The 57,671-nt window shown below is 40.6% G+C and carries 52 protein-coding genes and 16 pseudogenes (2 of these 68 cut by a window edge); 37 read left to right on the plus strand and 31 right to left on the minus strand.

Features of this window, described 5'->3' with window-relative positions:
- Positions 1 to 1,038: the end of a DEAD/DEAH box helicase gene (locus tag KA717_13310; protein UXE63507.1), read on the plus strand. It extends 2,199 nt beyond the left edge of the window; only the last 1,038 of its 3,237 coding nucleotides appear in the window; its start codon lies off the left edge, out of view; the stop codon is at positions 1,036 to 1,038.
- Positions 1,039 to 1,164: 126 nt separating this feature from the next.
- Here the strand turns inward: KA717_13310 and KA717_13315 are convergent, their stop codons facing one another.
- On the minus strand, positions 1,165 to 1,722 hold the full coding sequence (locus KA717_13315; protein ID UXE63508.1) for a hypothetical protein: 558 nt from the start codon (positions 1,720 to 1,722) through the stop codon (positions 1,165 to 1,167).
- Positions 1,723 to 1,760: 38 nt separating this feature from the next.
- The gene (locus tag KA717_13320; GenBank protein ID UXE63509.1) at positions 1,761 to 2,150 is read right to left on the minus strand and encodes a hypothetical protein; all 390 of its coding nucleotides are present in this window, start codon (positions 2,148 to 2,150) and stop codon (positions 1,761 to 1,763) included.
- 54 nt (positions 2,151 to 2,204) lie between these two features.
- Between KA717_13320 and KA717_13325 the strand changes: the two genes are divergently transcribed.
- Positions 2,205 to 3,041 carry an SWIM zinc finger family protein gene (locus KA717_13325; protein ID UXE63510.1) on the plus strand — a complete coding sequence of 279 codons (837 nt, stop codon included), beginning with the start codon at positions 2,205 to 2,207 and terminating at the stop codon, positions 3,039 to 3,041.
- Positions 3,042 to 3,191: 150 nt separating this feature from the next.
- Here KA717_13325 and KA717_13330 read toward each other — a convergent pair whose 3' ends face one another.
- Positions 3,192 to 4,082 carry an amino acid ABC transporter substrate-binding protein gene (locus KA717_13330; protein UXE63511.1) on the minus strand — a complete coding sequence of 297 codons (891 nt, stop codon included), beginning with the start codon at positions 4,080 to 4,082 and terminating at the stop codon, positions 3,192 to 3,194.
- A gap of 150 nt (positions 4,083 to 4,232) precedes the next feature.
- On the opposite strand from KA717_13330, the gene trpD reads away from it, so the two are divergent.
- From trpD to KA717_13360, 6 genes and pseudogenes are all read left to right on the plus strand, one after another.
- A complete protein-coding gene (gene trpD / locus KA717_13335) occupies positions 4,233 to 5,276 on the plus strand; it encodes an anthranilate phosphoribosyltransferase (GenBank protein UXE63512.1) in 1,044 nt (347 codons plus the stop codon).
- A 97-nt stretch (positions 5,277 to 5,373) separates the two neighbouring features.
- A complete protein-coding gene (locus KA717_13340) occupies positions 5,374 to 5,586 on the plus strand; it encodes a hypothetical protein (protein UXE63513.1) in 213 nt (70 codons plus the stop codon).
- A 102-nt stretch (positions 5,587 to 5,688) separates the two neighbouring features.
- Positions 5,689 to 7,026: pseudogene (locus KA717_13345) on the plus strand (IS5 family transposase).
- Between the two features lie 218 nt (positions 7,027 to 7,244).
- Positions 7,245 to 7,364, plus strand: a pseudogene (locus KA717_13350) (Holliday junction resolvase RuvX).
- 237 nt (positions 7,365 to 7,601) lie between these two features.
- Positions 7,602 to 7,796 carry a transposase gene (locus tag KA717_13355; protein ID UXE63514.1) on the plus strand — a complete coding sequence of 65 codons (195 nt, stop codon included), beginning with the start codon at positions 7,602 to 7,604 and terminating at the stop codon, positions 7,794 to 7,796.
- Positions 7,797 to 7,813: 17 nt separating this feature from the next.
- Positions 7,814 to 8,989, plus strand: coding sequence for an IS4 family transposase (locus KA717_13360; protein UXE63515.1), 1,176 nt, complete (start codon positions 7,814 to 7,816; stop codon positions 8,987 to 8,989).
- Between the two features lie 513 nt (positions 8,990 to 9,502).
- On the opposite strand, the gene KA717_13365 is transcribed toward KA717_13360, so the two are convergent.
- Both KA717_13365 and KA717_13370 read right to left on the minus strand, forming a co-directional pair.
- The gene (locus KA717_13365; GenBank protein UXE63516.1) at positions 9,503 to 9,673 is read right to left on the minus strand and encodes a type II toxin-antitoxin system RelE/ParE family toxin; all 171 of its coding nucleotides are present in this window, start codon (positions 9,671 to 9,673) and stop codon (positions 9,503 to 9,505) included.
- Positions 9,673 to 9,933 (minus strand): type II toxin-antitoxin system Phd/YefM family antitoxin, encoded by a 261-nt coding sequence (locus KA717_13370; protein ID UXE63517.1) that lies wholly within the window; start codon positions 9,931 to 9,933, stop codon positions 9,673 to 9,675. Before KA717_13370 ends, KA717_13365 begins: the two co-directional genes overlap by 1 nt.
- 413 nt (positions 9,934 to 10,346) lie before the next feature.
- Between KA717_13370 and KA717_13375 the strand changes: the two genes are divergently transcribed.
- From KA717_13375 to KA717_13395, 5 genes are all read left to right on the plus strand, one after another.
- Positions 10,347 to 10,571, plus strand: a complete 225-nt coding sequence (locus KA717_13375) for a type II toxin-antitoxin system HicB family antitoxin (protein UXE64652.1) — start codon at positions 10,347 to 10,349, stop codon at positions 10,569 to 10,571.
- 256 nt (positions 10,572 to 10,827) lie between these two features.
- On the plus strand, positions 10,828 to 11,037 hold the full coding sequence (locus KA717_13380) for a hypothetical protein (protein ID UXE63518.1): 210 nt from the start codon (positions 10,828 to 10,830) through the stop codon (positions 11,035 to 11,037).
- 140 nt (positions 11,038 to 11,177) lie between these two features.
- The gene (locus KA717_13385; GenBank protein ID UXE63519.1) at positions 11,178 to 11,396 is read left to right on the plus strand and encodes a Txe/YoeB family addiction module toxin; all 219 of its coding nucleotides are present in this window, start codon (positions 11,178 to 11,180) and stop codon (positions 11,394 to 11,396) included.
- 191 nt (positions 11,397 to 11,587) lie between these two features.
- Positions 11,588 to 11,881 carry a DUF433 domain-containing protein gene (locus tag KA717_13390; GenBank protein UXE63520.1) on the plus strand — a complete coding sequence of 98 codons (294 nt, stop codon included), beginning with the start codon at positions 11,588 to 11,590 and terminating at the stop codon, positions 11,879 to 11,881.
- Complete coding sequence (locus tag KA717_13395; GenBank protein UXE63521.1) at positions 11,878 to 12,237, plus strand: DUF5615 family PIN-like protein; 360 nt, start codon at positions 11,878 to 11,880, stop codon at positions 12,235 to 12,237. Before KA717_13390 ends, KA717_13395 begins: the two co-directional genes overlap by 4 nt.
- A 189-nt stretch (positions 12,238 to 12,426) precedes the next feature.
- Here the strand turns inward: KA717_13395 and KA717_13400 are convergent, their stop codons facing one another.
- From KA717_13400 to KA717_13415, 4 genes are all read right to left on the minus strand, one after another.
- Positions 12,427 to 12,753 carry a type II toxin-antitoxin system YafQ family toxin gene (locus KA717_13400; protein UXE63522.1) on the minus strand — a complete coding sequence of 109 codons (327 nt, stop codon included), beginning with the start codon at positions 12,751 to 12,753 and terminating at the stop codon, positions 12,427 to 12,429.
- Positions 12,705 to 12,917 (minus strand): hypothetical protein, encoded by a 213-nt coding sequence (locus tag KA717_13405; protein ID UXE63523.1) that lies wholly within the window; start codon positions 12,915 to 12,917, stop codon positions 12,705 to 12,707. The genes KA717_13400 and KA717_13405 overlap by 49 nt, the downstream gene beginning before the upstream one ends.
- Positions 12,918 to 13,305: 388 nt before the next feature.
- Positions 13,306 to 13,704, minus strand: coding sequence for a PIN domain-containing protein (locus tag KA717_13410; protein ID UXE63524.1), 399 nt, complete (start codon positions 13,702 to 13,704; stop codon positions 13,306 to 13,308).
- Positions 13,705 to 13,708: 4 nt separating this feature from the next.
- A complete protein-coding gene (locus tag KA717_13415; protein ID UXE63525.1) occupies positions 13,709 to 13,942 on the minus strand; it encodes a hypothetical protein in 234 nt (77 codons plus the stop codon).
- 68 nt (positions 13,943 to 14,010) lie between these two features.
- Between KA717_13415 and KA717_13420 the strand changes: the two are divergent.
- Both KA717_13420 and KA717_13425 read left to right on the plus strand, forming a co-directional pair.
- Positions 14,011 to 14,139, plus strand: a pseudogene (locus KA717_13420) (DUF4351 domain-containing protein).
- A 148-nt stretch (positions 14,140 to 14,287) separates the two neighbouring features.
- Positions 14,288 to 15,100 carry an Rpn family recombination-promoting nuclease/putative transposase gene (locus KA717_13425; protein UXE63526.1) on the plus strand — a complete coding sequence of 271 codons (813 nt, stop codon included), beginning with the start codon at positions 14,288 to 14,290 and terminating at the stop codon, positions 15,098 to 15,100.
- A gap of 105 nt (positions 15,101 to 15,205) precedes the next feature.
- On the opposite strand, the pseudogene KA717_13430 reads toward KA717_13425, so the two are convergent.
- Positions 15,206 to 15,640, minus strand: a pseudogene (locus tag KA717_13430) (transposase).
- A 123-nt stretch (positions 15,641 to 15,763) separates the two neighbouring features.
- Between KA717_13430 and KA717_13435 the strand changes: the two are divergent.
- Together KA717_13435 and KA717_13440 are read left to right on the plus strand one after the other, a co-directional pair.
- A pseudogene (locus tag KA717_13435) lies at positions 15,764 to 15,967 on the plus strand (IS5/IS1182 family transposase).
- A gap of 207 nt (positions 15,968 to 16,174) precedes the next feature.
- A pseudogene (locus KA717_13440) lies at positions 16,175 to 17,317 on the plus strand (IS5 family transposase).
- 155 nt (positions 17,318 to 17,472) lie between these two features.
- Here KA717_13440 and KA717_13445 read toward each other — a convergent pair.
- Positions 17,473 to 18,456, minus strand: coding sequence for a hypothetical protein (locus KA717_13445; protein ID UXE63527.1), 984 nt, complete (start codon positions 18,454 to 18,456; stop codon positions 17,473 to 17,475).
- 157 nt (positions 18,457 to 18,613) lie between these two features.
- On the opposite strand from KA717_13445, the pseudogene KA717_13450 reads away from it, so the two are divergent.
- Positions 18,614 to 19,207 (plus strand): annotated as a pseudogene (locus tag KA717_13450) (Rpn family recombination-promoting nuclease/putative transposase).
- Between the two features lie 48 nt (positions 19,208 to 19,255).
- Here KA717_13450 and KA717_13455 read toward each other — a convergent pair.
- Positions 19,256 to 20,335, minus strand: a complete 1,080-nt coding sequence (locus KA717_13455; GenBank protein UXE63528.1) for an IS1 family transposase — start codon at positions 20,333 to 20,335, stop codon at positions 19,256 to 19,258.
- 147 nt (positions 20,336 to 20,482) lie between these two features.
- On the opposite strand from KA717_13455, the pseudogene KA717_13460 reads away from it, so the two are divergent.
- Both KA717_13460 and KA717_13465 read left to right on the plus strand, forming a co-directional pair.
- Positions 20,483 to 20,722 (plus strand): annotated as a pseudogene (locus KA717_13460) (DUF4351 domain-containing protein).
- Entirely contained in the window at positions 20,701 to 21,918 is a 1,218-nt protein-coding gene (locus tag KA717_13465; GenBank protein UXE63529.1) for a hypothetical protein, read from the plus strand. Before KA717_13460 ends, KA717_13465 begins: the two are co-directional and overlap by 22 nt.
- Here the strand turns inward: KA717_13465 and KA717_13470 are convergent.
- Positions 21,854 to 22,922: pseudogene (locus KA717_13470) on the minus strand (IS4 family transposase). The gene KA717_13465 and the pseudogene KA717_13470 sit on opposite strands and share 65 nt — an antisense overlap.
- Before the next feature lie 73 nt (positions 22,923 to 22,995).
- Between KA717_13470 and KA717_13475 the strand changes: the two are divergent.
- From KA717_13475 to KA717_13505, 7 genes and pseudogenes are all read left to right on the plus strand, one after another.
- A pseudogene (locus tag KA717_13475) lies at positions 22,996 to 23,397 on the plus strand (transposase).
- Between the two features lie 59 nt (positions 23,398 to 23,456).
- Positions 23,457 to 24,738 (plus strand): annotated as a pseudogene (locus tag KA717_13480) (ISKra4 family transposase).
- A gap of 140 nt (positions 24,739 to 24,878) precedes the next feature.
- A complete protein-coding gene (locus KA717_13485; protein ID UXE63530.1) occupies positions 24,879 to 25,703 on the plus strand; it encodes an Rpn family recombination-promoting nuclease/putative transposase in 825 nt (274 codons plus the stop codon).
- A gap of 96 nt (positions 25,704 to 25,799) precedes the next feature.
- Positions 25,800 to 26,009 carry a hypothetical protein gene (locus KA717_13490; protein UXE63531.1) on the plus strand — a complete coding sequence of 70 codons (210 nt, stop codon included), beginning with the start codon at positions 25,800 to 25,802 and terminating at the stop codon, positions 26,007 to 26,009.
- Positions 25,990 to 26,061 (plus strand): annotated as a pseudogene (locus KA717_13495) (hypothetical protein). Before KA717_13490 ends, KA717_13495 begins: the two are co-directional and overlap by 20 nt.
- 36 nt (positions 26,062 to 26,097) lie before the next feature.
- Positions 26,098 to 26,295, plus strand: a pseudogene (locus tag KA717_13500) (tRNA (adenosine(37)-N6)-threonylcarbamoyltransferase complex transferase subunit TsaD).
- A gap of 115 nt (positions 26,296 to 26,410) precedes the next feature.
- The gene (locus tag KA717_13505) at positions 26,411 to 26,989 is read left to right on the plus strand and encodes a hypothetical protein (GenBank protein UXE63532.1); all 579 of its coding nucleotides are present in this window, start codon (positions 26,411 to 26,413) and stop codon (positions 26,987 to 26,989) included.
- Between the two features lie 363 nt (positions 26,990 to 27,352).
- Here KA717_13505 and KA717_13510 read toward each other — a convergent pair whose 3' ends face one another.
- The 6 genes from KA717_13510 to KA717_13535 all read right to left on the minus strand — a co-directional run bounded on the left by KA717_13510 (position 27,353) and on the right by KA717_13535 (position 33,158).
- Complete coding sequence (locus tag KA717_13510; GenBank protein UXE63533.1) at positions 27,353 to 27,637, minus strand: Uma2 family endonuclease; 285 nt, start codon at positions 27,635 to 27,637, stop codon at positions 27,353 to 27,355.
- Between the two features lie 230 nt (positions 27,638 to 27,867).
- Entirely contained in the window at positions 27,868 to 30,600 is a 2,733-nt protein-coding gene (locus KA717_13515) for an AAA-like domain-containing protein (protein ID UXE63534.1), read from the minus strand.
- 5 nt (positions 30,601 to 30,605) lie between these two features.
- The gene (locus tag KA717_13520) at positions 30,606 to 32,135 is read right to left on the minus strand and encodes an AAA-like domain-containing protein (GenBank protein ID UXE63535.1); all 1,530 of its coding nucleotides are present in this window, start codon (positions 32,133 to 32,135) and stop codon (positions 30,606 to 30,608) included.
- Positions 32,136 to 32,245: 110 nt separating this feature from the next.
- A complete protein-coding gene (locus KA717_13525) occupies positions 32,246 to 32,386 on the minus strand; it encodes a hypothetical protein (GenBank protein UXE63536.1) in 141 nt (46 codons plus the stop codon).
- 173 nt (positions 32,387 to 32,559) lie between these two features.
- A complete protein-coding gene (locus KA717_13530) occupies positions 32,560 to 32,976 on the minus strand; it encodes a PIN domain-containing protein (protein UXE63537.1) in 417 nt (138 codons plus the stop codon).
- The gene (locus tag KA717_13535) at positions 32,976 to 33,158 is read right to left on the minus strand and encodes a hypothetical protein (GenBank protein UXE63538.1); all 183 of its coding nucleotides are present in this window, start codon (positions 33,156 to 33,158) and stop codon (positions 32,976 to 32,978) included. Before KA717_13535 ends, KA717_13530 begins: the two co-directional genes overlap by 1 nt.
- A 547-nt stretch (positions 33,159 to 33,705) precedes the next feature.
- On the opposite strand from KA717_13535, the gene KA717_13540 reads away from it, so the two are divergent.
- The gene (locus KA717_13540) at positions 33,706 to 34,308 is read left to right on the plus strand and encodes a Uma2 family endonuclease (GenBank protein ID UXE63539.1); all 603 of its coding nucleotides are present in this window, start codon (positions 33,706 to 33,708) and stop codon (positions 34,306 to 34,308) included.
- A 177-nt stretch (positions 34,309 to 34,485) separates the two neighbouring features.
- Positions 34,486 to 34,767, plus strand: coding sequence for a hypothetical protein (locus tag KA717_13545; GenBank protein ID UXE63540.1), 282 nt, complete (start codon positions 34,486 to 34,488; stop codon positions 34,765 to 34,767).
- Positions 34,768 to 34,850: 83 nt separating this feature from the next.
- Here KA717_13545 and KA717_13550 read toward each other — a convergent pair whose 3' ends face one another.
- Positions 34,851 to 35,462, minus strand: coding sequence for a Uma2 family endonuclease (locus KA717_13550; protein UXE63541.1), 612 nt, complete (start codon positions 35,460 to 35,462; stop codon positions 34,851 to 34,853).
- Between the two features lie 311 nt (positions 35,463 to 35,773).
- On the opposite strand from KA717_13550, the gene KA717_13555 reads away from it, so the two are divergent.
- Both KA717_13555 and KA717_13560 read left to right on the plus strand, forming a co-directional pair.
- Positions 35,774 to 35,848 (plus strand): hypothetical protein, encoded by a 75-nt coding sequence (locus KA717_13555; GenBank protein UXE64653.1) that lies wholly within the window; start codon positions 35,774 to 35,776, stop codon positions 35,846 to 35,848.
- Positions 35,849 to 36,047: 199 nt separating this feature from the next.
- Positions 36,048 to 38,894, plus strand: a complete 2,847-nt coding sequence (locus KA717_13560) for a CHAT domain-containing protein (GenBank protein UXE63542.1) — start codon at positions 36,048 to 36,050, stop codon at positions 38,892 to 38,894.
- 258 nt (positions 38,895 to 39,152) lie between these two features.
- On the opposite strand, the gene KA717_13565 is transcribed toward KA717_13560, so the two are convergent.
- A complete protein-coding gene (locus KA717_13565; GenBank protein ID UXE63543.1) occupies positions 39,153 to 39,872 on the minus strand; it encodes a DUF475 domain-containing protein in 720 nt (239 codons plus the stop codon).
- Between the two features lie 137 nt (positions 39,873 to 40,009).
- Between KA717_13565 and queC the strand changes: the two are divergent.
- A pseudogene (queC, locus tag KA717_13570) lies at positions 40,010 to 40,561 on the plus strand (7-cyano-7-deazaguanine synthase QueC).
- A 38-nt stretch (positions 40,562 to 40,599) separates the two neighbouring features.
- On the opposite strand, the pseudogene KA717_13575 reads toward queC, so the two are convergent.
- Positions 40,600 to 41,881 (minus strand): annotated as a pseudogene (locus tag KA717_13575) (ISKra4 family transposase).
- Between the two features lie 72 nt (positions 41,882 to 41,953).
- On the opposite strand from KA717_13575, the pseudogene KA717_13580 reads away from it, so the two are divergent.
- Both KA717_13580 and KA717_13585 read left to right on the plus strand, forming a co-directional pair.
- A pseudogene (locus KA717_13580) lies at positions 41,954 to 42,103 on the plus strand (7-cyano-7-deazaguanine synthase).
- A gap of 69 nt (positions 42,104 to 42,172) precedes the next feature.
- Positions 42,173 to 42,763 carry a chromophore lyase CpcT/CpeT gene (locus tag KA717_13585; GenBank protein UXE63544.1) on the plus strand — a complete coding sequence of 197 codons (591 nt, stop codon included), beginning with the start codon at positions 42,173 to 42,175 and terminating at the stop codon, positions 42,761 to 42,763.
- Between the two features lie 27 nt (positions 42,764 to 42,790).
- Here the strand turns inward: KA717_13585 and KA717_13590 are convergent, their stop codons facing one another.
- From KA717_13590 to kdpA, 9 genes are all read right to left on the minus strand, one after another.
- Positions 42,791 to 43,603 (minus strand): serine/threonine protein phosphatase, encoded by an 813-nt coding sequence (locus tag KA717_13590; GenBank protein ID UXE63545.1) that lies wholly within the window; start codon positions 43,601 to 43,603, stop codon positions 42,791 to 42,793.
- Positions 43,604 to 43,840: 237 nt separating this feature from the next.
- Positions 43,841 to 45,076 carry an LL-diaminopimelate aminotransferase gene (locus KA717_13595; GenBank protein ID UXE63546.1) on the minus strand — a complete coding sequence of 412 codons (1,236 nt, stop codon included), beginning with the start codon at positions 45,074 to 45,076 and terminating at the stop codon, positions 43,841 to 43,843.
- 63 nt (positions 45,077 to 45,139) lie between these two features.
- A complete protein-coding gene (locus KA717_13600; protein ID UXE63547.1) occupies positions 45,140 to 48,265 on the minus strand; it encodes a DEAD/DEAH box helicase in 3,126 nt (1,041 codons plus the stop codon).
- Between the two features lie 179 nt (positions 48,266 to 48,444).
- Positions 48,445 to 49,152 carry a PHP domain-containing protein gene (locus tag KA717_13605; protein ID UXE63548.1) on the minus strand — a complete coding sequence of 236 codons (708 nt, stop codon included), beginning with the start codon at positions 49,150 to 49,152 and terminating at the stop codon, positions 48,445 to 48,447.
- 422 nt (positions 49,153 to 49,574) lie between these two features.
- Positions 49,575 to 50,657 carry a universal stress protein gene (locus tag KA717_13610; GenBank protein ID UXE63549.1) on the minus strand — a complete coding sequence of 361 codons (1,083 nt, stop codon included), beginning with the start codon at positions 50,655 to 50,657 and terminating at the stop codon, positions 49,575 to 49,577.
- A 22-nt stretch (positions 50,658 to 50,679) separates the two neighbouring features.
- Complete coding sequence (gene kdpC, locus KA717_13615; protein UXE63550.1) at positions 50,680 to 51,261, minus strand: K(+)-transporting ATPase subunit C; 582 nt, start codon at positions 51,259 to 51,261, stop codon at positions 50,680 to 50,682.
- Position 51,262: 1 nt separating this feature from the next.
- Positions 51,263 to 51,490, minus strand: coding sequence for a K(+)-transporting ATPase subunit F (kdpF, locus tag KA717_13620; protein UXE64654.1), 228 nt, complete (start codon positions 51,488 to 51,490; stop codon positions 51,263 to 51,265).
- Positions 51,491 to 51,589: 99 nt separating this feature from the next.
- The gene (gene kdpB / locus KA717_13625; protein ID UXE63551.1) at positions 51,590 to 53,653 is read right to left on the minus strand and encodes a potassium-transporting ATPase subunit KdpB; all 2,064 of its coding nucleotides are present in this window, start codon (positions 53,651 to 53,653) and stop codon (positions 51,590 to 51,592) included.
- A 76-nt stretch (positions 53,654 to 53,729) separates the two neighbouring features.
- Complete coding sequence (gene kdpA, locus KA717_13630; protein UXE64655.1) at positions 53,730 to 55,406, minus strand: potassium-transporting ATPase subunit KdpA; 1,677 nt, start codon at positions 55,404 to 55,406, stop codon at positions 53,730 to 53,732.
- A gap of 232 nt (positions 55,407 to 55,638) precedes the next feature.
- Here kdpA and KA717_13635 point away from each other — a divergent pair, with 232 nt between their 5' ends.
- The 3 genes from KA717_13635 to KA717_13645 all read left to right on the plus strand — a co-directional run.
- Complete coding sequence (locus tag KA717_13635) at positions 55,639 to 56,739, plus strand: HAMP domain-containing histidine kinase (protein ID UXE63552.1); 1,101 nt, start codon at positions 55,639 to 55,641, stop codon at positions 56,737 to 56,739.
- 151 nt (positions 56,740 to 56,890) lie between these two features.
- Complete coding sequence (locus tag KA717_13640; GenBank protein ID UXE63553.1) at positions 56,891 to 57,310, plus strand: DsrE family protein; 420 nt, start codon at positions 56,891 to 56,893, stop codon at positions 57,308 to 57,310.
- A 71-nt stretch (positions 57,311 to 57,381) separates the two neighbouring features.
- A protein-coding gene (locus KA717_13645) for a response regulator transcription factor (GenBank protein ID UXE63554.1) crosses the window boundary here: on the plus strand, positions 57,382 to 57,671 show its start. The gene runs 385 nt beyond the window's last position; only the first 290 of its 675 coding nucleotides appear in the window; the start codon lies at positions 57,382 to 57,384; its stop codon lies beyond the right edge, outside the window.

Genomic DNA, 57,671 nt, shown 5'->3' on the forward strand with positions numbered 1-57,671 from the left:
ATTAAAAATCCTCAAGCGGCTCAAACGAAGGCAATCTTAAAACTTGAGGCTAATTATCGTCTCGCCTTAACGGGAACCCCCGTTGAAAATCGCTTACTGGATCTCTGGTCAATTTTTAATTTTCTCAATCCGGGTTATCTTGGCAAAGAGCCTCAGTTTCGGAAAATCTTTGAAATTCCGATCCAACGTCAAGGCGATCGCGTCCAATCGGCTACTTTGAAAAAATTAGTGGAGCCATTTATTCTGCGACGGGTCAAAACCGACAAGCAAATTATCAAGGATTTACCGGATAAAGTGGAACATAAACAATACTGTAACCTCACCAAGGAACAGGCCTCTTTGTATGAAGTAGTGGTAAAAGATGTTAGCAAACAATTAGAAGAGGTAGAAGGGATTCAACGCAAGGGTTTAATGCTCTCCACCTTGATGAAACTGAAGCAAATTTGTAATCATCCTCGTCAATTTCTTCAGGATAATAGCGATTTTACCAGTGAGCGATCGCATAAATTGGAGCGTTTAGGGGAAATGCTGGAGGAGGTCTTGGCGGAAGGGGAAAGTCTGTTGATTTTTACCCAATTTACCGAGATTGGAGACGCCTTAAATTCTTTTATCAAACATCGATTTCACTGTAATACCTTCTATTTGCATGGTGGTACGAGTCGTCAAAAGCGGGAAAAAATGATTACCGAATTTCAAGATCCTGAAACCGATCCTTCGGCCTTTGTCCTTTCCCTCAAGGCGGGCGGGGTTGGTATTACCCTCACCAAAGCGAATCATGTTTTCCACTTTGATCGTTGGTGGAATCCGGCGGTAGAAGATCAGGCAACGGATCGGGCTTTTCGGATTGGACAACAAAAAAATGTCTTTGTTCATAAATTTGTCACCCTAGGAACCTTGGAGGAAAAAATCGATCAAATGATTGAGGAAAAGAAAAAAATGGCTGGTTTAATTGTTGGCAACGATGAATCCTGGCTAACGGAATTGGACAACGACAGTTTTAAGGAACTGATTGCTTTAAATAAGCAAACTATTGTCTAACTGATTGCAAACATAAATTGGTAAACTTAGTCCTAATGCTTTTTCCTGGTTGTCGGCGATCGCGGCTCTTTTTCGATTGTGGCTAATCGCTGACGACAAAGGTTCTTTCTTTTCTAACGACAACAATTATTTGTTCTCTAGCAGACGATAATCTTCTATGGTTGTAGGTTTTATCTTAATTGAACGATGCTCATCGTTAAGAGTCTTTTTCAGATAATCGTCAAAATCTTGTCCTACTTCGCAAATATCAAGATCATCACTGTTTAAAGCTTGCTTAATTAATTTTCGGGTAATAGAAATATGAATTTTTACATATAATTCTAGTAAACGTCTATATTCCTCGTCTGTTGCCTTTTCCAAAACCTGATTAGCACTATTTTCAATGTTATTCAAGAGCCAGTCTTGGGGCAACGATAGTATAATTTGTCGAACCTGTTCAATATCCGAATGTCCTACACTTGCCAATGCAACTAAATCATCTAATAAACTTTGACGTTCTTCTAGGGTCAAATAACGACAGAAATCTAGGGCCGTTTTTCTTTGTGTAGGATGATGAAGAGCCTTTTTAATGACAGCAAGGCGATCCTGACAATTTTGAAAAAAAGCTTGATTGGCTTGCTGATAAGCGTGAGCTTGATCAACTAACTCTTGCCAAAGCGTTAGATCTTGAGAAACTAATGACATAATTAATTCCTGTAATTAATTCCTATAATTAATCTGTTTTAATCCCTAAATTGCTTTTTTGCCCCCATATACCCAGCCGCAATTAAGAAACTTGGCTTGAAATTCGGTAAACGGCATGGGGCGATTGGGATAAATTGTATGGTGAGTGGGAGCACGATTTCCCCGACATCTCGACCATCAGCAATGATGGCTATTCCAGAAGGCAATCGGGTTCCTGCTTCTATTTTATGGTAATGACCCGATAATGGTGCAAATTGTACGTCGCCAAAACTGGAGGCTCCTGTAATGGGTTCGGTGGGATAAACCAGTTCATCTACTACGACAATATCAATATCAGGACGGGGTAAACGGGGAGACTGACGATTTCCGAAGGCATAAAGGGTTTTGGGTAATATAAAATAGTTTGTTGATGACAGTGATTCACTCACACAAAATTTATGCTCAAAAATTAATTATTTTTACCATTAGCAATCATAAAAATTATGGCACAATTCAGCAAAACCTGGTGGGGCAAACGTTTTATTGATGCGCTGGAATCCTTTACTGATTCTGCCCGTCTGGGACGAGGACGCTCCTATGCTCGTAATGGCAAAATTAAAAGCTACGAAATTAAGGATGGTGTAATTACAGCCAAGGTGCGGGGGTCAGTGAATCCCTATTTTGGGGTTTATAAAGAGCCGACCTATAACACTAAAATTGAAATTAAAGCTATTTCGCGTCAGGATTGGTCAAAGGCGATCGCCTATCTTGGCTCTAAAGCTAGTTTAATTGCGAAGTTATTAATGAATGAGGTTCCTGATAATATTGATGAAGCTTTTTCGGAACTCAACTTACAACTTCTGCCCCGCGATCGCCGTGATTTTAAGACCACTTGTTCCTGTCCCGATTCGAGTAATCCCTGTAAACATATTGCAGGTGTTTATTATTTGGTTGCGTCGGAATTAGACCGCGATCCTTTTTTATTATTTGAACTGCGAGGCATCAGCCGCACCACTTTACAGCAGGAATTGGCTAAGTCTCCCCTAGGAAAATTACTGTCTGCTTCCTTTGATGAGTCGGAATTTGTTGCCCAGGCTGTACCGTCCTATTTTACTCAGCCGAAAACAGGGGCGACTCCGGCGGTGGGCGAATTGAAGGATTTTTGGTTAGGAGAAAAGCGCGTTCCTCAATCCTTAGAACCGATTACACCGGCGATCGTGCCAGCCCTTTTAGTGAAAAAAGGAGGCGATTTTCCCGCTTTTTGGACTCAGGACTCTTCTTTTCTTAGCATCATGGAAGAATTTTATGAACGGATCAGAGCAAAATTTACGATTAACTAATTTGCTTTTATTAGGTACTAAGTGGTTAATCACTTCAAATACATATTAGGCAAGGGGCTTAAGCCCCTTGTTACAGATTTTTTAGTAAAATCATCATCTAATTTAAATGCACGATCGCTTATGCTGACAATTACTTTTGTGTTCTTAAAGTTAGTAATCAATAATGGGAATCCATTCATAACCATTAATAATGCCTTGAAAATACTCATTAATGGTGTCTCTCGGATAGGGTGCTACGCCATCTTCTCCAAACCATTTATCAAAAACCTGAACGGCTGCCGTCTGATCGCTGACAATGCCTTCCATATACTGCACTAGGGCATAATTCACCAAATTACGCCAGTCCGAATCATCTTTCGGCAAAGAACAGGCATAGGACTCATACTGATAGGGCAGGGTAGGAACGACGACTAAACTTTTAGGATTTTTAGCTCCTTTTTTTAAGCCTTCTAGAACAATGCCATCCCCAGCAAAGGCTTCAATTTCGCCCTTTTCTAATTTAGCCAGTCCATCACTTTGATCCTGTACTGCTACTAATTGGGCAGCCGGTTGTTGAAGTTTGATCGCCCGTTCATTAGTTGTATTGGGAATGACACCTACTTTTCTACCGGCTAAAGATTCTAGGGATTCCATGCCGGACTTGGGATTGGTTAAAATCTTCGTGCCATCGGCAAAATAACTGACCGAAAAATCCACTTCTTGGGTTCGTTTCCAGGTAAAGGTAGTAGAAGCACACTCAACGTCAATAGTGCCATTTTTGATTTTATTAAAGCGATCGCCGGCTGTTGCTTCAATGAGATTCAGTTTAATGGGCTTGCCGAGTTGTTTTTCTGCCTGTTTGCGAATCAGTTCTAAAATGTCCACTGAATAACCGACCCACTGACCCTTCTTGTCCAGATAGCCAAAAGGAACCGCATCCTTACGAGTGCCAGCATTGATCGTGCCTGTCTGTTTAATCCGATCTAGCACCGTTCCCGCCCAACTCGGTGTCGGAATTGAGAGGGCGATTAGAACAGATAAGGCGACTAGGGCTTTTTTCATGGATTTGCTAGGGGAAATAACGCAATTGCTTTGACTGTGACTTTTAGACTTATGTTTCGAGAAAATCAACAATCTTGAGATGCTTGGTAACAGAAACGGTTAATTAACCCTTAAAATAAAGCCTACAAACCCTTCGCTTAACGCCCTATGGTGAATCAGGATTCTGCTTTTTGGTCTGACCTCCTTCAACAATTACTGGATCGCCAATCCCTTGACCAGTCCCAGGCGGCTCAATTGATGCTCGGTTGGTTAGACGAGGCGATCGCCCCTGTTCTATCCGGTGCAATTTTGGCGGCTCTTCAGGCAAAAGGAGTTTCAGCCAGTGAATTAGCGGGGATGGCCCAAATATTGCAAGCTCAATCTCTACCTTTTAGTATAGAAACGCGAACCATGCCATTAGTGGATACCTGTGGTACAGGAGGGGATGGCAGTTCTACCTTTAATATTTCCACCGCAGTGGCCTTTGTGACCGCCGCCGCCGGTGTAAAAGTGGCTAAACATGGCAATCGTTCCGCCTCCAGTAAGGTGGGTTCAGCCGATGTGTTGGAGTCTTTGGGCATTAATTTGAGTGCTGATCCCGCTAAAGTTGCGGCAGCCGTGGAAACGGTGGGCATTACCTTTCTCTTTGCTCCAGGTTGGCATCCGGCCCTGAAAAGTGTGGCCACTCTGCGAAAAACTTTAAAAATTAGAACTATTTTTAATTTATTGGGGCCGTTAGTAAATCCTTTACGACCCACCGGCCAGGTAATTGGGGTTTATAGTGATCGATTTTTAACGGTAATGGCCGACGCTCTACAACGATTGGGCATTGAACAGGCCATCATTGTGCATGGACGGGAACGCCTTGATGAGGCCGGTTTAGGCGATCGCACTGATATGGCTTTATTGAATGGAGAAAGTCGGTCGGTTGCCACCCTTGATCCTCAACAATTGGGTTTAACACCGGCATCGCTAGAATCCTTAAAAGGGGGAGAAGTGGCAGAAAATGTCAGGATTTTAACCCAGGTTTTACAGGGCAAAGGAACCTTAGCTCAAACTGAGGCGGTGGCCTTGAATGCGTCCCTGGCTTTACAGGTGGGCAAAGCTGTGACCTGGGGAGATCATCCACAGGGAATTGCGATCGCCAAGGATATTTTAGCTAGTGGCGCAGCCTGGCAGACCTTAGAGCATCTCGTTAAATTTCTCTTGCTGTAAAATTTTCGTTGATTACATCTGACGCGAGCTCGAAAGCCCTATCGTACCGTTTTCACAGGATAATCTATCAACGAATTATACTCTAAACGGCTAAGAAATGGACTTCCCGCAAAAAGGGCTGAAATCCTCATCTGATAAAGATTTTAGGCATTTTCAAAAAGTTAAGCTCCAACCCGTTCAGAGTATATTTACAGGTAGAAAATTTGTCCACCGTCTTAGCAAGATGTTGTCCTTGCCCGTTGAATATGTGGATGAAAGATTAACTTCTGTGGAGGCAGAAAACAAATTAGGGCTTGCTGAAAAAAGCTGAAACCTTTACGGAGAAAAATAGTAGGCGAATTAAGAACCGCTAGAATGCACGAAAATAGGGTAGAATGCCTCAAAACCATTGCATTAAGAAGAGAGAAAGCAGATGTACCGAAAGCAACAGTACTCAATTGAAACACCAGAAAACTTGAAAAATCTGTTCGGCGGGCAGTTAGACGAAGAAAATCGTTGGATAGAAATGTCAAAAATGATTCTTTGGGAAGAATATGAGGAAGAATATGCAAAAAACTTCACAGAAAAAAAAGGAGCCCCAGCCAAATCATTTAGAATGGCATTAGGAGCATTAATTATCAAAGAAATTTCAGGAAAAAGTGACAGAGAAACAGTAGAACAAATAAAAGAGAACCCTTATTTACAGTACTTTATAGGAATGGAAAGCTATAGTAGCAAAGAAGCATTTAATGCGTCAATGATGGTTCATTTTCGTAAAAAAATAGGAATGGAATTAATAAATAAAATTAATAAAGAAATAGAAAAAAAAGCGACGGGTGTAGCGTCAGAAAAAAAAGAAAATGAAGGAAAGTTATTGTTAGATGCGACTTGTACACCAGCAGATATAAAATATCCAACGGATATAGGAATATTGAATGATGCAAGAGAAAAAACAGAAAAAATAATAGATAAGCTGTATGAAGAAATAAAAGAGAAAAGGAAAGAAAAGCCGAGGACTTATAGGGAAGTGGCAAGAAAAGAGTACTTAGCCATAGCAAAAAAACGTCGTGTGTCAAAAAAAGAAAGAAGAAAAGGAACAAAAAAACAACTAGGATATATAAAAAGAAACTTGTCTCATATAGAAAAAATGATAGAAGAGGGAGCAAAGTTAGAAAAACTAACGAAAAAAGAGCAAGAAGAGCTTGTAACGATAGGAAAAGTGTATGAGCAACAGTTAGAAATGTATGAAAAAAAGACAAATAAAGTAGAAAACAGAATTGTGAGTGTAAGCCAACCTCACGTGCGTCCAATAGTGCGTGGAAAAGCGGGAAAAGCAGTAGAGTTTGGAGCTAAAATATCGGCAAGTAATGTGAATGGCTTTGTCTTCTTAGACAAATTAAGTTGGGATAATTACAACGAATCGGGAGATTTACAAGCGCGAATAGAAGAATATAAAAGGGAAACAGGATGTTATCCGGAATCGGTTCATGTGGATAAAATCTATCGAACAAAAGCGAATCGAGCTTATTGTAAAGAAAGGGATATAAGAATGAGTGGTCCCCGATTGGGAAGACCGCCGAAAGAGGTGAGCAAAGAAAAAAAGAAAGAGGCACGCTCAGATGAAAGAGTGCGTAATGCCATTGAGGGTAAATTCGGACAGGGAAAGAGGAAATTTAGTCTTGGTCGAGTGATGGCCAAACTACCTGAGACCTCGGAAACGGTAATTGCGATGAACTTTTTGGTAATGAATCTTTCTACTCTACTTCAGAAGACAAAAAGTAAAAAGTTGTAGAGTCGTTTTTCTTGTGAAAAATGGTGTTAATTTTCCTCTCTTTTGTGAGGAGTGATTTGTGTTGACCTTTTTAGACAGAAAGGAACAATAGATTAAACAAAATCTGTATTTTGATTTGTTTCCATAAGGATAAGTTATCTATGCTTTTTCAGTCCATACTTCCCTAACCCACATTTCTTTCGTTTTTTGACTTTTTCAGCAAGCCCAAATTAAAGGCACAAAAACGATTTTCGACTTGGAACAAGGGCTTAATTGATCAACAGGCTGCTCAGATTATTTTGCAACAATGGTTGGATCAACGGAGGCTGGGGAGGTAGGGGGACTAGGGAGATGGGGAGATGGGGAAGATGGAGCTGACTTTTCCCGTTAAGTCCAAAATCCAGCAATGCAAACTTCTAGAGGCTTTATCTGGCAAGGGTTTGAGTAATGATTCTCTTGACAGGAAAAAAATATTCTGAAGCCATCATCCCGCTTATCGTTCAAATTTCAAAAACAAAGGATGAAGGGAGTATGAGACTGTAAAATGGAGAAAATCTTAAAGGGCAGGTCAAAAAATGTTGGAATGGTGGACAAAAAACTTTGCCAGTTGTGAATTGGGAGACGAGAGGCTAAACAATCGTGCCTTCTCGATTGGGAAAAAGTTAAGTGAGGGGTTTGGAAAAGCCTTATCAGAAGTGTTTAAGGGAGGAAACGAGTTAAAGAGGGCCTATGAATTTTTGGGAATCCGAAAACAGACTTTGTCAAGATAATAGAGCCGCACTGTGAAATGACAACTGCCGCCGTAGAAGAATATAAGATAATGCTATCAGTCGGAGATACGACCTTCTTAGATTATCGCAATATCAAGGAAAAAAGGGAAGGGTATGGGCCGACTGGAAAAGGAGGGAATGGATTAATACTGCATAGTGCTTTAGCAATTGAGCCAGAAAAAGGACAAGTATTAGGTTTATTATGGCAAAAACTGTGGAATAGGGAGGTAAAAGAAAAGCCCCCAACAGATGAAACGGCGAAGCAGAAAAAAGAAAGACAGAAAGAACAAAGAAAAGCAGCTCGTCAAAGACCATTTGAGGAAAAAGAATCCTACAAATGGGTAGAGGCTCTAAACACCTGTGAGAAACAGGTAGAAAGTTCAACGAGGGTAATTCATGTATTTGACAGAGAAGGAGATGTTTCAGAAGTCTTTGACTCAGTGCGTCAACTCAAGCATACAGGAGTGCTGGTCAGAGCGTCTCATAATCGTAGTTTAGACAAAAATAGTGAACGACTTTGGCAACATTTGGAATCAGAACCGATTCGTTTTCATCAAGAAATCGAGATTCCGAGTACAGGAAAAAGAAAAGCACGGAAGGTTAAGCTTGCCGTCCGATTTTGCTCAGTTAATCTACGAACTCCCTATCGTTTTGATAATCGTGACCCGTTGAATGTCTATGCTGTTTATGCGACAGAAATCGATTGTCCCGAAGGCGAAACTCCTTTATCTTGGATGCTTCTGACTACAGAAGTTGTTGAGACTATTGAGATGGCTGTCACTATTCTTCGTTGGTACACCTACCGATGGCGGGTTGAAGAATTTCATAAAGTCCTTAAGTCTGGTTGTCAGAGTGAGCGTTATCGACTTGCCTCTGATGGAATGAAAACTCTTTTGGGTTTTTTAAGTGTCATTGCTGTTGAACTTTTACACGTTACTTATCTTCATCGTACCCAGCCCGATGCTCTCGCGATTGAAATTCTTAATCCTCTTCAACTTCAGGTGTTAAAAGCAGCCGCCTCTCAAAAACTTCCCCCTATTTTGACTGTTGCTTGGGCTGTCGAGTCTGTTGCTTTTCTTGGTGGTTATCTTGAACATCGTCGTAAAACTCCTCTCGGTATCCAAGTCCTTTGGCGCGGTTGGTTGAAGTTGCATGACCTTTGCCAAGGCTGGCAGCTTGCAATCCGCACTTAACGGGAAAAGTCAGGAAGATGGAGGGGATAAGGATGTCAAGATCTGGTTTTAGGAAAATAGTACAAAATCGTTTATCTTCACGGTAAGGGACGATCGCTTTTTTCTTAATCAGGGGAGGAGCAATCGCTGTTTATCTTCACAGTAAGGGGTGATCGCTTTTTTCTTGACATTAAGGGGCGATCACTTTCATAAACCTCATCGTCTGTGCTAACCAATTCTAGTGAGATTTTAGGTTTCCCTTTGTCAACCAAACCAACAGATCGGCGATCAAACTAGAAGTGAAGGACGGTTTTCCGAGGAAGATTGTTGTTGGTTGATTGCGGAAAAGTTGAGGAAGAAGGGAATTTTTGATTGAGGTGGGGAGGGTTAATGGGGAGATGAGGGGAAAAGCTCTCATTTTTACAATAAATTAACAGTTAATTTTTTCCGTTATTTTATTCTCCATAATGCGTTTTTGCACGGTGAATATAGATCAATTTTTGTTCATCATCAACTGTGTAAACAATACGATCTTTATAAACGGATAGAGAAGAAGCCAGCAAGGTCTCCAGTCAATTTTTTACCAATATAAGGATTTGTGATAAGCGTATCTTGGATGATTTTTTTGAGTTTTTGCTTTAGTTTAGGTGTAAGTTTTGAAATATCTTTTTTGACCTCTTTGGTAAAGCGAACGTCATAAATCATCAATCAATGTCTCCCAACACTTCATCTAAAGAGTAGGTTTCATTATTAATTATTTGTTGTAGGGATCTTTCTAGACTTTCTCTAAATCCAGGAATTGAAAGTAATTCTAAGGTTTCTTGTAAGCTCTCATAGTTTTTTTGTGAGATCAAAACAGCCGAACTATCAGCAATCTCTATTTGATAGGATTTATTTTCTTCTGTGACTAATTTAACTAGGTTCATTAAATCTTCTTGGGCGGCAGTAACGGTTAGTTTTTCCATTTTGTTGGTTTCCTCTTTTTGTTTTTAGCGTAGCAAATTATAGATACCTTTTTTGGGGAGTGGGAGGCGATCGCACTGTGAATGGGTTAAAGGGGTGATCGCTTGATTTAGCCACTCGTTAGTTGTAGTAACCTACGCTTTTTCCTTCTGGAATCGCTAAAAGCCATTTATAATAGTGTTTTGATCTGGCTAATTTATAATAAGCCTATGCCAAGGAAAATTAGAGAGTTAAGATCCGCGCTCTCAAAAGCGGGATTTCAGGTTATTAGAACTAAGGGAAGCCATCAAAGGTGAGTTCATCCACTTTTACCAGAGTTCCCGATCACGATCGCGGGGCAAGATGGGGATGATGCGAAAGCGTATCTTGAGAAACTGGTAAAGACTGCGTTAAATACGCTAAAGGAGAGAGAATGATGAATTATAAATACCGCGTTAATGTTGTCTGGTCTGATGAAGATGATTGCTATTTGGTGGAGTTACCTGAATTTAGCCACCCACTACAGCAATATTTTACCCATGGCGACACCTATGAAGAAGCGATCGCAAATGCTCAGGAGGTATTGGAATTACTGATTGAGGATTATGAGGCGACGGGTAAGCTTTTGCCTGTTCCCCAAACAGTTCAGACTGTATCGTGATTTTCATGAATACTTTGCATTTTATTTTCTGATTAGCAGTTTTCTAGAGAGGGTTGAGGGGGAGGCGATCATATTAACTCAAAATGATCGCATTGTATAAAAACAGAATTGGAACTGCGATCGCCTAATCAAAAATGATGGCCTTGGTTAAAAATCGAGTTATGATAGAGTGTAAATAGTTGCGTTTCTTAAATCAAGAGAGAAGAGAGGCGATCCCCTATTATAATCGGCTAATAAGACAAGAAAGTTAAGGAAAATGAGTCAAGTCAGTATTCAATATTTATCTGATGAAAGTGGCGAAACGATCGCTGCTGTTGTTCCTATTGGCCTGTGGCGCGAGATTGAGTCTGAACGAGAAACGGCTTATTTGTTAAGCAGTGACGTAATGAGGGAAAGACTTTTGTCAGCGAAAAGTCGTCAGGGGGGGATGAAGTTGGAGGAAGTCTGTGAAAAACTTGGAATTTGATCGGTTGGCTTTTGAAGACTTGGCGGCGTTGCTGACTTGAGGTATGAATCTCTAAAGATGCAATTTTTAAAACATTGACTCACACTGGTTTCTAGATGTATGCAAAATTCTATTTCATACCCTGATTAAGCAACGCCGACTTGGCTTGGTGGGTTGAGTATGACCGCAAGCAGGCTTTAAAAATTATTAAGCTGATTCAGGAAGTTCAACGCGATCCTTTTCAAGGAATTGGTAAGCCTGAAAAGTTAAAGCATGATTTATCGGGTTGTTGGTCGAGAAGAATTGATAAGGAACATCGTTTAGTTTATGAGGTTTTAGAGGATAAAATTAGGATTCTTTCTTGTCGATTTCATTACTAATTCAATGTTCTTACGGAAATGGTGATCGCATTTTATAAATACAGAATTTGTAACGGTGATCGCGTTTATAAACTTCATCGTTCGTGCGAAACAATTCTAGTAGAATGTGGGGTTTCTCTTTGTCAACCTAACCTACAGATCGGAGATCGCGCTAAAATAAAGAATAAGAATTCAAATTATACTCAAAGCCAATGGCTATCGATAGCACCAGATTAATTATCAGTTCTTCTGATATTCGACAGGGCAAACCCCGCATTGCTGGAACTAGTATAACGGTTCATCGTATTGCGATTTGGTATAAGTTGGGATACAGTGCGGAGGAAATTGTCGATCAATATTCCCATCTCAATTTAGCTCAAGTTTATGCGGCGTTAGCCTATTATCACTCGCACCAATCTATTATTGATGCTGAAATTGCGGCTGATGAGCAACAAGAGAAACGCCTTGAAGCAGAATATTTACAAACTCAGAAAGTTCCATTATGAAAATTCGTCTTTATTTAGATGAGGATGCAATGGCTGAAGATTTGGTCAGGGCGTTACTGAGTCGTGGGGTTGATTTAACAACAGCTAATTTGGAGGGGATGATTGAACGGGATGATCGGGAGCATCTTGATTATGCGATAAGTCAGGGTAGGGTTTTATATTCTTACAATGTCGGTGATTATCTTGCTCTTCATCGTCAGTATTTACAGGAAAATAAATTTCATCAGGGAATTATTTTAACCCAACAACAAAAATATAGTATTGGTGAGCAAATGCGGCGAATTTTAAGATTGATTGGTGCTTTGTCTGCTGAAGAAATGGAGAATAGACTTGAGTTTTTGAGCGTTTGGAGCTAAATAATTATGATTTTTCTATGGCGATCGCTTACAAAAACAATCATTTTTGACTTTTGCCTTCCTCAACGATTTGCATGAATGGGTATGATCGCACTTTTAGGTTTAGATTGTGGGGCGATCGCATTTTATAAAACCCAAATAGGAACCGTGATCGCTTTTTATAAAAACACAAGAGGAACGGCGATCGCTTTAATAAACTTCATCGTGTGTGCCAACAGATTCTAAAAGAATTGCTTGTTTGTTTTCATGCTCAACAAATTTAAAGATAATCCTAAGATCGTAACCTGCACTGCAAGCATAGGATTCTTTCAGTTCTCCTTTTAATTTATGGCTTCTTAGTCTAGGGTGAAAAGGATTAAGTTGTAATAATTCTAAGGTGTCTTGAATATTTTGAGCTAAAAAAGGTTGTTTTTTGACGATTTTACGAGCGTTTCTAATAAAAATATTTGAACGCAATAAAACAAAACTCACGCAAGAATTTCCTCCATAATTTGTTGAGGGGTAGCGGGTTGACATTGACCCTGGGCATATTCTTGTTGGGCTTCGTAAACGTCTTTAACTAATTCTGTTCTTTTTTGGTCTCGCAGGCGATTTTTCAAAATGTGAATAAGGTTTTCTTGATCTTCTAGGGGAAGTTGTTCTGTTGCGTCTAATATTTCTGCAAAAGTTGCTTTGGTCATTGTTTTAGCTACTTAGGGTAGTTTTACGCCTAAATTGTAGCAGTTATTGGGTTGGCAGATGTCATATTGTGGATAATTGAACTTTATTTTCTAAATTTAAAAAGAGTATTTAACCTCTTTTAAATGAAAGGAGTGATCGCATATTATAAAAATAGAATTAGAATTAGAATGGCGATCAGATTTTATAAAAAGAGAATAGGGATGGCGATCGCACTAATCTAAAATGATCGCTTTTTATGCAAATAGAATTTAGAACGGTGATCGCTTTCTATAACAATAGAATGGAAATGGCGATCGCACTTTTATCCCAAGAATTTTGAGTAAGAGATCGCACTTCTATCCTAAAAGTTTTTGTCGGACGATTTTGAAGTCATTTTAGCCATCAAACCTACCAGAAAATGGGAACTAATCCAGACGTAGTAATATTTTGATCGCAAGTTAATAAAGTTACGATTTCTCCTTGATGTGCCAAGATTAGCACAGTTGAAACAATTTGTCGGTCGTGCATTTCAGTAATGGCAGATAGACTGAGACTCTCTTGAATGATAGCTTTATCTAGAGGATATATGAATAATCGAAGATCAGCATTTACTGCATTTAGTAATGCTACAACTGAAGGAATCGACGTTCTACCTCGCTCAACAATCCAAGCCGCTTCTGCTAAGGCTATGGCTGGCAAAATTAATTGACTGGTCGGGTCAGAAAGAACATTTTTGGCATTTTCTCCTAAGCGAGAATTACCTTCCAAAAACCAGATTAAGGCGTGGGTATCAACAACATATTTCATCAGGCTATGACCAATCTAAATTGTCATCTGAATCGCCGTGAAATTCTGAACTAAATAAATCATTCTCGGTAGATTGATTCGCACCTCCGAACATTCCAAAATACATCAACTGTTGAGTTTTAAGGTCGGGTTCAGTTGTCAAAAATGTGACAATGACAGGACTTTCTTTGATCCGATTAGGACTTTCTAAGAGTTCAATTTGTCCCTGTTTATAAATCCCTTTTACTGACTGTAACATAGTCTTGGCTTTCCTCATCGCTAGTTGTTAATATTTTAACCTTTATTAGTTATTTTAGTTAGAGGTGAGAAGTCATCACGGAAATGCGATCGCAGATTCAAGCTTTATCTCTCCCTCAACTGGAGGCTTTAGGTGAGGCATTGTTAGATTTTACGAAACCCGACGATTTACATGAATGGATACGATCGCACTCTTAGACTTGGATCGTGGGGCGATCGCTTTTTATAAAATACAAAATTGGAATGGCGATCGCTTTTTTATAAAATTACAATTAGAACGGCGATCGCATTTCTGTTAGGCCCCATTTGGTAGCAAAGCTCGGTCATTAATGATACAGTTTTTTTAATGTTCGATAACACTTGTAAATTCCTCGCTGAGAGCTTTTCTGAAGATTTTGCTTCCTGGTTACTGGGTACACCTGTAGCCATGACCCGACTCAGCCCGTCTGAACTGTCCCTTGAGCCGATTCGAGCGGATGCTTTGATTTTGCTGAATTCTGATAATTTTGTCCTTCATCTTGAGTTTCAGACCGAACCAGACCCCACAATGGGCTTCAGAATGGCAGATTACCGTCTGAGAGTTTTTCGGCGTTTTCCAACAAAACAAATGCGCCAAGTGGTCATTTATCTGACCCGTTCAAAATCGGAATTAGTTTATCAAAACCTGTTTGAGATTCCTGGCACTCGTCATGAATTTGAGGTCATTCGGTTGTGGGAACAATCCACTCAACCATTTCTGAAAGCGACAGGATTGTTACCTTTAGCTGTACTGACACAAACTTCGGATGCTGCTCAAACGTTGCGTCAGGTGGCCGCAAGAATTGAGGCGATTCCAGAATTAAGGGTGCAGAGTAATGTGGCTGCGTCCACAGGGATTCTGGCAGGGCTATTATTGAAGAGGGACTTCATCAATCAGATTTTACGGAGAGACATTATGCAACAGTCTGTAATTTATCAAGATATTCTCCAAGAAGGGGAAGAAAGAGGTGAACGATCGCTCGTCCTGCGCCAACTTACACGACGGATTGGTGAAGTGTCCCCAGAAAGGCGATCGCAGATTCAAGCCTTATCTCTCCCTCAACTGGAGGCTTTGGGTGAGGCATTGTTGGATTTTACGAAACCCGAAGATTTGCATGAATGGATACGATCGCACTCTTAGACTTGGATCGTGGGGCGATCGCATTTTATAAAAAAATAATAGAAACAGTGATCGCTTTTGAGAAAAACAAAATTAGAACGGCGATCGCATTTCTGTTCATCCGTGTCAACTTAAAGGAATGGGTTCCCAAATTTGTTGATTGAGAGCGGCCTTTTCTCGATGTCGCTTTCTCTCAGCTTTGACCAAACCAAATAACTTAGCACGTTCAGCCAGATAGGTTACTGTATCAGGCTTTTCTCCTCTAGCAATAGCCTTCGCTACATAGTATAGACTCCGAAACACCATCTCTACTGAGATTTTTTCTTTCGGTTGATTTAGAGCAATCGCCACTTCCCCTACCAATTGATTTAAGACCGTATAGAAAATCAAAGTGCAAATAATCTGGATTTGGACACCATTCTTATTCCCTACCCATAAATAGGCTAGTCCTAAAAGTCTTTTCGTTAATAAAAAGGCTTCTTCGATTGTCCATCGTCTTCGATATAAATCACAGACCTCTTCGGCGGACAGTTGTTCGGGAGACAACACATTTGTTAAATAGGGCTTGCTGAAAAAAGCTGAAACCTTTACGGAGAAAAATAGTAGGCGAATTAAGAACCGCTAGAATGCACGAAAATAGGGTAGAATGCCTCAAAACCATTGCATTAAGAAGAGAGAAAGCAGATGTACCGAAAGCAACAGTACTCAATTGAAACACCAGAAAACTTGAAAAATCTGTTCGGCGGGCAGTTAGACGAAGAAAATCGTTGGATAGAAATGTCAAAAATGATTCCCTGGGAAGAATATGAGGAAGAATATGCAAAAAACTTCACAGAAAAAAAAGGAGCCCCAGCCAAATCATTTAGAATGGCATTAGGAGCATTAATTAGGGCTTGCTGAATAAGGATAAAATCCTTGCTAGACAATACTTTCAGGCATTTTACAAACGATCAGATGCAAGGTTATGGCATTTGGAGGCTCAAAATCCATGCACTTTGCTGGAAAAATATGAGGTAAAACTGGAAACTGATCTCTGAAGTCACCATTTTTCGCGCCCTGTGGCATCTAGGTTCGTTTTGTGGACTTTTTCAGCAAGCCCTAATTATCAAAGAAATTTCAGGAAAAAGTGACAGAGAAACAGTAGAACAAATAAAAGAGAACCCTTATTTACAGTACTTTATAGGAATGGAAAGCTATAGTAGCAAAGAAGCATTTAATGCGTCAATGATGGTTCATTTTCGTAAAAAAATAGGAATGGAATTAATAAATAAAATTAATAAAGAAATAGAAAAAAAAGCGACGGGTGTAGCGTCAGAAAAAAAAGAAAATGAAGGAAAGTTATTGTTAGATGCGACTTGTACACCAGCAGATATAAAATATCCAACGGATATAGGAATATTGAATGATGCCAGAGAAAAAACAGAAAAAATAATAGATAAGCTGTATGAAGAAATAAAAGAGAAAAGGAAAGAAAAGCCGAGGACTTATAGGGAAGTGGCAAGAAAAGAGTACTTAGCCATAGCAAAAAAACGTCGTGTGTCAAAAAAAGAAAGAAGAAAAGGAACAAAAAAACAACTAGGATATATAAAAAGAAACTTGTCTCATATAGAAAAAATGATAGAAGAGGGAGCAAAGTTAGAAAAACTAACGAAAAAAGAGCAAGAAGAGCTTGTAACGATAGGAAAAGTGTATGAGCAACAGTTAGAAATGTATGAAAAAAAGACAAATAAAGTAGAAAACAGAATTGTGAGTGTAAGCCAACCTCACGTGCGTCCAATAGTGCGTGGAAAAGCGGGAAAAGCAGTAGAGTTTGGAGCTAAAATATCGGCAAGTAATGTGAATGGCTTTGTCTTCTTAGACAAATTAAGTTGGGATAATTACAACGAATCGGGAGATTTACAAGCGCGAATAGAAGAATATAAAAGGGAAACAGGATGTTATCCGGAATCGGTTCATGTGGATAAAATCTATCGAACAAAAGCGAATCGAGCTTATTGTAAAGAAAGGGATATAAGAATGAGTGGTCCCCGATTGGGAAGACCGCCGAAAGAGGTGAGCAAAGAAAAAAAGAAAGAGGCACGCTCAGATGAAAGAGTGCGTAATGCCATTGAGGGTAAATTCGGACAGGGAAAGAGGAAATTTAGTCTTGGTCGAGTGATGGCCAAACTACCTGAGACCTCGGAAACGGTAATTGCGATGAACTTTTTGGTAATGAATCTTTCTACTCTACTTCAGAAGACAAAAAGTAAAAAGTTGTAGAGTCGTTTTTCTTGTGAAAAATGGTGTTAATTTTCCTCTCTTTTGTGAGGAGTGATTTGTGTTGACCTTTTTAGACAGAAAGGAACAATAGATTAAACAAAATCTGTATTTTGATTTGTTTCCATAAGGATAAGTTATCTATGCTTTTTCAGTCCATACTTCCCTAACCCACATTTCTTTCGTTTTTTGACTTTTTCAGCAAGCCCTAAATACTGATACCAGATTGTTCCCCATAATACTGAGACTAATCTCACCGGATGCTTGCAAGGATTAGAACGGTAATTTCCCATAATGATAATCTCATCTCTGTAATGACTACCTTGAGACAATACTTGTTTGGTTTTGTAAGATGTACCCGCTCTAAATCTGGTTAGAAAAAACTTTTTAGCTTCTGTTAACAAATCAAACCACACAAAGCTAAAAAATCCCATATCTACGAGAATTAAACCATTTTCTGGTAATTTAGCTGCCAATTCTTCACACCATATTTTATCATTTGATTTATCATTTTCTGTGTACCATAAAGTAACGGGTCTTTGGGTAAAGGCTTCCACTACCATCATTATTTTACCCCCCAATTTACTCTTTTCTTCTTTACTTATTTTCATATTTTTCCTTATCTGCTCTAGCGTTGAGCCATCTGCTATCCACACTGCACTAAACTTTTCTCTTATTTTTTCCCATTTTTCTCCTACTTGGAGCTTCTTCCCTTTTTCGGCTGCTTTTTCTAACACTCCTTTTAGTAATATTGCAAATATTTCGGCTGGCACATTCATCATTCTTTTTGATACTGCCTGTTTGCTTACTTTTAATGATGCTACCCATAGCAATCCCTCTTCCTCTAACAGTCTTACCGCTTCACTTATACCCGCTATTTGACGATACACTATACTTAACACTAATGCCACCATTACTGGTAAATTTAACACCCTATCTCTCATCATTTTCTCATGAGTTCCCTGTAAATATTTTAATGGTGTAAACATTGTGGGTTCTAGTAATTCAAACAACTCTTTTGTTATTTCAGGGATTTCTACCCCTGGCTGATTTGTCTTACGACGTAAGTCTGGGTTTCCTTTTCTCCGAGGATGTTGTCTTGCCATTTGTTTTTTGCTCACTTTTTTATATACTAACCTTTTTTTCAGCCTACTCTTACTTCCGCCTGCTTTTAGGCTAATCTTTTGTGAGTAGGCATTTTGGCTTAAGTTGACACCAATGATTTCTGTTAGGCCCCATTTGGTAGCAAAGCTCGGTCATTAATGATACAGTTTTTTAATGTTCGATAACACTTGTAAATTCCTCGCTGAGAGCTTTTCTGAAGATTTTGCGTCCTGGTTACTGGGTACACCTGTCACCATGACCCGACTCAGCCCGTCTGAACTGTCCCTTGAGCCGATTCGAGCGGATGCTTTGATTTTGCTGAATTCTGATAATTTTGTCCTTCATATTGAGTTTCAGACCGAACCAGACCCCACAATGGGCTTCAGAATGGCAGATTACCGTCTGAGAGTTTTTCGGCGTTTTCCGACAAAACAAATGCGTCAAGTGGTCATTTATTTGACCCGTTCAAACTCGGAATTAGTTTATCAAAATGTGTTTGAGATTCCTGGCACTCGTCATGAATTTGAGGTCATTCGGTTATGGGAGCAACCCACTCAATCGTTTCTGGAAGCGAGGGGATTATTGCCTTTGGCGGTACTGACACAAACTTCGGATGCTGCTCAAACGTTGCGTCAGGTGGCCGCAAGAATTGAGGCGATTCCAGAATTAAGGGTGCAGAGTAATGTGGCTGCGTCCACGGGGATTCTGGCAGGGCTATTATTGAAGAGGGACTTCATCAATCAGATTTTACGGAGAGACATTATGCGGCACTGGTATCGTCTAGCTAGAAGCTACAAACGTTGCAATACGAGAGGTTCAAGAAATCAGGCGAATTTGGAGTAAGTCCTCCCAAGTAAACCCTTTTTCAATTATACCGAGAGCTACAGCAGGAACTTCTCTAGTCGTAAAATGGCTGCGAACAAAGTTATGAACCATCCAGAAAATATCTAGGACTCGCTGTAATCCCACAACAGATTTAGCATAAGTATTTGTACGACGACGAAAGGCGGCTAAATAGCGTCGGATAGCACTATTAAATGCCTCAACGTGGTTGGCATGGATGTCCTTTTCTTCTGGTTTTTCTGTTGTCTCTGGATGTTCTGGTTTCGGAGTTTCTACTTTCTTTAGTTTACCCTCAGAATCTCGACGTTTACTACTCTTATTTTTTAGTCTTACCACAAGACCCTTCGGTAATACTTTGGTGGGACGACCTCGCTTTCCAGTCCTTAATACTTCGTGACAAATATTAAATAGCAGTTGACTATATCGCTTTTCTCCATCTGTAAATAACTGGAGAGATTCTGCACTCCTTTCAAATAATTCCGTTACCGTCATCATTGCTTCTAGAAATAATTTCTGCTCTTTTCGACCACATTTTAAATGCCAAATAAAGCGGCTAGCCCTGTCCATGAGGACGATTGTCCACCCCTCAGAGGCACTTGCTTCTTTATTTTTTCCAACTTTTGTGTATAGTTCATCCCCTTCTATTACTAATTTAACAAATTCATTCACTAAGGCGTATAAAAATAATGTCTCTTGTAATCCTGATAATTTCTTTTCCCAATTCAATATTGTTGTTTTCGCGTAGCCGAATACTCGGGCTGCTGCATTTAATCCTATTCCTTCCATTATGGCTTTTAATACTTTTACAATTTCACTTAATGGGGTTTCTAAGCCAGCGATTACGCTACCATAAGTCTCAGCAAAACAAGAACTACATTCTTGACAAATGAACATTTTACGTTCCCCGTTACCTTTCGTTTGATAATGAGAATGTATTTTTACGTTTTCACTATAGCAATGAGGGCAGTTTTTCTGAAATAAGGCTTCCTCTTTCTCTTGGCACAAGCCAATATCACTTAGGAGGTCAATTGAGCTTTTATTTAATGTTGACATTGCTTTCTGTTTTCCCTTTCTTTAATATAATGACAATAATAATAGTATAACAAAAACGGGAATATGTCCAGTCGTAAGTTATTTTCTATTTTCTCAAACTCTTACACCATAACTTTTTCTAGCTTTGATCACACGATACCAGTACCCATTATGCAACAGTCTGTAATTTATCAGGATATTCTCCAAGAAGGCGAGCAGACGGGAGCACTCAAACAGGGCCAATCGCTTGTCCTGCGCCAACTTACACGACGGATTGGTGAAGTGTCCCCAGAAATGCGATCGCAGATTCAAGCCTTATCTCTCCCTCAACTGGAGGCTTTGGGTGAGGCATTGTTGGATTTTACGAAACCCGAAGATTTGCATGAATGGATACGATCGCACTCTTAGGCTTAGATCGTGGGCTGATAGCGTTTTATCAAACCAAAATAGGAACGGCGATCGCTTTTGAGAAAAACAAAATTAGAACGGCGATCGCATTTCTGTTCATTGGTGTCAACTTAAGCCAAAATGCCTACTCACAAAAGATTAGCCTAAAAGCAGGCGGAAGTAAGAGTAGGCTGAAAAAAAGGTTAGTATATAAAAAAGTGAGCAAAAAACAAATGGCAAGACAACATCCTCGGAGAAAAGGAAACCCAGACTTACGTCGTAAGACAAATCAGCCAGGGGTAGAAATCCCTGAAATAACAAAAGAGTTGTTTGAATTACTAGAACCCACAATGTTTACACCATTAAAATATTTACAGGGAACTCATGAGAAAATGATGAGAGATAGGGTATTAAATTTACCAGTAATGGTGGCATTAGTGTTAAGTATAGTGTATCGTCAAATAGCGGGTATAAGTGAAGCGGTAAGACTGTTAGAGGAAGAGGGATTGCTATGGGTAGCATCATTAAAAGTAAGCAAACAGGCAGTATCAAAAAGAATGATGAATGTGCCAGCCGAAATATTTGCAATATTACTAAAAGAAGTGTTAGAAAAAGCAGCCGAAAAAGGGAAGAAGCTCCAAGTAGGAGAAAAATGGGAAAAAATAAGAGAAAAGTTTAGTGCAGTGTGGATAGCAGATGGCTCAACGCTAGAGCAGATAAGGAAAAATATGAAAATAAGTAAAGAAGAAAAGAGTAAATTGGGGGGTAAAATAATGATGGTAGTGGAAGCCTTTACCCAAAGACCCGTTACTTTATGGTACACAGAAAATGATAAATCAAATGATAAAATATGGTGTGAAGAATTGGCAGCTAAATTACCAGAAAATGGTTTAATTCTCGTAGATATGGGATTTTTTAGCTTTGTGTGGTTTGATTTGTTAACAGAAGCTAAAAAGTTTTTTCTAACCAGATTTAGAGCGGGTACATCTTACAAAACCAAACAAGTATTGTCTCAAGGTAGTCATTACAGAGATGAGATTATCATTATGGGAAATTACCGTTCTAATCCTTGCAAGCATCCGGTGAGATTAGTCTCAGTATTATGGGGAACAATCTGGTATCAGTATTTAACAAATGTGTTGTCTCCCGAACCTAAGTACAGGACAAAAAATGTAGGGAGTCGAGAAAAAGAGAAAAATTGGGTAGAGAAGGATTAAGAACAAGATGACGAAGATGGTCAAAACCAAGACGAAAAAGACTCTGCGCTAGGCGACCATGTTTCTTGAGGGGAATGGGATGAAGATGATGAATTGCTAGACCAGTTTTGAGAGACCAAGCCAAAGCTAAAGTCAGTAAAGCCAAAAGCTTACGAAGACGCTTGGGGTCAGTAAAGTGAGTAGATTCCAAGCAAAAGCCACGAGTCTTAAAGATGCCAAAAAGGGTTTCAATGCCCCAACGCAGGGCATAATCGTGAATAAGACCTTGGGAATCGGGATGTCCAATGACGATGAGTAGAGAATTATCAGGCAAGCGAAGAGCCTCTACAGAAACAGGATATCCCCAAACCCGACAACTCCCTTGAAGACGTTGAGATTCACTCTTTTGCAAGATGGGCAAAAATGACTTTGGCGGCCAAAAGCTTGCCATTGTGCTCAATCTTGTCCGTAGCCCGAATTCTCAGACAGAAAGCCAGTAGCGGTTCGAGCAGAAGATAGCGAAGCCAAGCCTGACCAATAAACTCACGGTCGCCACATAAACAACGAATCAGGGCGGTGGGAAAAATCTTGAGCATCTCCTCGATAAAACGCATTCGTTCATCACTGTTAGAATTGCCCTTTTTCTTGCTAAGCATCCACCACAAGATGGGAATGGCTACTCCTTCATGGACAATGCCGACAGTGAGGATATTATAACCATGACTGCCAAACTCCCAGGTTGTGCGGTCAATACTTAATACCCAAGGTTGAGGGATATCCAGCCAACTGACTACAATACGGGCAATGTGATGGTAATCCAGCTCAAATCCTGAGAAAAAGCGTTGTAAGCGTTTGTAATGAGAATCCACCAATGCCCGACCTTCAAAACCCAGAGCCAATTCTTTAAGGTTAACCGTTTTCACTTTGAGGAGGGCGAGTAAGAACAAGGCTAGGAAGGAGAGTCTGGCACCATGCCATCCCAAATGGGGTTTTAGGGCTTGTTTCAATGCGTTATATTGGTTCATGGGTTTTCTTACATTACGTTCATCTTCCATGAAACCCCTTTCTCGTATACTTTTCAAGCCTTTTGTCCTGTACTTAGCTCCCGAACAACTGTCCGCCGAAGAGGTCTGTGATTTATATCGAAGACGATGGACAATCGAAGAAGCCTTTTTATTAACGAAAAGACTTTTAGGACTAGCCTATTTATGGGTAGGGAATAAGAATGGTGTCCAAATCCAGATTATTTGCACTTTGATTTTCTATACGGTCTTAAATCAATTGGTAGGGGAAGTGGCGATTGCTCTAAATCAACCGAAAGAAAAAATCTCAGTAGAGATGGTGTTTCGGAGTCTATACTATGTAGCGAAGGCTATTGCTAGAGGAGAAAAGCCTGATACAGTAACCTATCTGGCTGAACGTGCTAAGTTATTTGGTTTGGTCAAAGCTGAGAGAAAGCGACATCGAGAAAAGGCCGCTCTCAATGGGTGTGACCTTTAGTTGATGAAGGAAAAGAAAAGTGTTAACATGGGATGAAAAGTGACAAAGAGGAAACAATGATGACAGCAAAACTAATTAATGTAGAGGGTTCAAAGATAAAAATAGAACTAACATTAGAACTCAGTCGTTCAATGTTGGATACAGAAATAAATATTCAAAAAGGCTTAAACGAAGTAGGTTGCATCGCCAGCAAAGAAGCCTTGAAATATTTAGATACAGATGGTTCACCCTTAAAAATCGGTGAAGAAATCTGGAAGAGTAAGGGAGAGCAACCGAAAGAATATCAAACACCTTATGGTGAGGTTATAGTGAATCGTCATGTATATCAGCGTTCACCTTTGAGGAAAAACGTATTGCCCCTTAGAAAGAGAAGCAAGGATAATCATAACATCAACGCCATTATTGGCAAAACAGGTATCCTCAAAAATGTCAGGGATGGCAGGCAAAGAGGTGAAAAATGATTTATTAGAAAATCATGGTAGAAAAGTAGCGCTATCCTATATCCAAAGATTGAGTGAAGCAGTAGGAAGTGTGGTACAGGCAAAAGAAGAAGCGTGGAGTTATGCCCCGCCCAAGGAGGATAGCCAAATTGCAACAGTGGGAATAGGATTAGATGGAACCTGTATGCTGATGTGTGAGGATGGCTACCGTGAAGCAATGGTGGGAACCGTTTCCCTATACGATAGTGAAGGCGAACGTCAACCTACAATCTATCTAGGTGCGGCACCAGAGTATGGAAAAAAGAGTTTTCTAGAAAGATTAGAAAGAGAAATTGAGCGAGCGAAAAACCGTTATCCAGAGGCAACATTGGTCGGGATAGCAGACGGGGCAGAATCAAATTGGAAGTTTTTAGAAAAGCAAACGGAAGAACAGATATTAGATTTCTATCATGCCTCTGGTTACTTAGGTGCCTTGGCAGAAGCGTTGCATCCGAATACCGTGTCAAAACAAAAAGAATGGTTGACTGAAAATTGTCGAGAACTCAAGCATGAAAAAGGAAAAGCAGGAGAACTGCTAAATCTGATGAAAGAAGTCAAAGAAGAAAAAAGTCATTCTAAGAATCTTACCGAGAAACTACAAGCGGCGATTACTTATTACGAGAATCATCAGCATCAAATGGATTATGCTGAATACTTAGAGAAAAAGTATCCGATTGGTTCAGGTGTTACGGAAGCAGCTTGTAAGACGTTGGTCAAACAACGATTATGTTGTTCAGGGATGCGATGGAAGGAAAAAGGAGCAGGAATTATTTTGAGCCTACGAGCTTTGGTATTGACCAAGGAACGATGGAGTCAATTTTGGGCAAAACTTGATCAATATGGGTTCCCTGTAGAACCCTGATTACAACAGCTTTTATCAACTAAAGGTCGCACCCCTCTCAATCAACAAATTTGGGAACCCATTCCTTTAAGTTGACACGGATGATTTCTGTTAAGCCCCATTTGGTAGCAAAGCTGGGTTACTAATGATACAGTTTTTTTATGTTCGATAACACTTGTAAATTCCTCGCTGAGAGCTTTTCTGAAGATTTTGCTTCCTGGTTGCTGGGTACACCCGTCACCATGACCCGACTCAGCCCATCTGAACTGTCCCTTGAGCCGATTCGAGCGGATGCTTTGATTTTGCTGAATTCTGATAATTTTGTCCTTCATCTTGAGTTTCAGACCGAACCAGACCCCACAATGGGCTTCAGAATGGCAGATTACCGTCTGAGAGTTTTTCGGCGTTTTCCAACAAAACAAATGCGTCAAGTGGTCATTTATTTGACCCGTTCAAACTCGGAATTAGTTTATCAAAACCTGTTTGAGATTCCTGGTACTCGTCATGAGTTTGAGGTCATTCGGCTATGGGAGCAGCCCACTCAATCGTTTTTGGAAGCGAGGGGGTTATTGCCTTTGGCTGTACTGACACAAACCTCTGATGCTGCTAAAACGTTGCGTCAGGTGGCAGCAAGAATTGAGGCGATTCCAGAATTAAGGGTGCAGAGTAATGTGGCTGCGTCCACGGGGATTCTGGCAGGGCTATTATTGAAGAGGGACTTCATCAATCAGATTTTACGGAGAGACATTATGCAACAGTCTGTAATTTATCAAGATATTCTCCAGGAAGGCGAGCAGACGGGGGCACTCAAACAGGGTCAATCGCTGATTCTCCGCCTCTTAGTACGACGGATTGGTGAAGTATCCCCAGAAAGGCGATCGCAGATTCAAGCTTTATCCCTTCCTCAACTGGAGGCTTTGGGTGAGGCGTTGTTGGATTTTACGAAACCCGACGATTTACATGAATGGATACGATCGCAATCTTAGACTTGGATCGTGGGGCGATCACTTTTTATAAAACTAGAATGGGAGCCGCGATCGCCTTGTTATAATAAGTTAATAAAACAACAGAGTTAAGGAAAAATGAGTCAAGTCAATATTCAATATTTATCTGATGAAAATAGCGAAACGATCGCTGCTGTTGTCCCTATTGACCTGTGGCGCGAGATCGAGTCTGAACGAGAAACGGCTTATTTGTTAAGTAGTGACGTAATGAAGGAAAGACTCTTGGCAGCGAAAAGTCGTCAGGGGGGGATGAAGTTGGAGGAAGTCTGTGAAAAACTTGGAATTTGATCGGTTGGCTTTTGAAGACTTGGCTTGGTGGGTTGAGTATGACCGTAAGCAGGCTTTAAAAATCATTAAGCTGATTCAGGAAGTTCAACGCGATCATTTACAACAGGCAGCAACAGAACATAATCTTCAGGTTTGTTTTCCCCCTCTTAAATTTTGTACCGATAATGCGGCCATGATTGCGTGTGCGGCGGCAGAGCATTGCGATCGCGGTCATTTTTCTAGTTTGAGTCTGGGAGTGCGATCGCGTTTATCGATCACAGAAGTGATATGGTTGTATCAGGGTTAAAATTTAAGATCCTTGGCAATAAATTGATTAGGATGCAGATCAAAAGCATTATCTTGATTTCTAGACGTTTAATTCATCGGTATTTTATTCCATATCAATATCTTTAAAAAGTACAATGACAAACTTATTAGCCAATTTTATAAACTATTCGACAATCGGGGGGGCAACAATTATGTGTCTAACCCTGCTCTCCCAACCTGCCCAAGCGATACTAGTTACGGTTAATTCCACTCAGTATGACGTAACAACCTTTAACGGGAATTACAATGACAATGCCAGTAAATTTGCCACACCCGCCAATGGGGGACTGATGCCTTGGTATGGAAATCAAACTTTAACCGAGCAATTTGCCCTAGCTGTTTATAACTTAACACCAACTAACGGCGGATTAGCTGATAATAATAACTTGGGCGTTGGCCCATTATTTGCAAGAGCTTCTGAAACATTTTCATCCGAGAGCTTATCCTTCGTATTGGCATTAACCTCTTCTGTTTCTATAAATTCAGTCAATTCAGGATATCCAATTGGGCAGCTTGTTTATTACGCACCTTACTCAGATTCTACTGCTTCTTATGCAACAGCAATAGCAGTTCCCTGGGAGACAGATGCGATTCCTCTTATTGCTAGCACACTTCTTTTTGCAGCAGGAGTTTGGACAAAACGAAAATTAACCAAGCCCCTTAATAAAGAATAAATTAGTCTATTTTTGAAAGTTAATGAGCGATCGCCCAATCACTGACCATAAAAAATGCAATCGCCAGGCTTATATACATACAGCACTTTGCGCTAATAACTGGGTCACTGTAGGGGCTGAATACCATTCAGCCATCACCCATACTTGTACGTCTTGAATACGCAAAGGGCTGTATTTTTGAGCTTAGATCTCAATCCGAAATGGTTTGTGATAGAAACCAGCGAGGTTTAACAATGGTGCAAGCACGATTATCTTCACTGTATTTTCTAACATCGACCGATCTTCTATCAATTCTAGAAAATTAGCTTTCACTCGATTTAATAAATGGTAATCTTCTTGACTTAGGGGCGTAAAAGCTTCTACTCATTCATTTAAAAAAGCGGGGATTTGAGACATTATTGTTATTGGATTATTCATTAATCGCGTTGAATAGCGAAAATCCGTATCTCTCAACAAAAATCCCAAATAAACCAATATGTTGATCGTGATCGCGCTATGGGTTACGGTTCCTCCAGACATAACAATCATTTCTCCATTGCAATATTCATAACGTTCCTCGGCTGTTTCCGCGATCGCCCGATATTCTTCCAAGGTGACAAAGGTTTTAGTAACTGTCGCAATAGTCGGTTTTTCTTGAGCAATAACCATGTTTGTCTTCCTCAGATATTCTATAAGTTAATTTTATCATTATTTTTTAAGGAATGTGGGAAAGCGATCGCATTTTATAAAACCAGAATTTGGAACCGCGATCGCACTTTTTATAAAAACAGAATTAGAGCCGCGATCGCACTAATCCAAAATGATCGCTTTTTTGTATAACCAGAATTTGGAACAGCGATCGCATTAATCTAAAATGATCGCATTTTATAAGGCCAGAATTAAGGATGGCGATCGCACTTATTTTCTTTCACTTCTCTAGGTGTACCTTGATAAACTTCGTACATACAATATGGTCTCTTTTCGTTAGATTGATCTTGTGACCACTTTAACCCAAAACCAGAAGACTCTTCTTTTGAAAGTGTAACGGATTTTAGTGCTTGAACCATATCTTCTCTTTTTTGAGGTGAACTTGAATGAATCGCTTGAACAAATGCCTGGGTGGCATCATAACTACCAGTAGCACGCCAAGAAGGAATATCCTGTTGCCATTTTTTCTTTGCCTTTGTTACATACGGAGATTGTTTATCGACACAAGGTATTGCAAAGAGCAGACCATCAAAAGAAGAATTGGCAATAGATGTTTCAGGCAATGACATTGCAACTAAAATTTTTATATTTTTATCTTTATACTCTTTATGATTAATTCGAGAAAAAGCTAGGGCCAAAGAAGTTAAATCTAGGCTAGGAATTAAGAAAATAATTTCATCTTTTTTTGCCTTATTTAGCACATCTTTAATGTTGATAAAAGAATCTGAAAAATCATCACAAGTTATCTTTGCTAATCGGCAAAGGTCTTTAACCGATTGGGATGAGTGTATACTGTTTTTTTCTGTAAAATTTTCCACAAAGTTTTTTGCTAAACTGTCACTATAAAGTCTATCTTCACTATAAAAAATTCTTAATTTATCGGTGTTTAAAGATAAATTATTTTTGAAATAATCAGCATAAACTTCAGCTGATTCTGTTGTAGATTGAATTGCTCGAAAAAATACTTCTCCTTTTAATTCACTACTAGAGCTTGTCGGAGAAAGCATTGCCAAATTTCTTTTTTCATAGACAGGAAGTGCTTCTTTACTACTTTCACTAGGAGCATGTCCAATAATGCCTAAAATATCCTGACGATTGACTAGTCTCTCCGCAATTTTTCGGGAAAACTTAGGCTGATTACCATCATTAATAATAAGGATTTCCAGTAACCTTCCATCTTTTCCGCCTGTTCGATTAAATTGCTCTTGACTATCAGCGACCCCTCTCAATATTTCTCTAGCTGTATCCTCAAAAGAATCAATGCCAACGACAACAGCCAGTTTCCAAGGTGGTTGTTCTTTTTGTTCACTCTGCAATCGAGCTTCAGCATTATTAGAGTAAATATAGGGTACTGGATCACTTGGATCAACATATTTTGCTTGTTCAAATCTTTTTTTTGCCTCCTTGTATTCCCCCTTCTGAAAATTTTTAGTTCCCTCCTCAAGATCAACATTAGTACGGCCTAGAAATAATCTAGGCTTTTCACCACTACTTATAATACTTCTAACACAGTCATTAGTTTCCCATACTCTTTCTCCAATAGGACAAAAAGCATACCGATACTCATACCATAACCATGATCCAATAATTCCGCTCAAAAGACCCACCGCCGTAAAGAAAACAGTTTTAAGTCTTCTGTTATTTAAGGATTGCTGACTTGCATTTAAATATTTATGATCTTTAGCACTTAAGTGTTTATCTTTTGCCCATTCAAGGGCTTTTTTCAAGCTAGTTCCAATAAGAAGCTTAGAGGCATCCTGACAATTTGAAGCGAACCAAGCTTTCATTAATAAAGCATAGGGACGCAATTCTGCTAACTGGTCATCAATCCATAATTCATTAAAAACTGCCGCATAAATGGGATTATAAACTCGCAATTTACCGCCTTCTTTGATGACTAATCCCGATAACTGTAACTCCCTTTGTTCCAAATTTTCTCTTGCTTTGACTTCTGATTGTTGTAAAATCTGACGATATAAATCCAGCAAATCAACAGCCATTTGCTCATTATTTAAGAGGCGAACGCTAATCGTTTTCAAATGCTCCTGATTATCCTGTGCCTCCCAATTATCAATAATAAAAGATTGGACAACCTGACCAACTAACTCCGTCTCCTTGCCAGTCGTAATCCGTTGAGAATTATTAACGATCAAATAACATAATCGCTGAGTTAAAAAAGGTTGTCCCCCTGTCCAATAAAGAACTTGAGTCATCACTGCCGATGGATCATCAACTTTTCCTGCTAAACCAATCATTAAAGGCCCAACTTCCGAAGCCGTAAAACCCTTAAGCGCGATCGCTTGACCAATATTAAAAGGCGTAACCGTTTTATCCTCAATCAAATCAGAAGGAGTCGCCACCCCCAACAAACAAAACGTTAGGCGATTATAATCAGGATTATAACTACGTTTGTTATAACAGGCCCGAATCCAGACAAAAAATTCATCTGTAAAACGATCTTCCTTACTGCCTAAATTGCGAACATAATCTATTTCATCAATAAAAATAACGACCTTTGTTTCTGGTGGAATCGCAGTTAAAATCACCTCTTCCACCAATGCATCTAATTGCTTTACAAGAGAAAGAACACTCTTTTCACTCGACCAACTGGATTTACTCTGAGGCGAAAATTTTTCGAGCAAACAATCTGCAATAGAAGCATACCACTCTTCTCTTGTTCCCTTACCAATACCAGTTAAATCGATGGCAACACAGACGAAATTTTCTGCTTCTAATCGCTTTTTTGTCCGTACCCAAAGGCTAGACTTGCCCATCTGCCGAGAGTTAACAACATAGCAAAACTTACCCGCTGTTAAAGTCTCATAAAGCTGATCATCGGCTTCTCTTTTCACATAAGTAGGTGCATCGGGAGGCAAAGTTCCCCCGACCTCATACTGATAACCTAAACTTGACTCGTTGCTCATAACAGTTATCCTAATTGGTCACGAAAATAAAGACGATATAATTGACAACGGGGCTTAACTTTATTATTGTCATAGACAATTAAACCCATACTTTGTAGCTTATGCTTTTGTTTTGGGCTATTAATTTTAATTGAGCTATCAGAAGTAACAACTACTTTAAAAATAGCGGCTAATTCTGGAGCATTGTCTAATTTTAATAAATATTTTTGCAAATGATTATGATAGATTCCCTCATCGGTTGCCGCTTTTGATAATAACTCATCTAGAGTAACATTCGGATCAGTTTTAAGATGCTCAAATGCCACCTTCAACAAGTAAGGATGACCTCCCACTAACTCCGTTAATTTTTCGACTTGTGGTGACAGTAAATTTAATCCGTACTGTTGAGCAAAGATTTCAATTTGAGAGCGGTCAAAATCAGACAACTTAACTTCTTTTCCTACATTAAAAGGAGAGTGATGAATACTCAAATTCGGCAAATCTTCAGTGGAATAAACAAGAATTAATCGCAATTTTTGCCAATCGTTATCGGTTGTCTGTTTAGCATTTTCGTGCCAAGCTCGAAGCATCCCAAAAAAGCTAGCTGCAACAAATTGATATTTTTCTTCAAAAAAACGATCCAGATTGTCTAAAGCCAAAACCAAAGAGCTACCCAGATGAGGAAGCACATAACCTCGAAAGTAGCGAGTACATAAAATATTCGGGGTTAGACCTTGCCAATTTTTATCTACTTGATCTAAGAATTTAAGTTCCAGACTAATTTGCTTACAGAACCAACGCAAAAATTGTAAAGAATCCTTAATCATTTCATCGTCTAATAATTGAAAGTCTAAACGGACTGTTTGATAATCTTGCTGTTTTGCATAAGCCAAAATTTGATTAAGCAACGAACTTTTACCCATTTTTTCAGGAGCTTTGATCCGAATCAGCATTCCTGGCTGAAGAATGTTTTGATAACAATTCTTTTCAATCGGAGGACGCTCCACATAGGGGTTCGTTGTTATCGTTGGTGGTGACGGTAATTTACTCACTTTAGTTAATAATTTAGGAGTGAGATGTTCAGGAATTCCTTGCATACTAATCGCACTACAACCCAACTTGTAGGCAAAATCTACGCCCCTATCCGCTCCCAGGGCATCATAAAAACCTACCGCAAACGCGATCGCTGCCTTATCCCCAATCGCCTGACTCATGCCGATTACATGGTTAATATGCTGAGAAATTTTCTGGGCCTGTGTCTCTGAATAACAAGCATTAAGCAGAACACAATCCAACTTATCAGCAAATAACGAAAAAAGACCTGCTAAACCTTCTGCACTAACGAATTTTACCTGTCCCGTTTCATCCTCAAAAACTAACCCCTCTTCCCCCGCACCATGTCCAGAAAAGTGAACAATATTTGGCTCATAGTCCAACATCGCCCTTTGTATATCGCCAACGCGAACGGCCTCTGCGGTTTCGATTTGAAAAAGATCACGATATTTTGATCGTTTAAGCCCCTCTTTGATTTCCCTTATCTCTTCACCCAGACGCAACGAGTCTGTCCCCTTGGGATTAGCAGACAAAATTAAGATAGTTCGGCGATCGCTCATTGAAGTTCCGTCCCCTCGGAAAAACCGATTATTTGATAATACTAGCACCGCTTCTATTGAAAATCATATTTTCCTGAACCGCGATCGCCCACATCCATCGGCACTGACCCCTCATCAAACTGTCCTTCTCCCTTCAAGTCAGGAAAAATGGTTTTAACCGTTCCCCCATGACCTGAATAGTGGATATAAACCAAATCCTACAGCTACTCGATCGCATCGCACCAAAAGGCGATTTGCTTATAGGACATTTAGATATTGAACTATAGAATTAGTTAGCGATCGCCTATAAACTTAACCATGAGAAAGCGATCGCCCTTCTTGCGTGGTAAGCCACCTATAATCATAGAAACGAAAAATACCAATAATACTAGGGATATTGAATAAATCCCATTTGACTGAAATGGTGATCAAGGGTAAAGGCTTCTGTGACACCTCTTTGTTTCATCACAACATAAGATGTACAGTCTGTGAAAGACCATTCTTTGTCAAGGTTGAACTTTTCAAATATTTGCCATGCTTGATAAGCGATCGCTTCATCAATCCAAATCACCTGCAAGATTTCTGCGGTAATCAGTTTGTCTATTTCTCTTTGGTATGTTACGGCAATATGATAGCCAATGTGAGCTAATAGTAATGTATATAGTTCATCAAGTATGTAGTTAGTTGTGACAAACCGATACTTACCGACCGCATAATCAGAGAATAAAGAAGCGGCTTGATGTCGTTGATCGCTACTATCAGCAATCGCATAAAATGCGCTGGTATCAATAAAAAGAAGTTGCATTAAGGTTTTGCGTACAAGTAACGATCATGATCCTCGGCAATGTCTGTCTTGCCACTTGGACGAGCTAGGGTTTTAAGCGATCGCCATATTTCCCATCCCTGTTCTTCGCTGATATGCAATTGAGATTGTTTCTGTTCCGTAGTTACAGCATGGCTGATGAGAGATTGATTGAGTTGAGTCATTAACAATTGCTGTTCTTCTAGTGAAAGCGTCTGTGATATTTGCACAATGGCATTGACAAGTTGTAAGTTCATGATAGGAAAGGGTGGAAAAATGAAGAGAGAAGGTCAAAATCAGAAGAAAGAAAATTAAGAACACAATCTTATGGGATCGCCACGATTTTAGCATTTTTATAATATTCTTGTTCTTTGTTTTTTACTCATTAGAAGCGATCGCCTATAAACTTATCCATGAGAAAGCGATCGCCCTTCTTTAACCGCTAAAACTAGAATTTTTTTCATTACTTGGCACTCCTTCTAAGCTCGCACCGTAATCACAATTTCCTCTGTGACCCACTCGCCTCTGGATCATTCTTAAAGATCATAGCACGGGTTAACGTTGGTGGATGATCCACATCATGTCGCCTTCCCATCCCGTTTAACAATTGCCAGGAGAGAAATCTCGTTTTGATCATCATTAATACCAATAACTAAAAACAAGTTAAGATTAAAAGAATGATGAATTCATAATGGCTTAGTTCACTAATTAATCCTTAGATAGGGACAAACTATGACAACATTACTGGTACAAAACACCTCGACTCCGATGATGATTGATCTTCCTTGGATTGTGCCGATGACAGAGGAACAATTTTATCAATTTTGTTTAGCTAATCGAGATTTACGCATTGAACGCAATTCTAGTGGAGAAGTGATTGTTATGCCTCCCGCTTTTTCGGATACGGGTAATCGGAATTTTAATATCGCGGCCCAACTCTGGAACTGGACAGAACGAGAGGGGACGGGACTTGGGTTCGACTCCAGTACGGGTTTTACCTTACCCAACGGTGCAACTCGTTCCCCCGATGCGGCTTGGATCAAATTGGCACGCTGGAACCAATTAACCGAAAAACAAAAAGCCTCTTTTGCTCCAATTTGTCCTGATTTTGTGATTGAGTTGCGTTCTAAGAGTGATACGGTAGCCAGTTTGCAAAAGAAAATGGCAGAATATCTGGCTAATGGTACGATTTTGGGTTGGTTAATCGATCGCCAAAATCGTCAAGTTCATATCTATCGTCCTCATCAGGAACCCGTTATTTTGCATGATCCCCAGCGTGTGGATGGCAATCCCGAACTGCCAGAATTTGAGTTGGTCATGGCAAAAATTTGGTAAACAGCGATCGCCTCTATATCTTAGTTTTTGCTTTAACAGTTTTTAGATAGATTGATGATTATTGTCTAAAAGCTGTAAAATTTTTGTAAATTCATCAAGAAGTAATATGTCAGCCATTGAAACCGTAGCTCAGGATTTATTAGCGTTAGATGAAGAGGAGCAACTTCAATTGATTATGTGGAAAATTTGCGTGAACCAAGAGGCGGGTTTGAGGATTTGTTAAAGGCGGGTCAGAATGTTTTTGGCCCTGCGAGTGCAGAAGCCTATCGGGTGCTTTGTTCGGATGTTGGAGACTTGGTAAAAGATGCGGATGTGGCGACAGAATTAACAAAATTGATGGCTCAAAAGACAACGGAGGCTTCTACTCAAGCGGTGGCTTTATTAAAACCTATTTTGGCAGGAGGTAGTTTGCCGCAATCAGTAGCGATCGTGGTGGGGACTTTGTTGGTAAAAAATTAGCCAAGGGTTCGTCGGATTTTATTTGTACTAAATGGAAACAAAATATTGAAGGGATTGTTGAATAATCAAACTAGAAAACAAATTTATGACACTGCCACAAAATTAACGCGACGATAAATTTCTGGCAACGGAAGTTCGACTTTTAAACTTTCTAGAGTGATTATTTGATTAAGTTGATCGTAGGTTTGTAATTGCCAGCGATCGCCCTGTTCAAGTCTAAAATATTGCTCAACGTAAGGTTCGGTTTGACTAACGACCAAATATTCACAAAAACTCGGTATGGAACGATATTTTCTAAATTTATCACCGCGATCATAGGCTTCTGTTGAAGGAGAAAGCACTTCTACAATGAATAAAGGATTGAGAATTTCGTCTGTGCGATCGCCGTTAAATTCTGGTTCATGGTTAACGACCATGAGATCGGTATAGGTTCCGCAATGATATTCAGGAATCCACACCCGTAGATCGCTGTTATACAAACGAAAATCCGTATCTCTCAATAAAAATCCCAAATAAACCAAAATGTTGATCGCGATCGCGCTATGGTTTGCGGTTCCTCCAGGCATAACAATCATTTCTCCGTTGCAATACTCATAACGCTTCTCGGAAGTTTCTGCGATCGCCCGATATTCTTTCAACGTGACGAAGGTTTTGGCTTTAGTTGTAATGATCAGTTTCTCTTGAGCAATAACCATGTTTGTCCTCCTCAGGTATTCTATAGCGTTTTTCATTTTGGTGAGGTATCAACGAACCTTGCTGGCAAAGGGTTTAAGCCCCTTATTCGTACCTCATTTGAATGACAATTGCCATATAAGTTAATCTTATCACTATTTTTTAAAGATTGTAGAAGAGCGATCGCTTTTTTATAAAACTAGAATAAGAACGGCGATCGCTTTTCACAAACTTCGTTTTATAATAGGGTTTTGATCGGGCTAATTTATAATAAGCCTATGCCAAAAAAATTAGAGAGTTAAGGTCTGCGCTCTCAAAGGCAGGATTTCAGGTTATTAAAACTAAGAGAAGCCATCAAAGGTGGGTTCATCCAGTTTTGCCAGAGTTCCCAATCACGATCGCGGGGTAAAGATGGGGATGATGCGAAAGCGTATCTTGAGAAACTGGTTAAGACTGCCATGCACATTAGTGACAATTCCACAATGCGTAACTCCTAAACTAATTATTTACAGGTAGAGTCTTTTCCTATCCAGCTAGGCGACACCACTGCCTGAATTTGACTTCCTATGATTAAGAGAAAATCCAGACTGATTCGTAAATTCTCATATTTGCTTCAAATACTATCCCAAAAACGATCGCGGTTTTTGGCCATTTTGTTGTTTTTGTTGGCGATCACCGTTTCCCTGTTAATGGCCTCTGTTTCCTATTCCACTCCAGTTTCTAGAACTCCTCTTAATATTCCCCAACAGATAGAGCAGGCAGAAAAGACCTATCAAGCGGGACAATTTGAGGATGCGGCGGTTTTTTGGCAACAGATTATCGACATTACGAAAGAACGCGGTGATCAATTAAATCAGTCCATCGCCTTAAGTAATCTTGCCTTAACTGATCAACAATTGGGAAAATGGGATGAGGCTCAAAAAGCGATCGCGGCCAGTTTAAACTTGCTGCAAAGTCTGCCTAATAACCCTGAACGACAGGCGATTTTAGCGGCCAGCCTAGATATTCAAGGTCAACAACAACTTGCGATCGGTCAACCTGAAAATGCGCTTGAAACTTGGCAATCCGCTACCAATATCTATGGAGAACTGGGAGATAAACCAGGTGTTTTCAGGAGCGAAATCAACCAGGCTCAGGCATTACAAAATTTAGGATTGTATCCGAGAGCTTGTCAAACTTTATTAAAAACGTTAAAACTGCCTGCCCAAAACTGTGAAATCTCCGCAACAGAATTACAACACTTGAAAGAACAGGATTTACCTTTACAAATTTTAGGGTTACGTAGTCTGGGTAATGTTCTACGGGTGATCGGACAAACGGGGCAATCTCAAATCGTCCTATTAAAAAGTGCAGAATTAGCTACAAAACTGGACAATTATTCTGATTTTGGAGCAATTTACCTGAGTTTTGGGAATACGATTAGGACTTTAGGAAATAAAAAATTAGCTTCTGAAGTCCCGCTCACTTTACCAGTCAAGAATAAACCAATCAATAGTAAACCAGTTGATTGTCTTTCACTAAGCACTGACAATACAAGCTTTGAATATTACCAACAGGCGGCCGATTGTTATCATTTAGCTGAATTGGCAAACTCTCCTAAAATTGTTGTTCAAGCTCAATTAAATTTACTTAATCTATCTCTACAAAGCCAGCAAGAAAATACTATTGCTACCTTACTAAAAACACTACCGACCAGTATTGACAATTTACCAACCAGTCGGGTTGCCATTGCGGCTCGGCTCAAATTTGCTCAAAATTTGCTCTGTCTTCAAAGCCAATTTAGTCCAGAAAGATCAGAAAAATCCAGCCCCAATAGCTCTCTTCAATCTCCTATTTTTCAATCCTGTCCTTCTCTAAACTACAGTGGTGAAAACGATAAATTTAGCGTTTTAAATGCTGATCAAATTCCTGCTTTAACTGAGATTCAAAAACAAGTTAAGGTCGCTTTTGCCCAGGCTCAAAGTTTGGGAGATCAAAAGGCTGAAGCCAATGCTCTAGGTTATTTAGCGGCTCTTGCCCAACAAGCCAGAAATCTCAAAGAATCTCAACAGTTAACGGAACAAGCTTTACAAAAACTGGCTACTTTTAATAGTCCAGAGCTAAGTTATCTGTGGCAATGGCAGTTGGGGCGTTTATATCGACTGAATAACCAAACGGAAGCGGCGATCGCGGCCTATACCCTAGCTTTTCAAAATTTACAATCCCTACGTCAAGACTTAGTTGCCACTAATCCAGATATTCAATTTACCTTTCGAGATGGGGTTGAACCCGTCTATCGAGAATTAGTTGATTTACTTTTACAGCCGTCTCCTAATCGAGAGGAAATTAGTCAGGCTAACCTTAAGAAAGCAAGAAATGTGATTGAAGCCCTTCAATTAGCAGAAATCAATAACTTTTTTCAAGAAGCCTGTTTAGAAGATAAACCAAAACAAATTGAACAAATAGACTCCCAAGCAGCCGTCCTTTATTCGATTATTTTACCCGAACGTCTAGCGATTATTCTCTCCCTTTCTGATCAACCCCTTCGCTACTATGCAACCTCTCTCAATTCTAGCGTCAATCAGGAGGAAATAGAACGTACATTTGATGATTTATTTGCAAACTTAAATCCTTTTATCACTAATCCGAATCCCCTTGTTCCGAACCAAAAATTATACAATTGGTTAATTCGTCCCGCAGAAACAGCATTGACCCAAAATCATATTAAAACCTTAGTATTTGTATTGGATGGAGTCTTACGCAATGTACCTGTCTCAGCCTTACATGACGGTAAACAATATTTGATTGAGAAATATAATCTTGCCCTAACACCAGGGTTACAGTTATTTGGAGGGAATCGTTTTGCCCCAGAAAAACTAAGCGTTTTAATCGGTGGTTTAACCGAACCAAGTCAAGGATTTTCTGCTCTTCCTAGTGTCACAAGAGAAATAAATGAAATCGCTAAAATTGCTGCCAGTAATATTTTATTGAATAGTAACTTTACCAGTTCTCAATTAGAACAAGCATTGAAGTTTAATCAATTTCCTATTGTCCATTTAGCAACTCACGGCCAATTTTCTTCCCAGGCAGAAGACACCTTCCTATTAACCTGGGATGAAAAAATTAATGTTAAAAATTTAGACCAATTATTGCGTGAACAACCGCTAGTGATTAAAAGTCCAATTGAACTGTTAATTTTAAGTGCCTGTCAGACAGCAGTGGGTGATAAACGGGCAGCTTTAGGGTTAGCTGGCGTGGCAGTACGATCCGGTGCAAGAAGTACGATCGCCACCTTATGGTCGGTACAAGATGAATCAACGGCTGATCTAATGACTCAATTTTATCAAGCCCTGAATCAGCCACAGATTTCCAAGGCTAATGCTTTACGTCAAGCCCAACTCTCTTTGTTGCATTCCCCCCAATATCAGCATCCTTTTTATTGGTCTTCTTTTGTCCTGGTTGGCAATTGGCTGTAGGCATTTAATCTCTCTTGGGTTTAATTCCCCGCTGCTTGCAGCGAAAACACTAAAATTGCAATGGAAACCGTCGGTTTGCGAGCAAAACATCTTCCATACCCCGTCCGCTTGCGGCGGGGAAATTTTGATTGCAATGTGCAACTTAAACTAAGCCGACAATAAAATACGGATATGGGTTGTGATTTACTCTCTGGTACATGGCATGGAGAATTTCCTCAATTCATAACTCTATTAGGCAACACCGCAATAGTTTCCTGATTAGGAAGAAGGGGTTGAGGGACTTTCTTCTTCTTTTGTCGGATTGATATCGTTGCGTTGGGAAAAACCCCAAATAAATAATCCGGCAATAGCTAGAATCATCATCCATTCGGGAGGAACTATCTCTGGATTGATCACTCTCAACAATAGCCGTAAACCCACCAAGCCGACGGTGACAAAACCAGCATCTTTGAGGTGGGTAAATTCATCAAGCCATCGGATAAAGAGTTCTGCTAAAAACCGTAGGGTAATGACTCCGATCGCCCCACCTACTAAAATTAACCAAAGGTCATCGGCCACCGCGATCGCTGTTGTCACACTATCTAAAGAAAAAGCGAGATCGGTGATGGCAATAATGGGAATGGCTTGCCAAAAAGAGGCAAACTCGATACTGTGATGCTGACTATTTTGATCCTGGGCAGAAAAGAAATAGTTAAGGACTAGCCAGAGCAAATATAAAGCACCTAGAAGTTCAAATTGCCAATATTTCACCACCCAGGTCGCCGTCAAAATTAATAACACTCGAAAACCATAGGCAACCACTAACCCGACATTAAGCGCGTATTGCTGTTGCTGTTTACTTTTTAAACCCTGGGCGATCGCCGCTAAAGCAATGGCATTATCCGCCGACAACACCGCTTCTAGGACAATCAGAATGATCAATACCAACGGGGTTTTAAGACTAAGGGCCAAAGATGAATCGAGAATCTGGTCTAACATTAACTCCGAGGCTGGGGAAACCCCTCACCGCAATAACAAAAGTTGTTTACTGTAAAGCTTTTCCTCTCCATTATCATGGAAGTTGAGCGGTTTTTGCTTAATCCTTCTCTCTCTACCCTTCTATTTGCTGTGTCTTTATGCCCAAAAAAGCTGTTGTTCTCCTCTCTGGAGGGTTAGATTCTGCCACTAGTGCCGCGATCTCCCTGGCAGAGGGGTATGAATTAATCGCGCTCTCTTTTCGCTACGGCCAACGCCATGAACAGGAAATTATCGCCGCCCAGAAAATTGCCGCCGTTTTAGGTATTACTGAACATTTCGTTGTTGATATTAATCTCGCACAATGGGGGGGATCCTCTCTTACCGATCCCGCGATCGCCTTACCCACCAGTGGCTTAGATAGCACCATCATTCCCAACACCTATGTGCCAGGTAGAAACACAGTTTTTATCGCCCTGGGTTTATCCCTAGCCGAAGCTAAGGGAGCAGAGGCCATTTTTCTCGGCATTAATGCTGTTGACTATTCCGGTTATCCTGACTGTCGTCCCGAATATTTAGCAGCCTATCAAACCTTGGCCAGCCTCTCCTCGAAAGTGGGAGTAGAAGGTAAAGCCATTCAGTTGATCGCTCCCCTGGTTGAAGATAGTAAACTCGATATTGTACAACGGGCTATTGCTCTAGGGGTTCCCATTGCTCGGGTGCGACCTTTAGTTGATAAAAGCTGTTGTAATCAGGGTTCTACAGGGAACCCATATTGATCAAGTTTTGCCCAAAATTGACTCCATCGTTCCTTGGTCAATACCAAAGCTCGTAGGCTCAAAATAATTCCTGCTCCTTTTTCCTTCCATCGCATCCCTGAACAACATAATCGTTGTTTGACCAACGTCTTACAAGCTGCTTCCGTAACACCTGAACCAATCGGATACTTTTTCTCTATGTATTCAGCATAATCCATTTGATGCTGATGATTCTCGTAATAAGTAATCGCCGCTTGTAGTTTCTCGGTAAGATTCTTAGAATGACTTTTTTCTTCTTTGACTTCTTTCATCAGATTTAGCAGTTCTCCTGCTTTTCCTTTTTCATGCTTGAGTTCTCGACAATTTTCAGTCAACCATTCTTTTTGTTTTGACACGGTATTCGGATGCAACGCTTCTGCCAAGGCACCTAAGTAACCAGAGGCATGATAGAAATCTAATATCTGTTCTTCCGTTTGCTTTTCTAAAAACTTCCAATTTGATTCTGCCCCGTCTGCTATCCCGACCAATGTTGCCTCTGGATAACGGTTTTTCGCTCGCTCAATTTCTCTTTCTAATCTTTCTAGAAAACTCTTTTTTCCATACTCTGGTGCCGCACCTAGATAGATTGTATGTTGACGTTCGCCTTCACTATCGTATAGGGAAACGGTTCCCACCATTGCTTCACGGTAGCCATCCTCACACATCAGCATACAGGTTCCATCTAATCCTATTCCCACTGTTGCAATTTGGCTATCCTCCTTGGGCGGGGCATAACTCCACGCTTCTTCTTTTGCCTGTACCACACTTCCTACTGCTTCACTCAATCTTTGGATATAGGATAGCGCTACTTTTCTACCATGATTTTCTAATAAATCATTTTTCACCTCTTTGCCTGCCATCCCTGACATTTTTGAGGATACCTGTTTTGCCAATAATGGCGTTGATGTTATGATTATCCTTGCTTCTCTTTCTAAGGGGCAATACGTTTTTCCTCAAAGGTGAACGCTGATATACATGACGATTCACTATAACCTCACCATAAGGTGTTTGATATTCTTTCGGTTGCTCTCCCTTACTCTTCCAGATTTCTTCACCGATTTTTAAGGGTGAACCATCTGTATCTAAATATTTCAAGGCTTCTTTGCTGGCGATGCAACCTACTTCGTTTAAGCCTTTTTGAATATTTATTTCTGTATCCAACATTGAACGACTGAGTTCTAATGTTAGTTCTATTTTTATCTTTGAACCCTCTACATTAATTAGTTTTGCTGTCATCATTGTTTCCTCTTTGTCACTTTTCATCCCATGTTAACACTTTTCTTTTCCTTCATCAACTAAAGGTCACACCCCATTGCTCAAACCTGGTCTTGTTACCAAGGTGGTCAGGAACCCTGTGGCCATTGTGATTCCTGTCGTCTCCGCGATCGCGCCCTGATCGATGCTGGTTATCCTGAATTAGCCAGTGCGGTCAGTCGCAACGAACTGAAGATGCTTTAGGGGCAATCCCATTGATGCTATGGTATTTTTGGTAATCTGCAAGTGTTTTAGCAAAATCTCGATCAAAAAATGACTCACTCAACCGATATTCATACCCTCGCTCGTTGGATGTCTGCCGACTTTAGCAACCAAGCCCAAGCCTTTGAAAATCCGCCTTTTTACGCTCATATTCGGGTTGCCATCCGTCCCCTGCCCCTGTCCCAGTTTCCCGAACCGATGTTATTTCTAGAACAGGCCTATGATTTTCTCCTTAATCAACCTTACCGTTTACGAGTTTTAAAACTAAATATTGTCAATGATCAAATTGAACTGGAAAATTATAAAGTTAAACCAGAAGAAAATTTTTATGGAGCCGCTCGCAATTTAGACAAATTAAAAACCCTCACACTGGCTAATTTAGAGAAAATGGAGGGTTGTGATATGACGGTTAGTTGGACAGGAAAAAGTTTTAAAGGCATTGTTAAACCAGGGAAAAACTGTCTGGTAGTACGAGATGGCAAGCAAACCTATCTTGACAATAGTTTTGAAGTCGATAGTGAAAAATTAATGAGTTTAGATCGGGGTTATGATCCCGTCACCGATGAGTTAGTCTGGGGATCGGTGGCCGGAGCTTTTCATTTTGTGCGCTGGCAAAATTTTGCTGATGAAGTTCAGTTTTAAGCTTTTTTCAACCTCACTTTTATGGGTTTACCCAAACCAACCTTTCCGTTTACTTTTTCCTCGTTTGCTCAGTAAATTGCTTGGTTCCATAAAAGTAACCGCTTCATCTAATGGTAGAGTACGGACACAATTGGTACTAGCATGAACTTGATAGACCCAACGGTTGGTGATATCTAAAGCGGTTAACCAACCACTCTGGGGATGGTAGGCCCCTGTATCAATGTCTAGCCAACCAGCACCACAGGCCAATTGGCCTGGCTCTACCCCTGGAAAGGTAAAGGTAATAGTGTGACCCGTAATAATTAATTTATCAACAAAATAGGGCACAGGATGACAATGGAAGCGATCGCGAATCCAACAAAACTGTTCGGCACTTTGCTGATCTAAGGGTAATCGAGGATCGAGACCAGCATGAACTAACCAAATATCGCCTAAGTCCAAATAAAGGGGTAACTGTTTCATCCAATCAACGTGTTCCTGGGGAATTTGATGTTGATAGCTAACAAGGGTTGGATGGCCGCCACTATATAACCAGGATTGCAATAGTTGGGGTGAGATCTCCCCTTCTCCTCCTCCGATCGCATCCAGTAACATTTGCTCATGGTTGCCCAGCAGACAATGATATTTATTCTTGATTACGAAATCAACCACCTCGGCACTATTGGGACCCCGATCAATTAAATCCCCAATAAAATACACAGCATCCCCTTGCCCAGGAGAGAAAGCCTCACAGAGTCGTAAAAGCGTATCGTAGTGGCCGTGAACATCGCCGATGATAATGCGGCGTGGCGAAAGGAGTGGAACCGGCTGGTTGAGAGAAAAAGAAGGAGAAAAAGTCAATGGATACCTCGATCACGAAAATAGCGAAGATATTATATTAAAGAACTTGTTAATCCCGTTGAATTTTACCCCATATTACGCGAACTAAAACCTGAAACCCTTGCTACAGCACAAATTTAGAATTGCTGCCCAAATTTATGATTTGCTGTTTTTCTGTCGCTATTGTGCTGGTGTGCCAACTGTACCCATAGCTTGTTTCAGAAAAATTGAGGGGGAGTCAACGGCTTGTTAAGGCATTTAGACCTTGAATTTGCCAGTAATCCGTTGCATGGCTTCTTCCACATTAGCCCGACTATTAAAGGCCGAAATACGGAAATAGCCCTCTCCCGCAGCCCCAAATCCCGATCCGGGTGTTCCGACCACGTTGACTGTCTCCAGTAATTGATCGAAGAATTGCCAACTGGATAGTCCCTGGGGCGTTTTTACCCAAACATAGGGGGCGTTAATACCACCATAAACTGCTAGACCCGCCGAGGTAAGCTGTTCTCGAATAATTTGAGCATTTTCCAAATAAAAACTCACTAAAGCCTGAACTTCGGCTTGACCCTGGGGTGAATAAACGGCCTCGGCTCCCCGTTGCACAATATAGGAAACGCCATTAAATTTGGTCGATTGACGACGATTCCAGAGTTTCCAGAGTTCTACCGTAGAACCATCCGCCGCTTTAGCGGTTAAAGTTTTGGGGACAACGGTTAAGGCACAACGGGTTCCCGTAAAACCAGCATTTTTAGAAAAAGAGCGAAATTCGATCGCACAGTCTTTAGCCCCTTCAATTTCATAGATAGAGTGGGGCAGGCTGGGATCGGTAATAAAGGCTTCATAGGCCGCATCAAAAAAGATAATTGAGCCATTCGCTTTGGCATAGTTGACCCAATCCTGTAGATGAGCCTTGGTTGCCGTTGCCCCAGTGGGATTATTGGGAAAACAAAGATAGATCAGATCAACTTTTTGAGTAGGAAGGGTGGCAGTGAAGTTATTTTCGGCGGTGACAGGCAAATAGATTAGACCTTCATACTCGCCCTGTTCATTGGCTTCACCCGTATGGCCGGCCATAACATTGGTATCGACATAGACCGGATAGACCGGATCCGTAACCGCAATGATATTGTCTTTGCCAAAAATGTCGAGAATATTGCCGGTGTCACACTTGGAGCCATCGGAGATAAAAATTTCTGAGGCATCCAGATCACAACCTCTAGCCTGAAAATCTTGCTGGGCGATTTTTTCCCTTAGCCAACCATAGCCCTGTTCTGGCCCGTATCCTTTAAACTTGTCGCGATCGCCCATCTCCTGAACGGCTTGAATCATGGCATCACGACAGGCTTGGGGTAACGGTTCGGTGACATCGCCAATGCCAAGACGAATAATTTGAGCATCCGGGTGCGCTTCGGCAAAGGTATTAACCCGACGAGCAATTTCTGGAAAAAGATAGCCCGCTTTGAGCTTGAGGTAATGATCGTTGATTTTTACCATTGTTAACTGTGATGACTGATTGCCTGCATTATTATAAACAGGCGATGTTCAATTTTCTTAGGTTTAACTCTCATCGATAATGGCATTGCGATCTAGGAGTAATAAGTTACGGAGTTGATCCGTATCTAATTCCGTCAGCCAATTTTCCCCCGCATCGACGGTTTGCTCGGCTAATTGCTTTTTGCTGGTGATCATTTCGTCAATTCGTTCTTCTAAGGTTCCTGTACAGACAAATTTATGTACCTGTACATTGCGCTTTTGCCCAATCCGAAAAGCCCGATCCGTTGCTTGATTTTCAACCGCCGGATTCCACCAGCGATCACAGTGAAAAACATGGTTGGCTCTGGTTAAATTGAGTCCGGTTCCCCCCGCTTTTAAGGAAAGAATAAAAATGGACGGTGCATCGGGATCATTTTGAAACCGATCAATCATCGCTTGCCGACTCAGACGGGGAGTAGCTCCATATAAAAAGAGAACTTCTTGCTTAAATTTTGCCTTGAGATAGGGTTGTAAAAGTTTGCCCCATTCTGCAAATTGCGTAAAAATCAAAGCGCGATCGCCTTCGGTAATCACCTCTTCTAACATTTCTTCTAAACGGAGCAATTTACCGGAAACCTGAGCCGAGGTTAAAGTAGATTCTTTGAGAAATTGGGCAGGATGATTACAAATTTGCTTAAGTTTGACTAATAAACTTAAAATTAACCCCCGTCGCTGAATTCCCGTTGATTCCTCAATATCCTGTAAGGATTTTTCCACAAGCTGCTGATATAAATTTGCCTGCTCGGAAGAGAGACCACAAAAAACGGTCATTTCCTGTTTTTCGGGTAGATCTTGAATGATGGTTCTATCCGTCTTTAAACGACGCAGGATAAAGGGGCGCACCAATGATCGTAAAATTTGCAACGATTGGCGATCGCCAAATTTCTCAATGGGAGTGGCAAAACGGCGTTGGAAAAAAGCTTGAGTTCCCAGAAAATCAGGATTGAGAAAATCCAGAATCGCCCAGAGTTCTGCCAAACGGTTTTCCACGGGTGTTCCCGTTAAAGCAATGCGAAAGCCAGCTTGAAGTTTGCGGACTGCTTGGGATTGTTTGGACTGGGGATTTTTAATATTTTGCGCTTCGTCTAAAACCACCCCTTGCCAGACAATATTACCCAGACTCTTAATATCTCTAAATAACAGGGAATAACTGGTTAAAATAATTTGCTTCTGCTCAATAGTTTTAGCAAAATCACTGCCTTTACTGCGTTTATCGCCATGATGAATATGGAACGCCAAACTAGGGGCAAACTTTTTGATTTCGTGGCTCCAATTATTGATCACCGAAGTAGGGCAAACAATTAAAACAGGCTTAGTTAACATGGCCTCTGCCTTTAAATTGAGCAAAAAAGCCAAGAGTTGAGGCGTTTTTCCCAAACCCATATCATCCGCTAAACAGGAACCCAAACCCCATTTTTCTAAAAAAGCTAACCAACCCACACCTTTGGCTTGATAGGGTCTTAACTCTCCTTGGAAATTAGGCGGATTATGAATCGCTTTAATGCCCTGGTTATCATTAAGATTGGTAATTAATTCCTGTAAAACTCCTGAAGCTTCAAATTTGACAACGGGTAATTTGGCAATGGTTTGACTATCTCCCATACTAATGCGGAGAGCATCCTCCACTGAGAGGTTTAAGGGAGCTTGGGATTGATTTAAAATGGCTTGAGCGGCCCGCACATCGGCCGGTTGTAAGGTAATCCACTGACCATTCATTTCCACTAACGGCGATCGCTGATCTAATAAAGCTTGAAAATCCTTTTGAGAAATTTCCTGATCCCCAATCACCAATTTCAGTTGATATTGCAACAGGGATTTAAGGGTAAGCCGTTCACCTTTTTGGGGAGTCAATTGCCCTTGAATTTTTAAGCCTAAACGTTTCTCGGCCACTCCTCCTGTCAAGCTCGGAGGCACAACCACCCCTAAACCCTGATCTTGCAGTTGCCAAGCCGAAGCTTTGATAAATTCAAACACCTGGATGGCATCCAGTGGACAACCGATCGGACGGGGCTTTTCCAAACTCTCAGCGATCGGTGCATAAAGACGAGAAGCTAACCCCAAACCTTTCAATAAAATTTCCTGGGGTTGTTCAAGCACACGCTCATTCCAGACGTAACGTTCCTGATTGGTTTGCCAAATGGTGTCCGCCGCTATATACCAATCGGGATCATCTAAAGCTTGCAAACGATAATTTAACTGCCAAAGAGCCTTGCCCCCCTCGCTTGCTGCTGAAGTGGGAGGTTCCAGGACGAGGGAAACCTGTAAAGACTGATTACTTAAACTCTGATTACGATAATCACCGATAAAAGCCTGAATAGGAAATTGCCAATTGCGAATGGCCGTTGCTAATTTTTGGACAGCATAGGGTTCTGATTTAAGAACAAAAGTCTTGTTGGTTAAAGATTGTAGCCAAAGTTGGCCAAGAGAATCCTTGGTAAAAGGCAAATTGGGACTAAAATGTCGGATTTGAGCCTGCATCAAGTTTTGTAGGTAACTGAGAATCAGGCCAGAGGCGCGATGGGATGGTTCCCAGTCATCTAACAGCGTTCCTTGATAGGCTAAACAAACAGGGGGCAAAAGTTGAGTTAATTTAGCCAGACGGGTTTGATCTTGAGTACTATCTAGCAAGGGATACCACTGGCCATAATGACCGAATTCATCCTCTTCTAGACTCGGTACAAACTTTTGTCTAACCAGTAGATCTAAAGTCCAGCGATAGAGATGGGCAAAAAACTGTAGGTCACTGCCTAATAGGTAGGCTTCTATTCCCAAAGGTAACGACTGGAAAAACGGTACGGCTTCCTCGGCTTTGAGGGCCAATCCCTGAACTTGCCAAGCCTGCCAACCTAAACCACTCGGTTTTAAATCGTCAATTTTCTGGCCAGCTAATAGAGGCAAGGTTAGTTTCTTGCTTGTATAACTGGGTAGTTTTAATATTTCTCGACTAGCGAGACTGGCAAACTCCTGGGGAAACCATAGTTGACTAGTCTGAAGACAATCTTTCAGTTCATCTAAATCTAGGTTAAAGGGATGGATGGGAATGGCGATCTCAGGGGATGAAGTTTCTTTTTCCTCACGCCAAGCTTCTGCCCAGAGAAACCAATAATGGCGATCGCCTTTAACCAACCAACTACCGTGTAATGTTGCCATTGTGTTTTAATCGCCCAAAATGATCCCCCTTTGTAATCTGATTGCGACCCAAGGGTGGTGACTCGCTAGGAGTTTTCAGCGTTTTCTATTGTAGGCGAGGAATTATCAGTTCAATCAAAAATATTTATTTCGTTTTTAACCTGTTGATGGGAATAACAGCGATCGCCGCCTCCAATGGATCACAGACGATAAAGAATACTTTCTCCATGACTATCAGTACCACAGGTTTGGAATAAGCCATAGAGATCACTAAAATCCTTAATCTCCGATTCCTGGGGCAGACTACTTTGCCAAGGCTTCGGATTACCGTAGGCATAAAACGTTTCTAACCCATCAATCCCCAATTGCACTGCTAGGGGAATCAGACGACTGGCGGGTTGGCGGTAACGAGCCGGATGAGCAAGCACCACTAATCCTCCCGCTTCATGAAGCAATTGGATCACTAAAGCCGCCGATTCATGACCATTGGTGGGTCGATTTCCCTGAAGATAGGGAATTAGGGCCGGATGAGTTGGATTAAAGCCATAGCCGAGAATATGAACTTCCGTGTTGGCTAAATCAGCCGTAATTTCGATGCCTGTCCAGAGCCTTGGTATGGCAGTCTGGTGATGACGGGATTGAAAATCTGCTAACCACTGTTGAGCAAGGTAATAACCACCCACAGAATGGTGATCCGTAATAGCCAAACCCTTCAAACCTAAAGTAACTGCCTGCTCAATCAGAGCTTCAGGGGTCAGCTTACCATCGGAATAAATGGTATGGAGATGAAAATTGTAGTCATAAGGGCAACTAGTGGAGGTAAGAGTTGACCAGACTTCCCGCAGCTCAAGCGTTGTTTGCTCTATTGGCTGAGTAAGTAGAGAAGCAACCATTGTCGTGAATCCCATCCCAACCGATTAATTTACGGACTATTAAGATCTACCATAACAAAACTTTACAAAAAATGTTGAATCAATTGTTTTCCGTTTACGGTAGAAGGAGTCTCTAGTTGTACTGTTTTTGAACTTTGCCTAGAAACTTGCCTTATTCCCTTACTTGAGAAAGGACAGCGCATCGTTATCGATATCGATAATGCGACCTTTCATTATGGGGGTCGTATTGCTGCACTGATTGTAGCATTATTTACTTGCTCCCTTATTCTCCTGACCTTAATCGCATTGAGGAGTGTTGGGCTTGGCTCAAAAGTCTCATTTGCAAACGCTTACGTGACTCTGGTAATTTGCGGGATGCTATGGAGTTTGTTCTTCGCTCTGCTGCGTCCTAACCTTTCTGGCTATGGCTATAGCTGTCGTTATTTCCAATTAAGTCTTTATTTTTCAGTAGCAATAATATGTAAATCAATTTGTTTTTGCCAAATTAAACGAATAACTTTTTGGGTAAATGATCCTTTAAGCCATCTCTTCCAACGAGATTGACGACTTTCTCCAATCACAATTTGCGTAATTTTATGTTCTTCAGCTATCTCGGCAATGACTTCAGGAACCCTGGGACTCATCACTCGAATAAAATGACCACTAAATTCTCGACAAAGTTGCTCACAGGTTTCTAAATGGAGCGTTTCCATTTTATTTAAAAAACGATCTGGATCTTCTACGAATAGAACAAATAAAGGGGCATTCATGTAATTTGCCAATCTTGCACCTCGACGCAAGAGTCGCAGAGAATTGGGATAGGTTGAAATACAGACTAAAACTCGCTCTTGAATAGGACAGGTTTGGCCGATAAAGGAGGACTCTTCCCCTTCTTCTTCTACGGTGTTAGCCACTTCTCTTAACGCCAGTTCTCTGAGGGCAATTAGATTGCGGCGTTGAAAGAAATTTTCTAGGGATTGTTGAATTTTTTCGGGTGCATAAATTTTACCATCTCGTAATCTTTCTTCAAGGGTTTCAGCCGTAACATCAACGAGAATCACTTCATCCGCTTCTTCGAGAAGGCGATCGGGAATACGTTCTCGAACCACAACCCCTGTAATCCTCGCCACTAAATCATTTAAACTTTCTAAATGTTGAATATTAACAGTGGAATAGACATCAATACCTTGCTGGAGAATCGCTTCTACATCTTGATAACGTTTTTGTCGCAAAGAGCCAGGCACATTCGTATGAGCCAACTCATCAACCAACACCAGTTTTGGAAAACGATTAATAATAGCTTCCGTATCCATTTCCCAGAGTTGTGATTCTTTCTGAGAAATCATTTGTCGAGGAATGAGTTCTAATCCCTTTGACTGATTGATTGTGTCTTGACGATTATGGGTTTCTAATAGCCCAATGACCACATCAATTCCTTGTCTTTTTAACCGTTTTCCCTCCTCCAACATTTTGTAGGTTTTGCCAACACCAGGAGCCATGCCAATGAAGATTTTATGTCGGCCTCGTCGTTCTGCTATCATGATGATTAAGGTTTAGAAGCTTTTAATTGATTTGATCAAGTGCTAAATTGAGTTTTACAACATTAACGCCTGGCTCTCCAAAAATTCCTAAAAAACGATCTTCTATGGCTTGATTAATCAATAATTCGACCTGATTAGTGTCTAATTGACGAACTTTAGCGATCCGATTAATTTGATTTTTGGCAGCTTGCACCGTGATATGGGGATCTAAACCAGAGCCAGAGCTATAAACTAAATCGGCAGTGGGTTCAATGTTCGCTTGTTTCAAGGTTTGAATACGACTTTGAATCAGCTTGGTTAAATCTGCGTTACTGGGTGCTAAATTACTGGCTCCTGAAATACCTGTAATTCCAGCCGCTTTGCCGGTACTGTAATCTACTACGCTGGGACGACTCCAAAAGTAGCGATCGCTGTTAAAGGGTTGACCGATTAAGGCCGAGGCGATCGCTTTTCCTTCCGTGTTTTTAAGAATGCTGCCGTTCGCTTGAAAGGGAAAAATGAGTTGACCTGTAATCCAGATGAGCAATGGATAAAAAACGGCTGTAATGACCCATAATAAAATGGTAGCTCGAATAGCTTTGGAAACTTCTCGTACTTGACTCATCTTAAAATTTCTCCGGCTGAAAAATAACCACGAAAAGGTAAACAAATAAACTCAGGGTTACTAAGCCCAATAATCCCAAGGCATAGGATTGACCGCGTGATAATATTCCCCCAGTTGAAGCTTGAACTAAGGGAGAAATGATTAAGTTAATTCCCAGAATCCCTAAAAAATAGAGAGGAATCTTTTTAAAAAGTAACTTAGTGGTTGGTTGAGAAAAAGTCGTTTTCATCGTTGTCAAAATTAATAATGCTAGAGGTGCAAGGCTTGCGATCAAGAAAGTTAAACGAAGAGATTTACTCCAAAAAAACAAGAGATTTGCTCTCAAAAGCTAAACTAAACCCACAGACGTTACTAACAGATCAATAATCTTAATCGCAACAAAGGGGGCAATGACACCACCTAAACCATAGATTAAAATATTGCGTTGTAATAGTTGATCAGCCGTTAAAGGTCTGAACTTAATCCCTTTTAGTGCTAAAGGAATTAGAGCCGGAATAATTAAAGCATTGTAGATGAGAGCAGAGAGAATTGCCGATTGAGAACTGGCTAATCCCATAATATTCAAACTGCCAATGCCTACGCTTGAGAACATCGCGGGAATAATGGCAAAATATTTAGCAATATCATTGGCGATTGAAAAAGTGGTTAACGCGCCACGAGTAATCAATAGTTGTTTACCAATCGTGACAATATCGATTAATTTTGTGGGATCAGAATCTAAGTCCACCATATTGGCTGCTTCCTTGGCCGCTTGAGTTCCTGAATTCATGGCAACGCCTACATTGGCTTGAGCAAGCGCCGGTGCATCATTAGTTCCATCCCCCGTCATTGCCACTAATTTACCTTTTGCCTGTTCAGCCCGAATTACTTCAATTTTATCCTCTGGAGTCGCCTCAGCAATAAAGTCATCAACGCCTGCTTCTTGAGCAATCACAGAAGCCGTAATTTGATTATCTCCTGTGAGCATAATTGTCCGAATGCCCATGCGTCGTAATTGATTAAAACGTTCCTTAATATTGGGTTTAATAATATCTTTGAGATAAATTACGCCATAAATTTCTGCTCCTTGACAAACGGCTAAGGGAGTTCCACCTAATCGAGAAACTCGCTCATAGGCAACATCTAAATCTGTGGCGATTTGGCCACCTCTAGAACGGACAAAACCTTTAATGGCATCAACGGCTCCCTTGCGAATCTCTAGACCATTGGCTAAGTCTGTCCCACTCATCCGCGTTCGTGCTGAAAACTCAATGCCAGTAGCCGTTTGAGGATCAAAATCTAGATTTGAACCCCATTTTTCCGCCAGACTAATAATAGAACGCCCCTCTGGTGTTTCGTCAAAAATACTAGACATTAAAGCTACTTTGGCAACCTGTTCGACACTATAATCATTAATGGGAATAAACTCTTCTGCTAGGCGATTTCCTAAGGTAATGGTTCCCGTTTTATCTAAGACTAAAGTGTTAACATCACCACAGGCTTCTACTGCTCTTCCTGATGTCGCAATAACGTTAAATTGGGCAACTCGATCCATACCGGCAATCCCGATCGCACTTAATAATCCCCCAATAGTTGTCGGAATAAGCGCGACGAGGAGGGCAATTAACACCGCAATGCTAACGGGACTTTTCACATAGTTGGCGATCGCCGGCAAAGTGGCAATCACAATTAAAAAGACTTCACTTAAAACGGCTAATAAAACCGTTAAAGCAATTTCATTGGGGGTTTTACTCCGTTCTGCTCCTTCAACTAAAGCAATCATGCGATCAATAAAACCTTTGCCTGGATCAGCCGTAACACGAATCAATAATTCATCAGAAAGAATCCGTGTTCCTCCCGTTACCGAACTGGCAATATCGGTTCCAGGTTGTTTTAAAACAGGGGCAGATTCTCCGGTAATAGCCGATTCATCGACGGAGGCCATCCCACCGATCACTTCCCCATCGGCTGGAATCATATCCCCTGCAATCACTTTAATTTGATCGCCTCTTTTTAAGTTAGTGGAGTTAATTTCTTCAGTGGAAGCATCGGGTAAAATCTTACGGGCGATCGTGTCGGTTTTGGTGGCTCTGAGAGCATCTGCCTGGGCTTTTCCACGACCTTCGGCGACCGCTTCAGCAAAGTTGGCAAAGAGAACGGTAAAAAACAAAATCAGGGTAATCGTTCCATTAAATAATCGTTGATTAGGAGTGGGGACATCCCCAAAAAGTTCTGGGTTAATAGTTACTAATAGGGTAATAATAGTGCCAATCCAGACGAGAAACATGACGGGATTTTTAATGGCAATACGAGGATCAAGTTTAACAAAAGATTGTTTAATGGCGCGGAGATATAGACCTTTTGTTTTGGCTTTGGGAGTATGTTTTCGTTGCGATCGCAGTAGTTTTTTCATGGTTAGTCAAAATTATATTCAGTAATGTCATTTAATTTATTGGGCGCACGCAATGCGCCCCTTCCAATGGAAAATTTTATTTCAAGGAGAATGCTTCAGCGATCGGGCCTAAAACTAAGACGGGAAAAAAAGTTAAAGCTCCTAAAATTAAAATCACGCCGGCGGTAATACTGGTAAATAAAATGGTGTCGGTTCGTAAGGTTCCTTTGGTTACAGGCACAGGCTGTTTACGAGATAAATTGTCGGCTAGAAGTAATAAGGCCAGAAGGGGAACATATCGCCCTAAAAGTAAACTGAAACAGGTACTGAGATTCCACCAGAGGGTATTGTCTCCCAAGCCCTCAAAACCTGAGCCGTTGTTAGCCGAAGCCGACGCATATTCATAAACAACTTGGGAAAGACCATGAAAGCCTGGATTACTAATCCCCGCTAATTGTTCAGGAAAGGCTAGGGCGATCGCAGAGGGAATTAGGATAGCAATGGGGTGGATTAATAAGACCACACTAGCTAAAACGATTTCTGCTTTTTCAATCTTGCGACCTAAAAATTCTGGGGTTCTGCCCACCATTAATCCGGTTAAAAATACAGCTAAAATCAAGTAGATAAATAGATAAGCTGTTCCTGTGCCTTGACCGCCCCAAACAATCTGTAAAAAGAGATTAAATAGGGTGCTAAATCCGCCTGTGGGCATAAAGGAGTCGAGAAAACCGTTAACAGCCCCGCACATCGTCCCTGTTGTAGTTATAGCAAACAAAGCCGTCTGTGCCCAGCCAAAACGAACTTCTTTTCCTTCTAAATTAGCTTGAGATGAATTTAGCAGATTATTAACCAATGGATTACCTTGATATTCTCCTACCGCAGTGATCCCAATTAAGACAATGAAAATACCGAAGACCATCCAAAAGATTAACCAGGCTTGACGCTTATTGTTAGCAAAAATTCCATAGGTATAGATGAGAGAGGTGGGAATACTGATCATGGCGATCGTTGCTAACAAATTAGAAAAAGGAGTAGGGTTTTCAAAAGGATGGGCCGAATTACTGCCAAAAAATCCTCCCCCATTTTCTCCCAATTGCTTAATGATTTCAAAATGAGCGACTGGCCCTAAGGCAATAACTTGATTAGCTCCTTCTAAGGTGGTGATATTAACAGGATTTGACCAGGTTTCAGGGACTCCAGAAAAAATCAATAATAATGCACCTAGAATGGATAACGGAAGCAAAATTCGGGTAATAGACTGAAGCAAATCTTGATAAAAATTTCCCAAAGGTCTGCCTGTTAAACCACGAATAAAGGCAATGCCAACCGCTAAACCCGTTGCCGCCGAAGTAAACATTAAAAATCCTAAGGCAAAAACTTGGCTTGAGTAGGTTAAAGCTGTTTCTCCAGAGTAATGTTGTTGATCAGTATTGGTTAGGAAAGAAATGGTAGTATGTAGGGCCAGATCCCAACTAGGAGCCGATAATTGCGTGCCGTTAAAGGGAAGATAGTTTTGTAAAAGGAGAATTCCTAAAACTCCAATTCCCATAACTAAATTACTATAGAGAATTGCTCTTCCATATTGCCAACCCGTCATTGCTTGTTGAGGCCGAACTTGAATCCAGTGATATAGTTGTTTTTCAATTGGCCCAAGCCAGGCATCAAGAAAGGTTTTTTCTTCTAAAAATACCCTAGCCATATAACGACCGAAAAAAGGCGTAATTGCCACGATAATCGTTAGGGTTAAAGCAATTTGTAAGAATCCTTGCCACATAGATTGACACAAAGGATGGAATGACTGTGCTTATTCTAAGGGATTAGCTCAAGATTGACGCGATTAACCGGATATAAATTTTTGTTTGGTGGGTAATAGGAATCATGTTTAGACAATAAACGCTAATCTAAACAGACTCTAAACGCCTACAGCTAAACTCAAGGGTTAAACTGGTTGATTATCAGCATTTGTGCTGTTTAGTTATTCGTCATCACCCGTTAATTTGAGACTGATGGTAAAATCTTGTTCTTTTACTTGGCGATCGCCGCTCTCTGATACCAGTTTGATTGTGGGCTTGTTTTGCCTGGTTTTAGCCCTAGAATTTTCCACACCGCCCGATTATGTTTTTGGGTATCTTTATATCGGGCCAATTTTGTGGGTGAATGCCCGTTTAGGTCGGTTAGCTACCTTAAAAGCTACGGCGATCGCTGTCTTTTTAACCCTCTTAAATTTATGGCTACCCATGCGATCAATGGTCGAACCTTCAACGATCGCTGATCGCTTAATTGCTGTTTTATCACTAATCGTAACGGGTTGGCTCAGTGAACAAAATCGCCACTATCAGGAAGTGTTAGTCCAGAAACAAACGCAACTTCAATCCCAGGAACAATTAGTCAGCCTTCGAGAAGATTTTGCTTCTACCCTCACCCACGATCTTAAAACCCCTTTACTGGGGGCAATGGAAACCCTGAAAGCCTTTCAATCGGGTCAATTTGGCGAGGTAACAGCTACCCAACAGAAAGTATTAGCTACAATGGGGCGCAGTCATCAATCCAGTCTGCAATTACTGGAAACGCTGTTAGATGTCTATCGTAATGATACAGAAGGATTAAGGTTAAACCTGGCTCCAGTGGATTTAACGGCTTTAACAGAAGAAGTGACGAATAATTTAGCGGTGCTTGCTGCTGCCCATCAGGTTTATCTTAATGTGAATTATGGCGATTCAGATTTTCGTCAATCTCTTTGGGTTAAAGGGGATATGCTGCAACTCCAGCGTGTAGTCAATAATTTATTGATCAATGCCATTAATCATTCCCGACGCGGCGATCGCATTGAAATTCAACTGGCTTCCCAATCCGCCTATCAACTGGTCAAAATTTTAGACAGTGGTTCTGGTATTCACCCCAATGAATTACCCTATCTATTTGAACGATTTTATCAGGGCAGTAGCGATCGCCAGGCAAAAGGAACGGGTTTAGGACTTTACCTGTGTCGTCAGATCATTGCCGCCCATCACGGTAAAATTTGGGCAGAGAATCGTCATCCCACTGGAGCTATTTTTGCCTTTAAATTACCTGTTTATCCTAACGCAGATCATACTGTCTATCCCTAAACTGCTCTACCTGAAGTAAACTGTCAGTGATTAATCCATTCAGTCTCTACATAAAAATTAATAATTATGACAGTATGTCATACTAGAAACAGAATAAGATTTCAGAGTAAAATGCCAATTCATTAACTCATGGTAGCTTGAATATACTCTGATGAAACGATCTCATTTGATTGCATTTTTATTTGTTCTTACAACAACTTGTTTAGGAGTCCCCGTTTTAGCGGGAAATAATGATCCGCTATTTGTCAATATGACAACGGATCAAGACCATCGCAGTACAATGGCTCTCGGTTTCTCTAAGGCTCAATTTGAGCGAGGGCATCCTGTTACCATTTTTCTCAATGATAAGGGGGTTCTAGTTGCTTCCAAAAACAATGCAGATCAGTTCAAGGAACAGCAAGCTATTTTGCTGACAATTATTAAAAAAGGAGGATTGGTAATCGCTTGTCCTTCTTGTATGAAAAAATATGGTGTTACCTCATCAGATCTTCTGGATGGCATTAAGGTCGGAACGCCAGAACTAACAGGAGAAGCTCTTTTTCAAGATAATACAAAAACTTTGTCTTGGTAGGTAATTGAAGAGCTTTTTTTGAGATAACTTGATCTGGACATAAAATCTGAGCATAAAAGTAGAATTGAATAATGCCAAATTCCATCCGCCTGCTTTTAGTAGAAGATGATGAACTTTTTCGTTTAGGATTAGTGGTGCGTCTCCAACAGGAACCAACCCTTAAAATTGTGGCTGAAGCTGAGGATGGAGAAACGGCTGTTGATTTGGCTAATCGTCATCCCTTAGATTTAGTGCTATTAGATGTGGGCTTACCTCGTATGAGTGGCTTAGAAGCCTGTCGCCAGATCAAACTTCAGCAACCCAATCTTCCTATTTTAGCTCTTACTTCCCGCTCAGACTCAACCTTGATTAGTCGTCTTAT

Source organism: Woronichinia naegeliana WA131 (assembly GCA_025370055.1).
In the GTDB taxonomy this organism is placed as follows: domain Bacteria; phylum Cyanobacteriota; class Cyanobacteriia; order Cyanobacteriales; family Microcystaceae; genus Woronichinia; species Woronichinia naegeliana.

What these genes read in the sequence shown, in the direction of transcription:
- KA717_13315 (UXE63508.1), bottom strand. Translation starts at nt 1,722, where the DNA reads ATGTCATTAGTTTCTCAAGATCTAACGCTTTGGCAAGAGTTAGTTGAT.
- KA717_13325 (UXE63510.1), top strand. Translation starts at nt 2,205, where the DNA reads ATGGCACAATTCAGCAAAACCTGGTGGGGCAAACGTTTTATTGATGCG.
- KA717_13330 (UXE63511.1), bottom strand. Translation starts at nt 4,082, where the DNA reads ATGAAAAAAGCCCTAGTCGCCTTATCTGTTCTAATCGCCCTCTCAATT.
- KA717_13340 (UXE63513.1), top strand. Translation starts at nt 5,374, where the DNA reads ATGGACTTCCCGCAAAAAGGGCTGAAATCCTCATCTGATAAAGATTTT.
- KA717_13355 (UXE63514.1), top strand. Translation starts at nt 7,602, where the DNA reads ATGTTGGAATGGTGGACAAAAAACTTTGCCAGTTGTGAATTGGGAGAC.
- KA717_13360 (UXE63515.1), top strand. Translation starts at nt 7,814, where the DNA reads ATGACAACTGCCGCCGTAGAAGAATATAAGATAATGCTATCAGTCGGA.
- KA717_13365 (UXE63516.1), bottom strand. Translation starts at nt 9,673, where the DNA reads ATGATTTATGACGTTCGCTTTACCAAAGAGGTCAAAAAAGATATTTCA.
- KA717_13370 (UXE63517.1), bottom strand. Translation starts at nt 9,933, where the DNA reads ATGGAAAAACTAACCGTTACTGCCGCCCAAGAAGATTTAATGAACCTA.
- KA717_13375 (UXE64652.1), top strand. Translation starts at nt 10,347, where the DNA reads ATGAATTATAAATACCGCGTTAATGTTGTCTGGTCTGATGAAGATGAT.
- KA717_13380 (UXE63518.1), top strand. Translation starts at nt 10,828, where the DNA reads ATGAGTCAAGTCAGTATTCAATATTTATCTGATGAAAGTGGCGAAACG.
- KA717_13390 (UXE63520.1), top strand. Translation starts at nt 11,588, where the DNA reads ATGGCTATCGATAGCACCAGATTAATTATCAGTTCTTCTGATATTCGA.
- KA717_13395 (UXE63521.1), top strand. Translation starts at nt 11,878, where the DNA reads ATGAAAATTCGTCTTTATTTAGATGAGGATGCAATGGCTGAAGATTTG.
- KA717_13400 (UXE63522.1), bottom strand. Translation starts at nt 12,753, where the DNA reads ATGTCAACCCGCTACCCCTCAACAAATTATGGAGGAAATTCTTGCGTG.
- KA717_13405 (UXE63523.1), bottom strand. Translation starts at nt 12,917, where the DNA reads ATGACCAAAGCAACTTTTGCAGAAATATTAGACGCAACAGAACAACTT.
- KA717_13410 (UXE63524.1), bottom strand. Translation starts at nt 13,704, where the DNA reads ATGAAATATGTTGTTGATACCCACGCCTTAATCTGGTTTTTGGAAGGT.
- KA717_13415 (UXE63525.1), bottom strand. Translation starts at nt 13,942, where the DNA reads ATGTTACAGTCAGTAAAAGGGATTTATAAACAGGGACAAATTGAACTC.
- KA717_13425 (UXE63526.1), top strand. Translation starts at nt 14,288, where the DNA reads ATGTTCGATAACACTTGTAAATTCCTCGCTGAGAGCTTTTCTGAAGAT.
- KA717_13455 (UXE63528.1), bottom strand. Translation starts at nt 20,335, where the DNA reads ATGTCAACATTAAATAAAAGCTCAATTGACCTCCTAAGTGATATTGGC.
- KA717_13465 (UXE63529.1), top strand. Translation starts at nt 20,701, where the DNA reads ATGGATACGATCGCACTCTTAGGCTTAGATCGTGGGCTGATAGCGTTT.
- KA717_13485 (UXE63530.1), top strand. Translation starts at nt 24,879, where the DNA reads ATGTTCGATAACACTTGTAAATTCCTCGCTGAGAGCTTTTCTGAAGAT.
- KA717_13490 (UXE63531.1), top strand. Translation starts at nt 25,800, where the DNA reads ATGAGTCAAGTCAATATTCAATATTTATCTGATGAAAATAGCGAAACG.
- KA717_13505 (UXE63532.1), top strand. Translation starts at nt 26,411, where the DNA reads ATGACAAACTTATTAGCCAATTTTATAAACTATTCGACAATCGGGGGG.
- KA717_13510 (UXE63533.1), bottom strand. Translation starts at nt 27,637, where the DNA reads ATGGTTATTGCTCAAGAAAAACCGACTATTGCGACAGTTACTAAAACC.
- KA717_13515 (UXE63534.1), bottom strand. Translation starts at nt 30,600, where the DNA reads ATGAGCAACGAGTCAAGTTTAGGTTATCAGTATGAGGTCGGGGGAACT.
- KA717_13530 (UXE63537.1), bottom strand. Translation starts at nt 32,976, where the DNA reads ATGCAACTTCTTTTTATTGATACCAGCGCATTTTATGCGATTGCTGAT.
- KA717_13535 (UXE63538.1), bottom strand. Translation starts at nt 33,158, where the DNA reads ATGACTCAACTCAATCAATCTCTCATCAGCCATGCTGTAACTACGGAA.
- KA717_13540 (UXE63539.1), top strand. Translation starts at nt 33,706, where the DNA reads ATGACAACATTACTGGTACAAAACACCTCGACTCCGATGATGATTGAT.
- KA717_13550 (UXE63541.1), bottom strand. Translation starts at nt 35,462, where the DNA reads ATGGTTATTGCTCAAGAGAAACTGATCATTACAACTAAAGCCAAAACC.
- KA717_13565 (UXE63543.1), bottom strand. Translation starts at nt 39,872, where the DNA reads ATGTTAGACCAGATTCTCGATTCATCTTTGGCCCTTAGTCTTAAAACC.
- KA717_13585 (UXE63544.1), top strand. Translation starts at nt 42,173, where the DNA reads ATGACTCACTCAACCGATATTCATACCCTCGCTCGTTGGATGTCTGCC.
- KA717_13595 (UXE63546.1), bottom strand. Translation starts at nt 45,076, where the DNA reads ATGGTAAAAATCAACGATCATTACCTCAAGCTCAAAGCGGGCTATCTT.
- KA717_13600 (UXE63547.1), bottom strand. Translation starts at nt 48,265, where the DNA reads ATGGCAACATTACACGGTAGTTGGTTGGTTAAAGGCGATCGCCATTAT.
- KA717_13605 (UXE63548.1), bottom strand. Translation starts at nt 49,152, where the DNA reads ATGGGATTCACGACAATGGTTGCTTCTCTACTTACTCAGCCAATAGAG.
- KA717_13610 (UXE63549.1), bottom strand. Translation starts at nt 50,657, where the DNA reads ATGATAGCAGAACGACGAGGCCGACATAAAATCTTCATTGGCATGGCT.
- kdpC (UXE63550.1), bottom strand. Translation starts at nt 51,261, where the DNA reads ATGAGTCAAGTACGAGAAGTTTCCAAAGCTATTCGAGCTACCATTTTA.
- kdpF (UXE64654.1), bottom strand. Translation starts at nt 51,490, where the DNA reads ATGAAAACGACTTTTTCTCAACCAACCACTAAGTTACTTTTTAAAAAG.
- kdpB (UXE63551.1), bottom strand. Translation starts at nt 53,653, where the DNA reads ATGAAAAAACTACTGCGATCGCAACGAAAACATACTCCCAAAGCCAAA.
- kdpA (UXE64655.1), bottom strand. Translation starts at nt 55,406, where the DNA reads ATGTGGCAAGGATTCTTACAAATTGCTTTAACCCTAACGATTATCGTG.
- KA717_13635 (UXE63552.1), top strand. Translation starts at nt 55,639, where the DNA reads ATGGTAAAATCTTGTTCTTTTACTTGGCGATCGCCGCTCTCTGATACC.
- KA717_13640 (UXE63553.1), top strand. Translation starts at nt 56,891, where the DNA reads ATGAAACGATCTCATTTGATTGCATTTTTATTTGTTCTTACAACAACT.